This is a genomic window from Clostridium tertium, from assembly GCF_017873245.1.
Classification (GTDB): domain Bacteria; phylum Bacillota; class Clostridia; order Clostridiales; family Clostridiaceae; genus Clostridium; species Clostridium tertium.
The window spans coordinates 1-57,671 of record NZ_JAGGJY010000006.1; the positions used below are offsets into that span (position 1 = coordinate 1).

Below are 57,671 nucleotides of genomic sequence, written 5' to 3' on the forward strand. Positions count from 1 at the left end.
TGTGCTTTATTGACATAAAAAATCACCCCATTATGTAGATTGTACTCGACCCTTTGTCGATTGTCTACATAATAGGGTTATGACCAAAACGCGACCCCCTTTATATTTGCAACAAATAAATAATATTTAAATTTATATTAATTAAATAAAGTAAAATAATATTTTCTTTCTTTATATCAATATTTTTTGTGTAATTAGGTATTAATTTTAGTATTACTTATGATGCTGTTAATAATGAAGTATATAAAAGTTTAAAACAAAATTATATATGATTATAATTTTTGAAATAAAATAATCTTAAAAAGTAATATTGGATAATTTTTTAGAAAAATTTAGAATGTTGTAATTAAAATTTTGTAAAATAGTAGAAAAATTGAATTATTTATATAAAAATAATGATATAAATATGGTATAATATTTTTCATTGAAATAATGTATTAAATGTAGTTAAAAAAAAGAGTATTTTAATTGAAAAAAAATAAGGAATTCTTATATAATAAGAGAAAAATATATTATAAATATCTATTATTTATGGTTAGTTTGTTTCTGTAATTTAATTTATATAATTTAATTTATGTAAAAAGAGTAGGTTCTTTGAGATTTATTATGATAAATGAATATAATAGTTCGTACAAAATTGAATTATATACTTAGGAGTAAAGTTGAGATAATGAATAAAGTAAAAGAAAAAGTTTTAATAATATCTGAAGTCTTTTATCCTGAAATAGGGAGTGGGGCTAATAGGATAACTAATTTAGTAATTGAATTAAAAAAAAATGGGTATATGGTTGATGTAGTAACCTCAGAACCTTCTTATCCTAATAAAGATATTTATAAAGAAGATGGATATAGGGATTTAGAAAAAGAAAATGATATATATACAGGTTCTAATATACATAGAGTTAGGACAAGCAAAGTGAAGAGGACTACTAACTTTTTTATAAGATTATATATATATATTAATTTCTTTTTTAAAAGTATATTTTCAATAATTTTTAGACGGTCAAAATACAACTTAGTTATAGCTACTATACCATCTCCTTTTTCTGGAGTTTTAGGTATAATAGCAAAAATTAGGTTTAGATGTAAGTTTATATTAGACATAAGAGATTTATGGCCAGAATGTATAAAAAATGTAGGATTATTTAGAAAAAATAAATTTTTGTTGAAAATTGCATACGTATTAGAGAAAGTAATTTTTAAATTTACAGATTCAATTGTAATTAATAGCAATGGTTTTAAAGAATATATAAATAAAAATAAGTATAAAAAAAGAGTAGTATTTATTCCAAATGGGTTACAGGTTAGTGAAATTGAGAGATATGAGAAAATAAGAAGGAAAACAAATAAGCATAGGAAATTTACTGTTATATATACAGGGATGATAGGATTACCTCAAAATGTGACATCACTTGTAAGGGTTGCTAGAAATTTGAGACATATTGAAGATATAGAATTTAAAATTATAGGTACAGGAATACAAAGAGAAAAAGTCTTAGAGCTAATAGATCACTATGATTTGAAGAATATAAGGGTATATAATCCAATGCCTAAAAATAAAGTTGTTGAAGAAGTAGCTAAATGTCATATAGGGTTAGCTCACCTGAGAAAAGATAGTGCCTTTGATTTGGTAATACCAGGAAAAATAATTGATTATATGGGAATAGGAATACCTATAGTGGCAGGGGTTGAAGGATATGCTGCAAAAGTTATAAATGATAGTGAATCTGGTTTAGTTGTTGAACCAGATGATTATGTTGGATTATCTAAGGCTATTATGAAAATCTATAATGATAAGAAATCATATGAGTATTATTCAAAAAATGGTATGAATTATTGTTTAAATAATTTTTGTGTTGAAAATAATTTGATTAAATATATAGATTTAATTGAAAGAGTTACAAGGAGAAATGATTATGTCAAAAAAAATAGGGATGTTTGTATGGAATCACTTCACCAATGATGCAAGAGTATTAAGAGAATGTACTGCTTTAGCTGAAAAGGGATATGATGTTAAGCTTATAGCTATTCATGATTCAAAGCAAAAAGATTTAAAGAAAAATGAAAATAGAAATGGCTTTAATATAGTAAGAGTAAATAGATATCCTAAATACATATTGCTGGTTAATAAAGCTATCAGTTTAATTAAGAGAAATAAGATTCTTACATTACCGTTACTAGTTCTTATTGGGTTGATTTTTTATTTTAATCAAATAATTGGACTTGCTGTATTGTTATTTATGGGAATAATGTCTCTTAAAAAGATAAGAGGTTTTTTAATAAAAACACATATATTTCTAGGTATGATAATTGAAGGATTAAAATTTAATGCTGATGTATATCATAGCAATGATTTAAATACCCTTCCTCAAGGGATAATATGTAGTAAGATTTTTAGAAGAAGATACCTAGTGTATGATTCACATGAGGTTCAAAGCTCTAGAACTGGATATGGAAAGCAAGCATATTACATAGAAAAAATATTGATTAAGTTTATTGATAAAATGATTATGACCAATAGAACAAGGGCAGAATATGTTAAGGAATTATATAATATAGAATTGCCGGAGATTGTACATAATTATCCATTTTACACTAAAGATGATTCTATAGAAAATAAATATGATATGTATTCCATGTTAGATATTCCAACTGATAAGCCAATATTACTTTATCAAGGTGGAATTCAAGTTGGAAGAGGCCTTGATAAAATTGTAGAAGCTATAGACAAGTTCAATGATGGAATAACTGTTTTTATAGGAGATGGAAAGTTAAAGCCTGAGATAGTAAAAATGGTAGCAGACAGACAACTCAATGAAAAAGTAAGGTTTGTAGATAAAGTTCCAGTAGATGAATTAAAATATTATACTGCTAATGCTTATTTAGGCTTTCAAGTTTTAAATAATGTTTGCTTTAATCATTACTCTGCATGTTCAAATAAACTTTTTGAATATATGATGAGTAAAGTTCCAGTAGTAGCGTGTAATTTTCCAGAGATAAAAAGAGTAGTTCAAGAAGAACAAATAGGATTAGTTGTTGATTCTCATGATCCAAATGAAATAGCAAATGCTGTGAATGTATTATTAGAAAATAAAGAATTACATTCAATGTTTAGTGAAAACTGCACAAAGGCAAGAGAAAAGTATAATTGGAATAATGAAAAGGAAAACTTCGTTAAAATATATGATAGTTTCTTATATAAGAAAAATATGAATATAGATAATGATATAAATATAGGTGTATAAATATGAAAAATTTACTTTTTATTTTAAAGGAGCATAAGACTAATTTCTATAAAATTTATAAATTAGCTTTATATGATTTTATAACTCCATTAAGAGATACGTATCTTGGAGTTTTATGGATAGTATTAAACCCATTATCACAAATAGGGGTTTATTGGTTTGTTTTTGGACTTGGAATAAGAAATGGTAGAGCAGTAGATGGACATCCTTTTTTATTGTGGATGTTAGCAGGATTAGTACCTTGGTTTTATATTAGTAATTCAATAAGTAGTGGAACTTTATCTATATATTCTAAGTCATCAATCTTAACAAAGATGAAGTTTCCAACTAGCATAATACCAACTTATACTATAGGAACTCAATTGTTAAATAATATACCAGTAATATTTATAATGATAATAATATATGTGGTTAATGGATATAAAGCCACTATATATTATATTCAAATACCATATTATATAATTTCAGCTAGTTTACTATTGATAGGGATATCACTTATTACATCAGCTTTAGTTATGGCTGTAAGAGACATAAATAGAATAGTAGGAACAGTTTTAAGATTTATGTTTTATTTAACACCGATTTTATGGACTACTATAAATTTACCACCAATAGCTTTGAAAATAATAAGATTAAATCCTTTTATTTATATTATAGAAGGATTTAGAAATACGTTTTTATATAATAAGTGGTTTTTTGAAGATATAAGCTTTACTATTTATTATTGGGCGGTAACAATAATAATACTTCTAATTGGAGCATTAGTACATATGAAGTTAAGAAATAGATTTTCAGATTTAATTTAATTACAAAGGGGAAGTCATGGAAGAGAATAAGTATTCGATTGTAGCTAAGAATGTTAGCAAGGGTTATAAAATGTATTCTAGTCCTAAGCAAAAATTAATGGATTTGATTCTTCCTAAAGGAGCAGGGAAAACATTTTATGCTCTTAAAGATATATCCTTTAAGGTTGAAAAGGGAGAAGTGGTAGGATTATTAGGACTTAATGGTTCTGGAAAGTCAACATTATCTAACATATTAGGTGGAGTATCTATGCCAACAAGTGGAGAAATTGAGATAAATGGAGAATCTGCACTTATAGCAATAGGTCTAGGTATGAATAATTTTCTAACAGGAATTGAAAATATAGAGCTAAAAGCTCTTATGATGGGATATAAAAAAAGTGAAATAGAAGAAATAAAGCAAGAAATTATAGATTTTGCTGATATAGGTGAATTTATAAATCAACCACTTAGGACATATTCGAGTGGCATGAGATCTAGACTTGGATTTGCAATATCTATATATACTAATCCAGATATATTAGTAATAGATGAGGCTTTATCAGTTGGGGATCCAACATTTACACAGAAATGTTTAGATAAAATGAATGAGTTTAAGGAAAGTGGAAAAACTATTTTTTTTGTTAGCCACTCATTACCTCAAATAAAACAGTTTTGCAATAAAGCTATGTGGCTTGAGTATGGAGTGCTTAGGGAATATGGATCTATAGAAGAAGTATTACCTAAGTATCAAAGATATATAAATGAAATAAATAAAATGACAGATAAGGAAAGACTAGAGCATAAAAAAAAGGTTCTAAAAAATCAAGATCATTCATTATTAAGAGAATTTAAACTTGTAGATAACAATTTAAAAAGATTTGTACCAAATGGGAAATTTATAAAAAATGTAACATTAATAAATGATAATAACAAGATTAAAGAAACCTTCTTTAATATAGATGTAAGCACTTTTGCATTTGGATTCATTCCATCAATATTAAGAAAAAGATATGAGACAGCTATATTTATATTAATATCTCAAATTTTAAACTTTTTTATAGTAAGATTTCCTATTTCAATATTTACAAATTTCATAGTTACAGGTATAGCATCAATATTTACATCAAAGAGTTATTTAAATTATTTAGTTGAATATAAAAAATTTATACCATATACAATATGGAAAAAGGTTAATTTAGAAGATGAAGATATAGAAAGAAAAATAACTATAAATAAAAGAAAAAATAGAAGGATAGTTGCAATTTCCATAGCCTTTATTCTTTTTACTTCATTAACTTCACTGGGATTCACATATAAAGATGTAATAGGAAGTATCATAACAAGTAGTAATAGTCAAATGAAAGTTAAAAACTATGCGATTATAACAGTTAAGAGTGATAAATTTGAAAGTATATTAATATTAAATTCTAAAAATAATAATGACTTAGAGGGTATAGTATATCCGGGAAAAATACAAGTTAAAATGAATAATAAAATTGATGAATTGAATAAATTGGTTAATATAAAGGATATTGAGACCTTAAAAAATGTTATTAAAGATAACTTTGCTATTCAAATATCAGATTATATTCTAATAAATAAGGATGATATTAAGAGTAGTGATAATATTAAAGCAGTAGATTTATATAAAGATATTTTTACAGGTTTATTCGAATTAAGTGAAAGTGATTTTAATAATAAAGTTAAAGAAATACAAAAAAAATATCCTGATATAGATAAATTATTAGTGAAGGAATTTTATGATAACTTTAAAGATAGTAATGTTAATATATCAAATTTAAAATATGAGATTGTATTATTAGGAGATATAGTAGATGGAGAAATATTACAAGCTCTTAATTTATCAAATAAAGCAAATTATAAGTTTTTAACAGTAGATAAAAGAATCTTACAAAATAATGAATTAGTTAAGAATATAAATAAAAAATATAATGAGTATTTAGAGAAAGAAAAAAAAGATTTGGAAGAATCAATTTGGAATGAAGATGACGAATTGCAAGAAGAAAATAGTGTCGGTGTAGGAGAAACTATAATGCCACCTTCAAATAGCGGAGGAACCGGAGGAAATACAACGCCGCCTTCAAATAGTGGAGGAACCGGAGGAAGTACAACGCCACCATCTGATAATGGAGGAGCCGGAGGAAGTACAACGCCACCATCTGATAACGGAGGAACCGGAGAAAGTACAACGCCACCATCCGATAACGGAGGAGCCGGAGGAAATACAACGCCACCATCCGATAACGGAGGAACCGGAGGAAGTACAACGCCACCATCTGATAACGGAGGAACCGGAGGAAGTACACCACCGCCATCTGATAATGGAGGATCAGGAGAAAGTACACCACCACCATCTGATAACGGAGGAACCGGAGGAAGTACACCACCACCATTCGATAACGGAGAATCTGAAGGAAATACAATGTAGGTATTACCTGAAAATGGAGGTGAGGAATAAAGTACAACCACTCCGGCAAATTCAAATTAACAATATTTATAAAAATAATAATCTTGTTGATTTGTGAAATTTTAATAATATAGAGAAGGTTAAGATTATGAATTTAGTTACTTATTTAGAGGATCATATAAATGATTTGATAGAGAATAGTTTAAAACAACATAAAGTTAAAAGAATAAAAAATCAATCATTATTATTATTCTCTAATGATCAGTGTAAAGTAAATGAATTAGGCTTAGATAACGATATAAATACTTTTGGAAATATTGATATTGACGGTGACAAATTTATATTTGATTTAATAAAAGAAATAGATAGCCTCTATAAGAAAAAAGAGTTTTATTCCTATACGTCTAATTTAAAGATAGGAGGAAAAGAAAGTCTGATTGATACAGTAAATATAGAGGATTTAGAATATAAAGAAATAATAAAAATTTTTATAAATAAATTATCTAAGCAATTTCATAGCTCAGATATAATACTATTAAATTTTTTCTTTGATGAGGAATTTAAAACAGTGGATAATGAGTTAATGGCTTTATCTGATGATGAAATTAAATATATTCAAAATATGAATTCTCATTTAAATAGATTAGTTGGGATATTTAAGGAATTATATCCTGGTATAAGTGTAGTTACATTTGAAAAAGCAATAGTAATAGATGACTTAAAAAATAAAACATTTAAATTTAGAGATGATGTAAATCAAGAAATAATAAGAATGATTAATAAAAATATTAATAGTAAGAAGTTTCATGGTGAAAAGATATTTTCATCAATACATCCTATTAAATATTATTTTGAAAAAGCTAAATTAAACAATAAAAATAAACTTATGATTATTTTTTCAGCTTTTTCAACAGACGAGGCTAAATATAATTATATAAGTACATTAAAGACTTGTGATTGTAATAAACTTTTTATACTAGACGATTTTGGAAGCAAAGGTACTTATTATCTAGGTCTGAAAGGTGATTTTAACATAGAAACATCTGTTATGGCACTCATTTCCTATATTATGTCAAAAAATAAGATATTATTTTCTAATGTTATATCTATTGGTTCATCAAAAGGTGGAAGTGCAGCAATTTATTACGGATTGAAATATAATTTTGGAAATATAATAGCAGGTGCACCGCAATATAAAATAGGAACATATTTAAGTGATTTATCAATAAGTGATTATGCTTTGGAGATTTTTGGTGAAATAAGTGATTGTAATAGAATCAAATATAATAATTTAATAAGATTGTCTGCAAATACTTGTACTAATATATATTTACTTACTAGTGATGGTGATAATCAATATAAGAAAGTATTAAAGGAATTTGAATTTGTTTCTAGAGAGTTAAATATTAAGTTAAATATAGATAAATGTGAAATAAATAATCATGGTGAAATATCTAGAGAGTTCCCAAAATTTTTATATGATAAGTTAGATTTAGTATTAAATAAGTCTTTAATTAATTTCAACAAAGCAAATAAAAGTATTATACTCTTTAAAAACTCTATAAGAAAATATTTAAAAAAATAAATTAATTTGGTAGTGGTGAAAAATGAAAAGTATTAATGTAGTAGGATTAGGATATATAGGGCTTCCAACCGCTTTAATGTTTGCAGCAAATGGAATTAGGGTTAGAGGAACTGATTTAAATATAAATATAGTAAATAAATTAAATTCTGGAAAGTTAACCTTTAAAGAAGATGGGTTAGAGGAATTATTTAAAAAGGCCCAAAAAAATGAAATTGAATTTTCAACGAATTATTTAAAAACAGATATGTATATAATAACTGTACCAACACCATATATTAAGGAAAGTAAAAAGATAGATCCTAAATATGTGATTTCAGCCGTTAATAATGTGCTAAATTTTTGTGAAAAAGGTGCAGTAATAGTAATAGAATCAACAGTATCTCCTGGAACAATAGATAAATTTGTAAGACCGCTAATAGAAGAAAAGGGGTTAGTGTTAGGAAAAGATGTTCATTTAGTACATGCACCAGAACGAATAATTCCAGGAAGAATGATATATGAATTGGAGAATAATTCTAGAACTATAGGAGCAGATAGTGAAGAAATAGGAAATAAAGTGAAAGAAGTGTACAGTTCGTTTTGTAAGGGAGATATTATAGTTACAGATATAAAAATTGCTGAATTAAGTAAGGTTGTAGAAAATACTTTTAGAGATATAAATATAGCTTTTGCAAATGAATTAGCTAAGATATGTAGAAGAGAAAATATCGATGTATATAATCTTATAGAAATAGCTAATAAGCATCCAAGAGTTAATATTCTTAATCCAGGTCCAGGGGTAGGGGGACATTGTATATCTGTAGATCCTTGGTTCTTAGTAGGTGATTATCCAGATACTGTTAATATAATAAAGAGTGCTAGAGAAGTAAATGATTCTATGCCAAGATTTGTTATTAATAGAATTAGAGATATAATGGCAGAAAATAATATTGAAGATATATCTAAGGTTGGATTATATGGAATTACATATAAAGAAGATGTTGATGATACAAGAGAAAGTCCAACACTTCAATTATTACAAAAACTAAATGACTATGAAGCTAATTCTATAAAGATTTATGACCCATTTATAAGTGAATTACATTGGGAAAGCCAATATTTAGATTTTGAAAAATTTATAAATGATATAGATATGATTGTTATAATGGTTGGACATGCTCATATAAAAGAAAGAAGAAGTATAATAAAAAATAAATTAATTTTAGATACTAAAAATATAATAAAAGATTGTGAAATATATAAATTATAAGCTTGGAGAGTAAAAATGATAAAAGTAAGTGTTATAATACCAGTCTATAACTCAGAAGCGTATTTAGAAGAAGCTATAGAATCAGTGTTAAAACAGAATTTAAATTATGTAGAAATAATTTTAATAGATGATGGCTCTACCGATAAATCATTAGATGTTTGTTATAGTTATTCTAATAAGCATGACAATATAAATGTTATATCTCAAAAAAACTTAGGGCCTGGAGCTGCTAGGAATAAGGGGATTGAACAGGCTAAAGGGGAGTATGTAACTTTTTTAGATAGTGATGATTTAATTCCTAAAAATATATTTAAAAAAGTATATTCTATTTTAAAAGAAACACAATCAGATATTTTTATAGGAAATATATTATGCTTTGATGATGTAAGACAATGGCATATATCTTACATGAAAAAGATTTTTCTTAATAGTGGAAAAATGAAGGTGGGAAATACTTATGAAATGTCTGAAATTAATTATACTCCATCTGTATGTAATAAATGGTTTAAACTTTCAATGTTAAAAAAGAATAATATTTCATTTAATGAAAATATAAAGGTTGGAGAAGATTTATTATTTACTCAAAAGTCTTATATAAGTGCAAAAAAAATAGTTACTAAAGATATAGATATTTATAATTATAGGATTATAAAGAATGATTCGTTAGTAAAAAAAAGTGATATTAAATTTTTTGAAAACTTATTAGAAGTAGAAAAAGAGCTTATTAGGTTATATGATGATAAACATTTAAATAACACAATCATATTAAGACAAATTGAATTTTGGATTGATAGCATATTTTTAAAAATAGAAAATATTCAAGAGAATGAAATAGATAAAGTTATAAACTTAGGCATGGAGTTTTTTGAAATATCAAAAGAAGTTTGCTTTGAAAGAGAAAATTTTAGAAGCATTGAAAGATATTTATTGGCAATTTTATTTAAAAATAAAGATAAAGAAAATATACTTAAGCTAATTAATAAATATTTATTAATTAAACCTAGGAAGTATTTAATTTTAGAAAATGATAAATATTTTAGTTATTTATATAAGGATTTTAAAGAATATAAGGATTTTTTAAATCAAAAGCCTGAAATTGAGAATAAGGTTGAGAATTCATATATAAATGAGAAAAATATATTGGTTCTAAGAGGATACGCTTTTGTAAGGGGATTAGAATTAAGTAATAAGGATGTAATTAAGCGAGAATTAATTTTAAAAGGGAAAAAGCATAAAATTATAAAAAAAATAGAAACTGATTATAGAACTGATTTGACATATTTATTTAGAGGAGATTCTATTAATTATAATTGGAGCGGATATAAACCGATAGAAATTAATTTATCAGAATTAAAAGATGATGAGTATGAAGTATTACAAAGAATTACAATAAACAAAAAAGTTTTTAATATACCATTTGAGTTTAAGTTAGCAGAAATAAGAAACAAGCTTAAAGTTAGGTACATAAAAAATAGAGAAGTATTTTGTAGATTTACAGATGGTAAATATCTAAGCATAAGAATTAAGGCATTAAGTAAAAAGTCATATATAAAGTCAAAATTAAGAAAGATTAAAAGAGATGTAAAATATGATGTAAGTTTATTAAAGAGAAAAAAGTATAAGTCATTTTTGGTTTTAATTTCATATAAATTATTTGGATGGTATTTTAGAAATCAACAAATATGGCTAATGGGTGAAAGAAAAGATACGGCACAAGATAATACTTATCATTTATTTAAATATATAAAAGATAATAAAAAGAATGTAAATGCAAAGTATATAATCGCAAAAGATTCTCAAGATTTAATAAAGATAAAATCATATGGAGATATAGTATGGTATGATAGCGTCTTACATACATTATATCTTTTAACTTGTAAGTTTACTATAAATAGCTATGCTGAAAAACCAAATATGTACACTAAGGAATATATAGATATCGTTAAGTATTATCCTGAGTTTGTAAAAAATAAAAAAGTGTTTTTACAACATGGGGTAATAGGAGTAAGTAGGGTAAATCATGTACTTCATAAAAATAAAGTTAATTATGATTACTTTGTAGTTAGTTCAGAATTTGAAAAAAGACATATAGTAGAAGAGTTTGGCTATGATGAGAAGGAAGTTATAGTTACTGGTTTAGCAAGATGGGATAATTTAAATAATGAGGCAAAGAAAAATAAAATTTTATTGATGCCAACATGGAGATCGTGGATAAAGAGTGAAGAGGAATTACTTAATTCTAATTATTTTAAGACATATTTAGATTTTCTTAATAGTGAAGAATTACATAAGATTTTAAAAGAAAAGAATTATGAGTTAACATTCTATCCACATTATCAAACACAGAAATTGTTAAGTAAAATGAGCGACAATTTTGGAGAAAATATTACTATAGTAAGACAAGGCGAGAAAAGTGTACAAGATCTAATAAATGAAAACTATATATTAATAACAGATTACTCAACAGTTGCTTTTGATTTTGCTTATAGTAATAAACCAGTAATATTTTATCAATTTGATTATGATGAATTTTATTCTAAGCATTATAATGAAGGTCCTATAAATCATAAAAAAGATTTGTTTGGGATTAAAGTATATAATTTAAAAGAATTATCTGAAGCTTTAAAAACAGACTATACATATATCAAATCAAGACATATAAATAAGTACATATTAAAAACAGATAATCACTGTGAAAAAGTTTTTAATTATATAAAATATAATATGCAGGTTTGATTTTATTATTTTATCTACACAAATATATTAAAATTTTAATATTTTACAGATGGAGGGGATTTAATTATGGGGAGTAATATAAATAATAAATTAGATGAAATTACAAAAAGAAGTAAAGTAATAAATTTAGAAGAAGATTATAAGTATATTTTAGAAGTTAGTAAACTATTAATAAATAATATTTTAAATTGGAATAGTGAATCAATTTCTGAATTACTTTATAGTTTACAAAAAGTATATTCTAAAATTAATGATGGTGATTATTTAGATTATATAAAAAATAATGCAATAGATGACTATGATATTATGAGGATCTTTATAAAAAATATAAACGCAGAAGAAGAGCTTATATCTATTTTAAAGTTATATATTAATAATACTACTTTGAAAGATGAATATATAAAAGTAAAAAGTGATTTGGAAAAAAAATCTATATTAATTAATAATAATAAATTAAATTTTGTAATAAATTTGGATAAAATAATAAACACTCTCAAAAAAGTACAAATGTTTTTGCTTTATTGTATTACTAAGCCAGCATTTATTTTTAGGGATGTTTGGTTAATAGGAGAGAGAAGTAATCAAGCAGAGGATAATGGATATGTTTTTTTTAAATATTGTAGAGAAAATCATCCTGAAAAGCCTATATATTATATAATAGAAAAAAATAGTAAACAGGCTTTAAAATTAAAAGAATTAGGTAATATTATATATAGGGATACACTAAAGCATAAGATATATTTACTTCATGCTAATAAATATATATCAGCATATCATTTTTTAAAGTTTTCAACTTTAAAAAATTTTAATAAATTTCAACATTATTATATGAAATATATAAAAGCAACAAGAATTTTTTTACAGCATGGTGTCACAATGAATAAGCCATATTCATTAAATAGGTATGTTGGAAAACATGATTATATAATTATTCCTACTAGTAAAGAGGAAAATCTATTTGTTGAAGAATATGGATATAAAAATACAAATTTATTAAAAACTGGTATGGCTAGATTTGATAATTTAATAGATACATCGAATATGAATGAAAAGAAAATATTATTTATGCCAACATGGAGAGCAGATTTGAAAAATATGTCAGATAAGATGTTTATGCAAAGTGAATATTATAGGGCAGTAAATTCTTTATTAACAAATAAAGAATTAAATAATATTTTAGAAAAAAATAAAATAAAATTAGTTTTTTATTTACATTACGAAATGCAAAAGTTTATAAAATGTTTCAATACTCAGAGCAAAAATATAGAATGTTTAGATATAAATAATAGTATAGTTCAAGAATTGCTTAAGTCTTGTAATTTATTGATAACAGATTTATCTTCAGTAGGATGTGATTTTTCGTTTATGGATAAGCCTGTAATATTTTATCAGTTTAGCAAAGAAAATTTCCATTATGAAATTAATTTAGATACTAGATTTAATACTTACGACGATTTTGGAAAAGTTGTTTTAAGAGAAAATGATGTAATAGATTTAATAAAAAAATGGATTAATAGTTCATATAAGAATATAACACCTATAAAAGAAAATATTTATTTTTATTTAAATGATAGAAATAATTGCAAAAGAATATATGATGAAATAGAAAGATTACCCAAAAAGAGAGTTGAAAATGAATTTGAAGTAGAAATAAAAGATGAAGATAATACTATAGTAGAAAAAAGATATTATGACAGAAATTTCAATTTCAAAAAGAGGGATTACTTTAGAAAAGATGGAAGTAAAAGAATGACGTTGTTTTATAAGGATAGTTATATTTTTAAAGGATATTTATATAATGAAGAAGAAAAATTATTTGCAGAATATAAATACTATAAAAATATAATATATAAGAAAAAATATTATACTATTATGAAAGACAATAAAAAACATATTGAATTTATTCAACATAAAAACGGAAATTTAAAATATAAAATTATTTATTTTAATGATGGTAAAACCTTGAAAAATAAAACTCAATATCGATATGAGGGGGGAAGTATAATGAGAAATGAACTTTATTATTCAACAGGTGAGCTAAAAAGAAAAATAATTTATAATGAAAATGGAAAACCAATTGAGGCCTTTTTCTATGATAAGGATGGAAATAAAGAGAGATATTATCAGTATTATGTAAGTGGAAAAGTAAAAAATAAAATTTTCTATAATAATATGGGACAGTTGGAAAAAGAAGTTGTTTTATCAGAAATTGATGAATCCATAATAAAAGTTAAAAAATATATAATAGAGAGTGAGAAAAATGCAGTTTAATTTAGATTTAAAAGGTAGTTGTGTTACTAGAGAAGCACTTGAGCATACTAGCAAAATAGATATAAATAAATATTGGTTTCAAAAACCTTTAGTGAGTATATTTTCTGAGGAGTTAAATATTAGTGAAGATAATATTCAAGAGTTAAAATTACTATTGGCAAATATGAATATGAGTAATTTTATAATTAGAACTCAAACAGAATCAATTAAAAAAAGTTTTTTTAATGAGTATGAGAAAAAAGATTATTTTTTAATTGATTTAATAGATGAAAGAATGTCTCTTATGGAAATAAATGAAAATACATATATAGAGTATAGAAGACATATTTATAACTTTTTAAAAGATTTTTATAATATAAAAGTAGTAAAAAATAATTTTAATTTATTTAAAAAAGCATGTGATTGTTTTTTTAATGAGTTGCTTAAATATTATAAAGAGGAAGAAATAATACTTCACAAGGCATATGCAATAACTAAATTAAAGATAAATGATACAATATACGAACTAGAGGAGTTTTTCTATGATAAGGATGAAAAAGTAAAGAGATACTATTCAAATGAAAATGCAAATAATTTTAATGAATTTTTTTCTCAATGTTATGAATATATTGAAAGAAATTGGCCTAAAGTTAAAGTAATAGAAATTGACATTGAAAAGTGTTTTTTAGATATAGATCATAGATTAGGTAATAATTTTTTTCATTATGAAGAGGAGTATTATATTTCATTTTTAGAACAATTATTTGACATATTAAATAATAATTATAATCATGAAAGAGTTGCAAAAATTATAGAGAAAAATAAAAAGAATATAGAGAAGAAATTTAATTTTGATCAGAATGACAAGTTAATAGAATATAAAGATATAAATGGACAAATTTTATTAAAGAAAGAGTTTTTAAATAATTCTCTAAAAAAGGAGTGTTTTTATTCTGAATTAGGAGAACTAGAAAAAATAGTTGAATACCAAAATAATAATGTATCAAATGTAAAAATATATGAATGTGATAAAAAAATAAAAGAAATGACTTATACAAATGGGCTTTTATATGAAATAAAGTATTATAATTTTAATGGAAAAATAAGAAGAAAAATACATTACTCTAAATTCAGTCCTATAGGTGTACCACAGATAGAGGAAAAGTTTAATTCAATGGGTATAAGAACAAGTTATAAAACTTTTTACTCAACTGGAGAGATGAGTAGAATAAATAAATATGATAAAAAAGGACTATTAGAAAAAATATATTACCTTAATAAAAATGGTTGTGTATATAAGGAGAAAATATATTCTGATGGATTAATTAAATTAGAAATATCATATAAGGAAAATAAAGTTGATAAAGAAATAGTGTACTCAAACGAAGGTTTAAAAATTGAGATTTTTAAATATAATGAAGAAGGTACTCTTGTAAGTCATATGAAAAGAGAAAATAAAAATACTAATTGGAAGGATATAGAAGTAGAGTCCTGAGGTTTTTTATAAGAAATAAATTTATATATTATTAAGAGAGAGTATTTATATAATTATAACTAAAATTTGAATATATAAGAAAAGGGAGGGGAAAATATGGCGATTCTTGTTACCGGAGGAACTGGATATATAGGAAGTCATACAATAATAGACTTAATTGAAAATAATGATGAAGTTATAATAGTTGATAATTTATTAAATAGTTGTTATGAGGTATTAAATAGAATAGAATTAATATCTAGCAAGAAAATTAAGTTTTATAAAGTAGACTTATTAAATAAATGTGAACTAGAAAAAATTTTTGAAGAAAATAAAATAAATGCAGTTATACATTTTGCAGCTTTAAAAGCAGTAGGGGAATCAGTAGAATTACCTTTAAAATACTATGAAAATAATATTGTAGGAACCATAAATTTGCTTCAAATAATGGAAAAATATAATGTTAAAAAATTTGTTTTTAGTTCATCAGCAACAGTATATGGTGAAGTAGAAAAAATGCCAATTCATGAAAATAATAAGTTAGCTGTAACTAATCCATATGGAAGGACAAAATTGATTGTTGAAGATATTTTAAGGGATATTTATAATTCGGATAATTCATGGGGGATTGTTATATTAAGGTATTTTAATCCTGTAGGGTCTCATAAAAGTGGAATTATAGGAGAAGATCCTAAAGGAGTACCTAATAACTTAATGCCATATATAACTAGAGTAGCTATAGGTAAAATGGAAAAATTAAATGTGTTTGGAAATGATTATCCAACTGTGGATGGAACTGGTGTTAGAGATTATATACATGTAACAGATTTGGCTAAAGGACATATTAAAGCATTAGATAAAATAAGGTTGAATAATGGGATTTTTGAATATAATTTAGGAACAGGAGAGGGATACAGTGTTCTTCAACTTATTGATGTTTTCTCAAAAGTAAATAATGTTAATATAAATTATGAAGTTATAGAACGAAGAGAAGGTGATGTAGCAATATGTTATGCTGATGTAGAAAAAGCTAGAAAAGAATTAGGATGGATTGCCGAAAAAAATATAGAAGATATGTGTATAGATGCTTGGAATTGGCAGACTAAAAATCCAAACGGGTATATGGAGAGTCTTAAGGAAAAATAAAAATATAGACTAGTTATATGGAATAAAAATAGATGATGAGTTGTAATATAACAGTATTAATATTAGAACTTAAAATTAGTAAGGAAATTTAAGGATAATATATTTATTATATAAGTAGCAATTTTATTTATAATAAAGGTTTATAGTTTTTATATAAAATATAGTAATCATTTAAGTATATAACATCTATAAATATTTTTAATCATAAAATACCCTATAACTATAGAAATTAAATAGTTGAGGGTATTTTATTTATGTGAAGAAAAAAAGTGAACTTATTCTTGAGGACTTTTGGAGTTAGATTGAAACTATAAATATTATGAATAATAAAAGGTTTAGTAAAGCTATTGCTTATAGTGTAGTTGAAACTTGCAGGAGTAATAATATTAATGTATTCCACTATTTAAATAATTAGTTTAAATTATTATATAATATAAATTTTATTCAGAATCTGTAACTTTGAGAGTAAAATCTTCATTGGTAAGGAAGTTTACATGAGTAATGCTATAACAAGAATAATAAACAAAGAAATGAGGAGCCTTTCTAGTTAGGGAGCTCCTTTAATTATATGGTAAATTTATCTATTAAGTTATTACAAAGATAATCAGTGGATCTTGTTGAAATGTGGAAGCACATTAATAAAAAAAGAAACAAAGAAAGTTGATATTATACAAGGGTGCCGCGAAACGCGCCCCCTTTATTTGTTTAAGGTTATATTAAATGAAATATTTAAAAAAATATACTTAGTAAGAGTATTCTTATGATTTTATTTGAAAATAAAGTATAGTGACATCAGTTTAAAATAATAAACAATTAAGGCTGAAGCAAAGATTATAGGAATTATATAAAATAGATTTTTAACATAACATTTAATATATTATTTTATCGATATATTTAGAAACTAAAAAATGGGAGGACTTATGAGAAAGAAAAGTAAAAGAATATTTTCTTTATTAGTATTAATACTTTTTGTAATGCAATTGGGTATTAATCCTTTTATTACTTATGCTGATGTTAATAATGAAGATGCAGAAAAAACTAATTACAATGAAAGTACAGATTCACAAGAAATAGAAGTAAAGAATATTTACTTTAATAGGAATGAATTTAGGGTTGGAGAAACTTTAGAAATATTTGCAGATACATAAAATGTATCTGAAGAAAATACTATATATGCATTTCTTTGGGCTCCATAGACTCCATTTTACTATAAATTAAGTTATAATGAGGAATTAGGCTTATATACTGCAAGTGTAGAAATAGAAGAGAGCTTTGTTTATAAAACTTTAAATTTAGTTGGAATAGAAGTAAATAAAATAATTCCAATTACAAATGAAAGTGGAATTATTGATGAAGAGGCTCCTATAATAAATTCAGTTAAGTTTAGTAAATCAAAAGTAAAACCAGGTGAAAAATTAGAACTTTATATTGATGCTACAGATAAGGGTTTAGGAATAAGTGATGTATATGTTATGCTAAATATTGGCGAGCATTGGGATGAATATCATCTAAGATATGATGAGAAATTAGGAATATATAAAGTTTCATTCGATATAACAGAAGATATGTTAGGTAGTGAAGTTAAGATATATGAATTAAGAGTTACTGATAGAGGAAACAATAGGCATTCAGAAACACCTTCAATTACGTGTATTGTAGATAAAAATGGAGAGATAAGTCCAGAAGAACCTTCAAAGCCAGGAGAACCATCAAGTCCTAAAGTACCTGTTATTAATGAAGGAACCGATATAAAAGAAGTTATTGAAGAAATAAAAGCTTCAGAAGAAAAAGAAATTAAAGTTGAAGTAAATAATAAGGAAAAAATAGTTGATAAAGAAGTATTCAAAGCAATAGCTGGCACAGATAAAAATATATCTTTTACACAAGAAGATGGAACAGTTTGGACATTTAGTGGAAAAGATATTAAAACAGATAAATTAAATTCAGTTAAATTATCTGTAAGTAATATACCAACAAAAGAAGCTAAAGTTGAAATTGAAAAGTTAACTGGTGATGCTGTATTTATAAAGTTTGACCACCATGGAGTTTTACCAGGGAAAGCATCAGTAAAAGTGCAAGTTGATAAGAAAAAAGATCTTGTAGGAAAAAATTTAACTTTCTATTATTATAATCAAGAGACTAAAAAGATAGAAAAAATAAGTGATAATGTTGCTGTAGATGAAAATGGGTATGTTATTGTAGAAATATATCATTGTAGTGATTACTTCTTATCAGAAAGATCAGATTTAGCATATGTTGAAGAAGATGAAAATAAATCTCCAGTAGAAGAAGGTAAAGAAGAGAGTAGTAAGCCTTCAACAGGAGTAGATAAAGACGATAATCAAAAACGAAATGATGTTATAGGTAATACTAATTCAAATGAGAAAAATGAAGCAATTAATAATTTTTCACAAGAAGTCTTACCTAAAACAGGTTCAGTGGTTTCAAGTAATATATTAGTTGTAGTTTCTATCTTAATGGTAACTACAGGATTAATATTTTATAGAAGAAAAGCTACTAATTAAGAAAAGTATAGTAAGTTATTAATTAGTATAATTTATAGATTAGAATTTTTAACAATGCCCATAGTAAAACATTATAGTGTTTTACTATGGGTTATGTTATATTAGTCAAATTCAATCAACAGTTTTGATACACAAAGAGCAGCAGCAGCTAAAGCACCATTATAGTTATTATATTCTTTAATTAAAATATCTTGTTTTTTATAGGATGATAGTAAATTAATGTTTTGATTTAAGAATTCATTTAATAGATTTTTTAATAAAGGTTCTTTGAATAATTCTCCATGAATTACTATTTTATTTGCATCAATCAACATGGATAAATTATTAATTGTAATTGAAAGATATTTAATTGCAGAGTGAAGTATATTTATTACACCTTCATCTCCTAAGCTATATGCTTTTAATACTGTTTCTATTGTTATTTTATTTTTATCTGTAACTAATTGTTTTAGATATGTAATCTCAGAGTTCTCAAAAAGTATTTGAGACTTTTTAATAATCCAAGCTTCACTACCATAGGTTTGTAAGCAGCCTCTTTTACCACATTCACATAATTCTCCATCTGGATGAACAACTATATGTCTTATTTCACCAACAAGAAAGTTATCTTTAGCATAAAGTTTACCATTGTACATATATGAGCAAAACATTCCTCTGCTAACATGGAAAAATATAAAGTTACTATCAGTACCAGTAAAGCTAAATAATCTTTCTGCTAATGTCATGCATTTAACGTTGTTTTCAAAGTAAATTGGTAAATTAATGTTGTCTAACAGAACTTTAATATTGAAGTTTTTCCAAAAATTATTGTTACTTATTATTTTTTTCTCATTTTCATCAAAATGACCAGGAAGTGCTATTCCAATTCCTTTTGGATTATATTCTTCGCAGGATTTAATAAATTCTTTTAGTTCATTAATATAAAATTCTTCAGTTAAAGTATCAGAAAAATCATAAGTATCTGCTAAGATAGTTTTTTCTTTAAAAGTTTTTCCCATATTATCAGTTAGACAAAATGATATATACTTTGGAGATAATTCAGTACCTATATAAAAACTATAATTAGAGGATATACCTAATAATATCTTTTTTCGACCAGATTTATTTTCTTCTGGGACAACTTCTCCGATTTCATGAATAAGGTTTTCTTGTATCATGTAACCAGTAATTTCGCTAACTGTTGCAGGAGTAATTCCAGTTTCATTTGAAATATCAATTCTAGAAATAGGTCCTTTAGCATATATTTTATCTAAAATTTTAAATCGTAATTTTTGTTGGTTTTTTGTAAGTTTCATAATACTTCTTTAATACCCTCCTTCCTAATATAATAATATTATATAACATTAATTATAATTTATAAACAATTAAACTTATTTTATAATAAATTTAATTGAAGTTAATTATAAAATATTATTGACACACCATATTTTTTAATATATTTATTAATTAATAAATAATTATTTATTATTAATCTACCTTATGAAAATGTTTTAATAAGTTATATAAGTTATTTTTTATAATTAATTAAAGGAGAGGTTATTATGAAAAAACTAAATGAGTTTCTTGAAGAAAAAATGTTGCCTATAGCTGCTAAGTTAGGGGCAAACAAAGTATTAATTTCAATACGTGATGGTATAACATTAAGTATGCCACTAATTATTATTGGTTCGTTATTCATGATAATAGCAAGTTTTCCAGTTAAAGCATGGACTGATTGGTTGACAGCGGTAGGAATTGATACTTATTTATGGAAGGGTGTAGATGGGAGTTTCGGATTAATGGGTCTAGTAGCAAGTTTTGGAATTGCAAATAGTTTAGCTCGTCAAAATAAAGTTGATGGAGTTTCAGCCGGTATTATAGCATTATCATCTTTTATCATTGTTACACCTTTTGTAAGTGGTGAGACAGGTACAGGCATTCCAGTTGGCTACATGGGAAGTAAAGGTTTATTTGTAGCTATGATTCTTGGTATTGTTTCAGCTTTAATTTTTAGCTGGTTTATAAAACGTAATATTCAAATTAAATTACCAGATTCTGTTCCACCTGCAGTAGCTAGAAGTTTTAGTGCTTTAATTCCAGGTGCAGCTATTATAACTTTATGGTTAGTTGTTTTTGCGATTCTTGATAGAGTTAATATTGGTAATATTCATGATTTAATGATGATAATTTTAGGAAAACCACTAGGATTACTTGGTAATAACATATTTGGAACAATTATTGCAATTCTATTAAATAGTTTATTCTGGTTCGTTGGTATTCATGGAGGAAACGTTGTAAACAGTATTCTCCAACCTATTTGGTTAATGAATTCAGATGCAAACCGTTTATTATTCCAAGCTGATAGTGCAGCTAATTTACCAAATATTATTACACTACCATTTATAGATAATTTTGTATATATGGGTGGCGGTGGAGCTACAATTGGGTTAGTAATTGTTATTGCGATTATTGCTAGACGTAGAAATGCAAGTAAAATGACTAAAGCTATGGCACCATTAACTTTAACACCGGGGATATTTAATATTAATGAACCTGCTATGTTTGGTTTACCAATAGTAATGAATGTTTCATTAATAATACCATTTATTTTAGCACCAGTAGCAAATGCGATAATATCATATGTGGCAATGGCTTCGGGGTTAGTTGCAAAAACTACAGGTATAACAGTTTCTTGGACAATGCCACCAATTCTTAGTGGATTCCTTACAACTGGAAATCATATAAGCGGAGCTGTATTGCAAATAGTATGTATACTTGTAGACGTAGCAATTTATTGGTTCTTCTATAAAGCAGTTGAAAAGCAAAACTTAGCTTTAGAAGCAGCTGAGGAAGTTGAAGTTAATAATAACATAATGGGTTAATTTATTTATAATAATTAAATGAAAAATATAAAAAATTAGAATTAAATTAGTTATTTAAATAAGTGATAAACGATTTAAATAAAGATCAGTAAATAGTTAAATAAAAACAGTAAATTAAATAAATACAATAATTTAAATGATTTTTGGAGGAGTAATTATGGGTAAAAGATTAATTAGTGCAAATGCTTCGGAGATACTAAATATGACCGCAGCTGAATTAAAACAAAGTATTAAAGCTAGTGAAGGGAGAACCATTCTTTCAGAGAATGTGGCACCAAGAGAATCCTTTATCGGTGATATTACTAACTCTGAAATTGCTAGGGCTTTCGGAGCAGATTTAATTTTACTTAATGGGGTAGATGTTTTGAATCCATATATTTTTGGATTAGATATGAAAGAAGGAAATTTTGTGGATCAATTACATCGTTTAGTAGGACGACCAATAGGAGTAAACTTAGAACCAGTAGATTTAGATGCAGATATGGCAGAAGATATTTTAACTATCAGCAAAGGTAGACAAGCTAATTTAGAAACAATTCAAGAAATTGAAAAACTTGGTATGGACTTTGTTTGCTTTACTGGAAATCCTGGTACAGGAGTTACAAATTCACAAATAGAAAAAACAATTCATCTAGCAAAAGAACATTTTTCAGGATTAATTATTGCAGGCAAAATGCATGGAGCTGGTGTTAACGAGCCAGTTGCAGACATAAAGGCAGTAGAAAAGTTTATTGAGGCAGGTGCAGATATTATTTTAGTTCCTGCAGTTGGAACAGTACCAGGATTTGATGATTCAGAATTAAAAGAAGTAGTTAAAGTAGCACATAGTAAAGGTGCACTTGTATTAACTGCAATAGGTACTAGTCAAGAAAGTTCTGATGAAGATACTATTAAACAAATTGCAATTCGCAATAAAATTTGTGGCGTAGATATTCAACATATTGGTGATGCAGGTTATGGTGGAGTTGCACCTTTTGAAAATATTTTTGCTATGAGTAAGGCAATTCGTGGTGTTCGTCATACTGTATCAATGATTGCTCGTTCAATTAATCGCTAATCATTTGAATAAAATAGACGATAATTAAAATATACGGAAGGTTAGTTTTAATTTTAACTTACCTTCCTATATTACTAAATTTACAGAGATTTTAGTAATAAAATTATAAAAGGGGTGTATAAGAATGAAAAAAACAATTATGTTAGTATGTGCAGCTGGAATGAGCACAAGTTTAATGGTTACTAAAATGCAAAAAGCGGCGGAAGCTAAAGGTATTGAGGCTGATATATTTGCTGTTTCAGCTAGCGAAGCAGATAGTTATTTAAATGAGAAGAAAGTTGATGTATTGCTTTTAGGGCCACAAGTACGTTTTATGAAAAAACAATTTGAAGAAAAGGTTGCACCATTAGGTATTGGATTAGATGTAATACAAATGACAGATTACGGTATGATGAATGGAGAAAAAGTATTGGATCAAGCTATAAGATTAATTAAGAATTAGTTTGTAAAGCAATTACTTTTAAAAGGAGTGTTAATTTTGGAAGAACAAGAAAATTTACAAGTAGTTATGGAGTTAATTATGTATGGAGGAGATGCTAAAAGTAATGCTATGGAAGCTATCCAAGCTGCAAAAGATAGAGATTTTGAATTAGCTAAAGCTAAAATTTCTGCTGCAGAAGCTTCATTATTAAAGGCACATCATTCTCAAACAGCAATGTTAGCTAAGGAAGCTCAAGGTAATAAAACTGAAATTACATTATTGATGGTACATGGTCAAGATCACTTAATGACTTCAATGGCATTTACAGATTTAGCAAAGGAATTTGTTGAAGTTTATAAACGTATGAACGAAAAGTAATGTACACGACTAAGAATATATTTTTATATAAAAGCCCATAGTAGAATACTATATTTGTTCTACTATGGGTTTTTATAATTTATAAGTAAAAAATATGTTAAGTGTTTTAGATTAATTTAATAGTAGTAAAGGCAGGGCAAAGCTTAAGTTAAAAAGTGTTAAAACTTCCTAATTTTAAAATTTATTAATATATAATTCACTTGTAAGAAGAGTAAGGGGGGATTTATAGATGAAACATATACTATAGTTAAATCTCTTGATAAATCTAATTTAATTGATTTAATTAAGAATGCGGAAGAAAAGATTAAATCAGATTATACACACTCAACTTGGGCTATTTTTGAAGGAGCACTTACCAATGCAAAGGCTATATTAAATCAAGCTGATGCAACATCAGAAATAATTACTAAGGTTTATACAGATTTAAATACATTTATGAATTCACTTGTATTACAAGGAAATAAAAATAATTTAAATACTACTATTGAAGAAGCTATAAAAATTGCTGATAAAGCTGTTATAGGAACAAAAAATGGCAATTATAAAGAAGAGGACAAAGAAGTATTTTTAGCAGCTATAAATGAAGCTAAGATGGTACTTTTCTCAGATGATGCTAGTCAAACTTAACTATTAATTTATAAATTATGCGTAATTAATTATACTTAGTAGTTTGTAAGAAATTGCATCAATAATTATTTATTATCAATCTGGGGGATTGTTATGATAACAGAGGTATTTAAAAGTAATAAGAAGATTAAAAGGCATATTATTGCATCATTTATTATTATTTTGTTCTTTGTGTTCTTATACTTTTTCAATGGAATAGAAAAGATAGAATTAATTAATAGTGCTGGTACAAGCTATGAAAAGGCTATTGTTGTAGAAATTGTAGAGGATAATATACAAGAAGATGGACAAAGATCCAAATAAAATAGAAAAGATATTTACATTAAAAGATAAAAGCGCTAAGAAAAACTATTTTAGTGTTATGGAAGACATGCAAAGAGAGTATATGGATGTTACAAATATGATAATTAAACATGCTGCAAATGAATTGAAATGTGAATTAAATGATAATATTTTTATTTCATTAATTGATCATATATCTTTTGCCATAGAAAGATATAATAAAGGAGTAATCTTACAAAATAGATTGTTATGGGAATTTAAAAAGTTTTATCCAGAAGAATTTAAAATCAATACAATTAATGAATATATATAATGAATAATATTAATTTGAATTAAATACAATATATGCTAAAATAAACTTATAAGGGATTACTAAGTTGTAATAATAAATAAAATTTAAAAATCAATTAAATATAGTACAAATTAAAATACAGAAGTAATAAAAATATCAATGAATAGCTAAATTTATAGGAGTATTGGGAAGAAAAAAATGTCTTAATAAAAGTAGAGGTGAGTTTTTGGAAGAAAATATGATTGAAAATAAGATGATATATTTAGATCATGCAGCAACAACATCTATTAATGAAGAGGTTCTTAAAGAAATGATGCCGTATTTAACTAATCAGTATGGAAATCCATCTTCCATTTATAGTTTTGGACGGAAAAGTAAAAAAGCAATAGAAAAAGCAAGAGAGCAAATAGCAGCGACTATAAATGCTAAAAAGAGTGAAATTTACTTTACAAGTGGGGGAACAGAATCTGATAACTGGGCAATTAAGGGTATTGCTGGATATTATAAAAAGAAGGGGAAACACATAATTACTTCTTCAATAGAACATCATGCAGTTATCAATAGTTGTAAACGATTAGAAAAGGAGGGCTTTGAAATAAGCTATTTGCCAGTTGATAAGGATGGAAAAATATCAATTGAGGATTTAAAAAAATCTATAAGAAAAGATACTATTTTAATAAGTATCATGATGGCAAATAATGAAATAGGAACTATAGAGCCAATTGCAGAAATAGGGAAAATAGCTAGGGAAAAGGGAATAATATTTCATACAGATGCAATACAAGCTGTTGGATGTATTACTATAGATGTTGAAGATTTACAAGTTGATTTATTATCAATATCAGCACATAAATTTTATGGTCCAAAGGGGGTAGGAGCTTTATATATCAGAAAAGGTATAGGCATTGATTCTCTTATGGATGGTGGAGAGCAAGAAAAGGGAAAGCGTGGAAGCACAGAAAATGTTTCGTCTATTGTTGGTATTGGAAAGGCTATTGAATTAGCAAATAAAAACTTAATTGAATATCAAGAGAAGTTATGTTGCTTAAGAGATGAAGCTATAATTCAGATTTTAAAAAACATACCAAATACAAAATTGAATGGACATGCCATGGATAGATTACCTGGAAATGTTAACATCCTCTTTGAAGGAATGGAGGCAGAAACAATGATACTAAAGCTAGATAAAATGGGATTTGCAGTATCAAGTGGAGCAGCCTGTTCTTCAGGATTAACAGAGTCTTCACATGTACTTAAAGCAATAGGCTTATCTCATGAAAAGGCACAATGTTCACTTAGATTTACATTTGGAGAAGAAAATAATATAAAAGACGTAAAAAAATTAGTTGAAGCGCTAAAGAAAATTTATTTTAACTAAAAACTTATAAATTATTTACAATAAAATGCTGAGAGATATTTTAGTGAAAATCACTTTTTACTCTTTAACTCTTTCACTATTTTGCTCAGCAAAATACAGGGGGATTATATGAGAAATACTTATGGAGAACTTATTAATGAATTGAAGGACAACCATAGCATGGTAATGATGACAAGGCTTTCATCTAAAAGGGGAAAGAAAATAGAAAAAATATTATTAGATTTAAATAAAGAGGACTTATTAGATATTGATGAAGATATGAAAAATGCAATAAATAAAGCAATAGATAAAAAGACTCCAGAACTTATCATACATAATGATGAAGAGCAAATTTTAATAGAGCCATTTTTTCCAGAAGCAAGATTAATTATCTTTGGAGGCGGAAATATTTCAGAGCATCTTGTGGATTTAGGAGCTAAAATTGGATTTAAGGTAACAGTTGTAGATGATAGATTATCCTATGCAAATAAAGAAAGGTTTCCATTAGCAACAGAAGTAATCTGTGAAAGCTTTGAAAATGTTTTTGAACAAATAAATGTAAATCAAAATGATTATGTAGCAATTGTTACAAGAGGACACAAATATGATAAAGAATGTCTTAGAGCAGTTTTAAATATAAAACCAGAATATCTAGGAATGATAGGATCTAAGAGAAGAGTTCAAGGAATTAAAGATCAATTTAAAGAAGAAGGATATAGTGCAGAGCTATTAGATAAAATATGTTCTCCAATAGGATTCAGAATTGGGGGAATTACACCATTAGAAATTACAATATCTATTATTTCTCAGATTATTGCACAAAAAAGGCTAGGTATATCAGATATGATAGCTTGTGCAAATGCTAAAAAAAGAACAAATTATTCTGATATGGATATTAAAGTCTTAGAAAACCTTGCAAAAGAAGATGAAGAAAGAAGAGCAATTGTTACAGTAACATCAACAAAGGGGTCTACACCAAGAGGAGCAGGAGCTAAAATGATTATTTGGCAAAATGGGAAAACACTTGGAAGCATAGGCGGAGGATGTAGTGAAGGAGAGGTAATTTTTGCAGCAAGGGATTTAATAGAGGAAGTTGAAGAAGGAAGCTTTATGACAATGCAAGTTGATATGACAGGAGATGTAGCAGAAGATGAAGGAATGGTTTGTGGTGGGATAATGAATGTGCTTATAGAAGTATAATAAATCATTTCTTTACTCTTTATTTTATAATTAATTAAAGTTATATATTATTTCAAAAACTAAGAAATACAAGTGTTTTTTAATTTAAATCGTAGTATAGTCAAAGGATCTAACGTTAGGTCCTTTGACTATATTATAAGTTTTATAGATTTTTATGTGGTTTTAAAATTAAATATAGTAGATGTTTATTCAATACAAAAGAAACAAATTTTATAAATAATCAACAGAAATTTTACAAACTATCTTTTTTATTTGAGAAGGTGAGTTTTTCATAATAGCAACTTTATGAGCATCAGTAGGCCAACAAATCATAAAGTCACCAGGATTTAAATAATATGTTCCATCAGCTTCTCCATTATAAAAGGCAATATCTTTTTCATTATTATAAGGAGTTTGAACTTTAAGTTTATCTATAGAAGATGTAGAAATACCCTCAATACCTTCTAAAATATAATGTACATCCAGATATTTTTTATGTGCTTCAAATATACATTCATATTCAGGTTTAGATATGAGTGATACTGGGTTATAAAACAGTTTATTTTCTTCATAAACGATAGTTGAAGTAGGTATATTTTCTATATTAAGTTTTGAAAGTTCCTGTAAAGCTTTATAAATTATTGAAAAAGATTTGTAGTTATAGATATTTTTTATATTATCAATTATCATAAATGCCTCCAAAATTATTATCTTTTATTAAATTATAAATAGCTCCAATCAATCCCGCATTATTTCCTAAATTTGCGGAAGTGATTTTTAAATGCCTTTTGAAGCTAGGCATAATCATGTTAAATACTTTGTTACGTAGAGGAGTAATAAAATAAGCTTCTTGACTACTTACTCCGCCACCTATTATTACAAGGTCAGGATTAAAAATATGAATTAATCCTACTAATCCTATAGAAATATCATCTATCCACTTATTTACTATATATTTTATGTCACTGTTACCTAATTTTACTTGTTCAAATATGAATTTCCCATTTATCTTCTCAGTTTTATTAAATGGATAAGATGGAAGGGAGTTTAGTAAGTCGTTTACATTATTAACTAAAGTTGTAGTTGATGCATATTGTTCATAGCATCCGAAATTTCCACAAGTACATTTTTTCCCACTTTTATCTATAGAGAAGTGTCCAAGTTCTCCAGCTAATCCGATTTTTCCAGAGAGAATTTTACCATTACAAATAATTCCGCCGCCTACACCAGTTCCAATGGTAATCATAATTACATTAGAATAGTTTACTGCACTTCCCTTCCAGCATTCACCGATAACAGCACAATTTGCATCATTAGCTACTGAAACTGGTACAGAATATTTATTTTGTACAATATCTTTTATCGGAGTAGAAATCCAATTATCTATATGCCCAGCGCTTCCAATTACTGTACCACTATAAGTATCTATTTGACCAGTGGCAGAAATTCCGATACCAATTAGGTTATTTGAATCTAAATTATTGTTTTCTAGGAATATATCTATTGATTTTAATACAGTATCAATAATTGGAGTTTTATAGTGATCAAAGTCAACAGAAAAAGCTGTGGATTTAATAAGATTACCATCTGATGTAATTAACCCAATTTTAACATCTGTTCCACCAATATCAACACCTAAATAAATTTTATACATTATTTATTACCTCAATAGCATTAATAAATCTTTGGGCAATTTCTAATGGCCTAGTAATAGCTCCACCTACTACAACAGCATATGCACCAGATTCTAACATTTGTACAGCTTGTTCTGGATAATGTATTTTACCTTCGGCAATTACAGGTATATCAATTGTTGAAGATAACCTTTTAACTAGATCAATATCTGGAGCATTAATTTTAGGTGAATAGCTTGTATAGCCACTTAAGGTTGTCCCAACAAAATCTACACCACACTTCCAAGCATTTATTCCTTCTTCATAGGTAGAAATATCAGCCATAAGTATAATGTCTGGATATTTATTTTTTATATCAGTTATAAATTCGTTTATAGTACTTCCATCTCCACGTTTACGCATTGTACAATCTAGAGCAATAATATCAGTATCAACTGAAACAAGTTCATCTATTTCTTTCATAGTTGGAGTGATATATGAATCGTATCCTTCATACTCAATTTTAATAATACCTATTACAGGTAGAGAAGTTTCTTCTTTTATTGCTATGATATCACGTATGCTATTTGTGCGGATACAAGGAGAACCAGCTTTTTTAGCAGCACGAGCCATTAGATACATTATAGATCTATCTTCTACGTATAGAGGTTCTGATGGAAGAGCTTGACAAGATATTATTAGCTTACCTTTTATTTTTTCTAATATTTCATATTTTTTATATTTCATAGATGAAAATCTCCTTTAGATAATTATATTTTGTTTTTTTAATGTATTTTTTAATACTGTAGCCATAATGTTATAACCATTTGCATTTGGGTGAAGACCATCATATGTAATGCCTTCAAGTAGTAAAGTTGTTCCTGGGACTACAGTTGTATGATAATAATCAACATAAATAAGATTTTTTTCTTTGCTATAACTATATAGAAAATCATTAAAGTCACAAATGAATTTTTTACGTTTTGCCTCACATAATGAAATAGGAATATTAATAGGTAATAAAGAAACCATAATAGGAATTGAAGATGTCTTATCAAATTGTTCTATGATATCTATATAATTTTCTTTTGCTTTTGTTAAAACATCACTATAGGGGAGACCAGGTAGTTGTCTCCAATAATCACCTTCTAAGTCTAAGGAATCATTAATTCCTATACCGATGATACAGTATTTTGGAGATAATTGTAGGGCATCAGCCCAAAGCCTTTGGGATAAATAGGTAGTAGTGTCTCCGCCTATTCCTCGATTAATAATTAGTTGCCCAGGCTTATTAAAATATGCACTTAATTCCCAGTAATGAGTAATAGAATCCCCTATGAAAAGAAAATCAGGTTTTAATTTATTTTCTATTAGAGTATGATTTTTTATATCAAATTCTTTTCGGCGGGTATCTGCAGATACATTTAATGAAAAATAACCAGGGCTAACATAATCATGTCCAACTTTCATAATATAAAAAACTTTCTCCTTTCAATAGAATTTAATATTTATATTTTGAATTATATTATTAAGAAAAATTTTTATAAATAGGTTAAATGAGTAATTATAGTACAAAACAACTAAATTATAATTGAATTAAGTAAAGTGATATATTATAATTGTTGTAATATTCTGTATAATAAGGTGGGAATTGCTTATGAATAATTCATTTATTAATTCTATAAGATTTAATTTTCTTTATATTGATAGATACTCCTTTGGTAAGTCCTGGGTATACCCTGAAAGTTATTTACCATATGGTATGTTAAGATACGTTATAAAAGGAAATGCTATATTCTTTATTGATGGGAAGGAATTTGAAGTAAAGGAAGGGGATATTGTTTATCTTCCAGTTGGATGTAAATTATCTTGTCATGCGCTTAATGATGATTTTTCTTTTTATAGCATAAGATTTGCAACATCAGTAAATTATGATGGAGGAGATTTACTAACAGATTATTTTCATATACCTACAGTAATTCATGATATAAATGATGAGGGTAGAATGTATTTTGAAAAAATGTATAAATGCATAAAGACAGATCATGATTCAAGGATGTTTTGGGTTAGAGGATATCTAGAATTAATTATAGGATATGTTATTGATAAGGGTAAGAGGAATATTGATATTGATAAAAAAGAATTGATTGGAGAAGAAGAATTTTCTTTAGAAAGAATTAAAAATAGAACAAGAAAATCAGATGTTAGCTTAGATCCAAGAATACAGGTTGTTGTAGATTATATAATTTTACATCCTACAGAGCAATACACAATTTCAAAAATGAGCAGGATGGCTGAGCTAAGTGAATCACGATTTAGAACATTATTCAAACAGCAAGTTGGAAAAAATCCTTTAGAATATTTAAATGAAATAAGAGTTATGACAGCTGCAAGAAAGTTATTGGTTTCAGGAGATAATATAAGTGATATAGCATATGAAGTAGGATATGAAGATGCAAATTATTTTAGTAGAATATTTAAAAAATATTTTTGTATTACTCCAAAACAATATAGGGATAATGCTAAAGAATAACTATATAATAGTTAATTTATCCTATAAAAAATAGAAATTTATATTGTATCAACTTATGATTAAAAGTATAATTTTGTAGATTTATTTTTAAGTATAATATAGATATTGATAGAAAGGGCATTTGTATTGATACAAGTGCTTTTTTTATCCCAATATAAACATAAAGCAATATAAAATAGTACTTGAGTTGAGAGACAAAAAGAGTAATAAAAAAATGTTTTGTGCTAATATTTAATGTTTTGTATGTAGAAAAGTACAAAATGGTAATATATACTAAGTTTAGAAGTAAAGCTTTACAAGAAACTTCATTATCAAGGAGGATAAAAATGAAAAAAAGGTTATTAAGCATTATGTTGACGGTGATTATGGGGGCAACGTTACTTGTAGGGTGCGGAGGAAACTCTTCTAAGGGTAGTGCAGCCGAAGCAGAACCAGGGAAATTAAAGGGAGAAATTACGTTTTGGCATTCTTTTACGCAAGGAGCAAGATTAGAAACTATACAAGCAGTGGCGGATCAATTTATGAAAGATAATCCTGATGTAAAAATTAATATTGAAACTTTTTCTTGGGGAGATTTTTATACAAAGTGGACAACCGGTCTTGCTTCAGGAAATGTACCAGATATGAGTACGGCTCTCCCAGGTCATGTTGTTGAAATGATGGATGCCGAAGCAATTATTCCAGTAGATGATGTTATTGATAATATTGGTCGTGATAAATTTTCTAAATCAGCATTATCAGAAGGAGAATCAGTTGGAAGCCATTATTCCTTACCTTTATACTCTCATGCACAAGTAATGTGGTATAGAAAAGATTTATTAGAAGCAGCAGGACTTGAAGTTCCTAAGACTTGGAAGGAATTTGCAAACGCTGCTAAGGTTTTAACTACTAATGATGTTTATGGATGTTCATTCCCTACTGGATCTAAAGATTTAATGGGGACAAGATTCTTAAATTTCTATGTACGTAGTGCAGGAGGAAGTCTTTTGACAGATGATTTAAAAGCAGATCTTACAAGTGACTTAGCTATAGATGGTATTAATTATTGGCTTGATATTTATAAGAACTCATCACCAAAAGATTCTGTTAACTATGCAGTTCTTGATCAAGCAACTTTATTCTACCAAGGTAAGACTGCATTTGATTTTAATTCTGGATTTCAAATAAGTGGTGTAGCTACAAACTCACCAGATTTAGTTGATAAAATTGATTGTGCTCCAATTCCAAAAGTTAATGCTAATGATCCTGATTATGGAATTGAAACATCAAATATTCCAATGGTAATTTGGGAAAAATCAGAGCATCCAGAAATATGCAAGGCATTTATTGAAAAGTTATATGAAAAAGAAAATTATATTAAATTCTTAGAAGCAACACCTGTGGGAATGCTGCCTGCTATTAAAGGTATATCAGATACTGAAGAATATAAATCAAATGAAACAGTTAAGAAGTTTTCAAATGCTGTAGATGTTATTAGCACAGCTGTTGATAAGGGTACAGCTATAGGATTTGAACATGGGCCAAGCGTAGAAGCAGGTTTATTAACATCACAAGGAATTATTGAATCTATGTTCCAAGATATTATTACAAATGGAACAGATGTTAAAAAAGCAGCTCAAACTGCTGAAGATAAATTAAACGAGTTATTTAGTACAGTTAAGTAATATGAATTTTGAATGATGGGGCTGTCGCACAATTAGAAATATAAAATAGGAATATGCGACAGCACCATAATTTAAGAAAGGGTGGAGAGGGTGTTTGTGAAAATAAAAACAAAAAAAGATTATGCAAGATGGGTATTTGTACTTCCGGCTCTTATTATAGTAGGAGTATTATTGATTTATCCTATATTTTCTAGTTTATATTATAGTTTAACAACAAAGCATTTAATTAAGCAATCATATGATTTTATTGGATTACAAAATTATACATCAGTTTTAAAGGATCCAGAGTTCTTTAAAGCATTTATTATATCTATTATATGGACATTAGTATCATTGATTGGTCAATTATTTATAGGGTTTACAGCCGCTTTGTCAATTAATAGAGTAAAACATTTAAAAGGTGTTTATCGTACAGCATTAATTATTCCATGGGCATTTCCTTCTATAGTAATAGCCTTATCTTGGAAATGGATGCTTAATGGAGTATCAGGATTTATACCTAATATACTTGTGAAATTAGGGTTTACTAGCACTTTACCACAATTTTTAAGTGATGCTAATTTAGTTTTACCAACTTTATTTTTTATAAATATATGGTTTGGGGCACCAATGATAATGGTAAATGTACTTTCAGCATTACAAACAATACCACAAGACCAGTATGAAGCAGCACAAATTGATGGTGCATCAAAAGGTCAACAATTTAGATTTATTACTATGCCACATATAAAAACAGTAATTGGATTACTTGTAGTATTGCGTACAATTTGGATATTTAATAATTTCGATTTAATTTATTTAATTACAGGTGGTGGACCTGCAAATGCAACAACAACAGTACCAATATATGCTTATAATATGGGCTGGGGTACGAAGTTATTAGGAAAATCATCAGCAATAACTATTTTATTGCTATTATTTTTATTACTTATATGTGCAGCTTATTTTACTATTATAGGAAAATGGGAAAGGGAGGATAAATAATGATAAGTAAAAAAGATAAGTTTGGAAATTTTATGTGTCATATATATCTTATTATTTTAACTATTATAGCTGTTTTCCCATTACTATGGATACTACTTTCTTCTGTTAAAACATCAGGTGAACTAACAGCAAATCCTACAAGTTTTTTGCCAAAGAACTTTACTTTAGAGAATTTCATTCATGTAATTAAAGATTTAGGTTTTGCAGTAAATATTAAAAATAGCTTATTAATTTCTCTTATAACTACTTTGATAGCAATTACAATTTCAGCAATGGCAGCTTATGGTATCGTAAGATTTTTCCCTAAGTTTGGAAATGTTATGTCTAAACTATTAGTTACTACATATATGTTTCCACCAATTTTATTAGCAATTCCATATTCATTGGTAATGGCAAGGATTGGTCTTACTAATACAAGGATAGGGTTAGTAATAGTTTATCTTTCATTTAGTGTACCATATGCTGTTTGGATGCTGGTTGGATTTTTTAAGACTGTTCCAATAGGAATAGAAGAGGCAGCTAAAATTGATGGAGCAGACAAGCTACAAACCTTTGTAAGAATAGTTCTTCCATTGGTTATGCCAGGAATAGTAGCTACGGCAATTTATACTTTTATAAATGCATGGAATGAGTTTTTATACTCTTTAATTTTAATAAACAGCACCGATAGAATGACTGTTTCGGTTGCACTTAGATCATTACAAGGAGCGGAAATTCTTTCATGGGGTGATATGATGGCAGCATCAACACTTGTAGTAGTACCATCAATAATTTTCTTTATGTTTATTCAAAGGAAAATTGCAGCTGGAATGACTGATGGATCAGTAAAATAAATAACATAAAAATGGAGGGTGAATTATGAAGAATATAGGTTATGCAATAGTAGGAACAGGATATTTTGGTGCTGAATTAGCGCGTATTATGAAAGATCAAGAAGGAGCTAAGGTTGTAGCAGTACTAGATCCAGAAAATGCAGAAACAATAGCTAAAGAATTAGGATGCGATGTAGAAACTGACTTAGATACTATGTATAGTAGAGAAGATGTAGAGGCTGTTATAGTAGCAACACCAAACTATCTACACAAAGAGCCAGTTATTAAAGCAGCAGAACATGGAATCCATGTATTTTGTGAAAAACCAATAGCTTTAAGTTATGAAGATTGTGATGAAATGGTTGCTATTTGTCAAGAAAAAGGTGTAATATTTATGGCTGGACATGTAATGAATTTTTTTAGAAGTGTAAGACATGCTAAAAAATTAATTAATGAAGGTGTATTAGGAGATGTACTTTATTGCCATTCTGCTAGAAATGGATGGGAAGAGCCTCAATCAAGTATATCATGGAAAAAGATTCGAGAAAAATCAGGTGGACACTTATATCATCATATTCATGAATTAGATTGTATACAATTTATTATGGGGACACCAGAAGAAGTAACTATGGTAGGTGGAAATGTAGCTCACTCAGGTGAACAATTTGGTGATGAAGATGATATGTTATTTATTACATTGCAATTCCCAAATAATAGATATGCTTTATTAGAATATGGATCAGCATTCCACTGGCCAGAACATTATGTATTAATTCAAGGAACAAAAGGTGCCATTAGAATTGATATGAAGGATGTTGCTATGACAGTAAAAACTAAAAATGGAGAAGAAACATATCTTGTTCATGAAACAAAAGAAGAAGATGATGAGCGTACAAGAATTTACCATGGAACAGAAATGGATGGAGCTATAATGTATGGTAAACCAGGAAAGTTACCTCCAAAGTGGTTACATGGAATTATGAAAAATGAAATGAAATATTTTAATGAGATTTTACATGGAAAAGATGTTGATGATGAGTTTAGACCATTATTAACAGGGAAAGCAGCTAGAGCAGCAATTGCTACTGCAGATGCATTAACTAAATCTCGTTATGAAAATAGAAAAGTAAAATTAAATGAGATTGTTTCTAAATAAATAGATATTACAGTGTAGTTGTAGACTGAGAATATAAATAAAATTGAGGAGAAGATTATGTATAGTTTAATAAAAAAATCAATATCTACTATTGCTTTATCAACATTAGCGATTACTTCTTTACCTACTTATAGTGTATCAAGTCAAACTACAGAAGAGTATGGAGCAAGAAAATATTTTATAAATAACAATATAGAAAATATAAAAAATATAGAAAATAAATCTTTTGATTTGATACAAAATTTAAATACTAAAATATTAGAAAAAGAAAATATAGAGACTCTAAGTGGAACGGTTGTAGATTTTACTAAAGAGGCTACATCAAATTCAACTATTCCTAATGGATTAATTATTGAAAAAAGTAATATTAATATTACAGCAGGAAAAGGTTATGACTTGAGTTCTGAAATGGGCTCGGAATATGTAAAAGCTTTAGAAAAAGGAACAATAATTGTTTCTTATAAATCAACAAGTAATAATAGTATACAGTCATTAGTAAGCATTGGAAATAATACTAGCGGGAATAGGGATAGACATTTCCATATTTATATTACTAATACAGGGGAAGTGGGAATGGAACTTAGAAATACTGATAGTGTATTAAAATATACATTAGGTAGGCCAGCTGCTGTAAGATCAATATACAAAAATAATCTTGTATTTAACACAATTGCATTTAAAGCAGATCCAAGCAATAAGCAATATAAATTATTTGCCAATGGTGAATTACTTGCAACTTTAAATACCGATGTATATAAGTTTATAAATGATATTACAGGTGTAAATAATGTTATGCTAGGTGGGACTGTTAGAGATGGAGTTATAGCATATCCATTTGGAGGAACAATTGGAAATGTGAAAATTTATAATGAGATTTTAACTGATGAGGCCCTTAAGGCAGAAACTGGAGCAACAACATATGGGAAAAACATTTTTTATGCTGGTGATAGTACTAAATCTAATTATTTTAGAATACCATCATTATTATCTTTAAGTTCAGGAACTGTTGTATCAGCTGCTGATGCAAGATATGGTGGAACACATGATTCTAAAAGTAATATAGATATTGCATTTTCAAAGAGTCTAGATGGAGGTATAACATGGAAAAATCCAACAATACCATTACAATTTAATGATTATGTTGCAAAAAATATAGATTGGCCACGTGATTCTATAGGAAAAAATGTTCAAATTCAAGGAAGTGCATCTTTTATTGACCCAGTATTACTAGAAGATAAGGAAACAAAGAGATTGTTTATTTTTGCAGATGCTATGCCTGCTGGAATAGGAAGTTCTAATGCATCAACGGGATCAGGATATAAGGATATTGCTGGTAAGAAATATATGAAGTTAAGATGGCACCAAGATGGAAGTTCAACTTATAATTATTCCATCCGTGAAAATGGGGTAATATATAATGATGTAACTAACTTACCTACAGAGTATAAAATTGATGGAGATTATAATTTATATAAAAATGGAATCGCATTATTATATAAACAATATGACTATAATTTTAGTGGTACAACTCTATTGGAGACAGCCACAAATATTGATGTTAACATGAACGTATTTTATAAAGATTCTCTATTTAAAGTATTTCCAACAACATATTTAGCAATGAAGTATAGCGATGATGAAGGAGAAACTTGGTCTAATTTGAACATTGTAAGTAGCTTTAAACCGGAAAATTCTAAATTCTTAGTTTTAGGACCAGGTGTTGGAAAACAAATTTCAAAGGGACAGTATAAAGGAAGATTAATTGTACCACTATATTCAAGTTCATATGCTGAGCTTGGCTTTATGTATAGTGATGATCATGGACAAACTTGGAATTATGTAGCAGCAGACAATAGGAACACCGGATCTACAGCAGAAGCACAAATTGTTGAAATGCCTGATGGATCTCTTAAATCATATTTGCGTACTGGGTCTGGAGTTATAGCAGAAGTCACAAGTATCAATGGAGGAGAAACTTGGAGCGATAGAGTAACTGTACCTAATATGCATACTACTTCATATGGAACTCAACTATCAGTTATTAATTATTCAGGGCTGATTGATGGAAAAGAAGCTATTATTCTATCAGCACCAGATTCAAGTAGTGCACGTAGAAATGGAAAGATATGGATAGGTTTAATTAGTGATACAGGTGCTTCAGGAATAAATAAATATTCTATTGAATGGAAATATTGTTATTCAGTAGATAGTTCAAATATGGGATATTCATATTCTTGTCTTACAGAATTACCTAATGGAGATATTGGATTACTATATGAGAAGTATGACTCTTGGTCTCGTAATGAATTGCATCTTAAAAATATATTAAAATATGAAACATTTTCAATTAATGAGTTAAAGCAACCTATATCTAACTAAGATTAGTAGAAAATATTAAGGAGAAGATTTATGAGAAATTTAGAAAAGTATAAAGGTATAATACCAGCTTTTTATGCTTGTTATGATGATGAGGGGAAAATAAGTCCAGAACGTACACAGATGTTTACTCAATACTTAATAGATAAGGGAGTAAAAGGCCTTTACGTTTGTGGATCTTCAGGGGAATGTATATATCAAAGTAAAGAAGAAAGAAAAATAACATTAGAAAATGTAATGAAAGTTGCAAAAGGAAAAATTACTATAATAGCTCATGTAGGATGTAACAATACTAGAGATAGTGAAGAACTTGCAGAACATGCAGAAAGTATAGGGGTAGATGCTATAGCATCTATTCCCCCAATTTACTTCCATTTACCTGATTATTCAATTGCTGAATATTGGAATGATATAAGCAATGCTGCACCAAATACTGATTTTATTATATATAATATTCCACAATTAGCGGGAGTTGGTTTAGGAATTAATTTATATAAGCAAATGCTTAAAAATCCAAGAGTAATTGGTGTAAAGAATTCTTCAATGCCAGTACAAGATATTCAAATGTTTAAGGATATATCTGGTGATGAAAGCGTTGTATTTAATGGACCAGATGAGCAATTTGTTGCTGGACGTATAATGGGAGCAGATGGAGGTATTGGCGGAACTTATGCAGTTATGCCAGAATTGTTTCTTGCAGCTGACAAAGCTTTAGGCGAAGGTGATTTAAAAAAAGCTCAAGATATTCAATATAAGATTAATAGAATTATATATGAGATGTGCTCTTGTCATGGAAATCTTTATGGAGTAATGAAAGAAATATTAAAAGAAAAGGGAATTAATATTGGAGGAGTAAGAAAACCTCTTAGTTCAATAGTAGAATCTGATAAAAATAAAATTAAAATATGTAGTAAGTTAATAGATGATGCTATAGGAAGCTTAGATTAGCTTTAAATAATAATCTTTATTATAAATATAAGATTTAAATAGGTTTTAATAATAATTAAATTTGTTAAATAAATATAATAATAGTTAAAAAAGCTTTACTTTATTTTACAAAACTATGATATTAACTAAATTTTCCACATGATATACTCCAATCAGATGTAATTTTAAAACTAAGAAAAGTTTTATTAAGGGGAGAGGATATCATGGCTAAGAAAAAACTATACAAAAGCAAATTATTTACTTTAGGATTAACTGCTTTAATTTGTACAAGACCTTTAGAAACTATGGCGTTAAGCACAAAAACATTATTAGTACAAGCTGATACTACTCAAAAAAATATTAAAGCGGATAAAGCTCAAATACCAGAATTATTAATTACAGAAATATTACCAGATTCTAAAAATATCGATGGAGCAGATGCTTATGAATTTATAGAGGTTTATAATAACTCAAATAGAGAGGTCAATTTAAAGGATTATAAGATATATTACAACTATCCAGATAAGGGTGATTCAAGTGATGTATTATGGGTAGATATTAATGAAGATATTAACGTTAAAAGTGGAGAGGCTATTGTTTTTTGGATTAAGAATGGAAGTAATGACACTTTAACAGCTGCTGATTTTAATAATCATTTTAATAGCCAATTGGAAATGAATGTAAATTTATTTGAGGTATATAGTGCTGGGATGGCTAATAGTGGTGCAAGAGCTCTTAGACTTACTACTAATATAAAGGAAGAAGTAGATTTTGTTTCTTATAATATGAATGGCGCAAAAGATACATCGGAAGATAAATCTATAAAGTATCTTTATGATGAAAATACTAATGAAAGTGTTATGACAAGTAATAAAGCTGTGCCAGATCCAGGAACTGTAAAAGAAGAGGATAAACCTGTGCAATCTAATTCTAATTCTCCGGTGAATAAACCTATAGTAGAAAATATGACAGCAGAAAACTTTACAAATGAAGAAGAAGTAGTATTTAAAGTAAAAGCAAAATCTGATGAAACTAATATCAAAACAGTTAAATTAAGTTATAAAAATGATAAGATGAGTAAATATGAAACATATAACTTATTAAAAGAAGAGGGAGATATATTTTCAAAGACAATTTCTAAATATGATTTAATTGGAAAAGCTTATTATGAATATTATTTTGAAGTTAGTGATGGTTTTACAACGGTAAAAACTCCTATAGAAAAAACTACCAATATAGAAGTTGATACATCAGCTATTAGATTTAACATAAATGAAAATGAATATATATTTGGAACAGATAATTTAATTACAACAGGTGATAAGTTATTAATTGATGGAGTAGATAAAACTTCTCAAACAGTAGAATCTATAGAAAATAATGCTAAGATAGTTTTTGATATTAAGGATACAGATACTTTCTTTAAAAATGCAGTTGCAATTGGAAATACTGTTCTTGGAATATTTAATGAAGGAACTTATGATAATTGGGATACAGTTGCGTATGATGTAGATCCTATTTATTTGACTAAGGGAGAAAAAATTCAAATTGATATTCATGCTGGTAATAAAGCAAATGCATTAGAGCATAACTGGGAAAATAATGATGACTTTGTAGTTAGAAATATCAGATTAGTATTACCTGATGGAAGTATATTACGTCCAGAAGGATTTGAAAATCCTGAAGAAGTTATTAAAATGGGAGATTCAGCAGGGAAAATTGAAATCTTAGAAGCGAAATTTACACCAAGTGATGAATCTTTTAATGCATTAAGATATGAAATAGATACAACAAAATTTAGTGATGGAGAGCATACTTTAAGTGGTAGTTTAACTTCAGCAAATGAAAGTGAAGATGTTAAATTTATTGTAGATAATACTGCTCCTGAAATAACTACAAATATAAAGGATAATCAAATATATAAAGGAACAAATGAAATAATAGTAGATTCAAATGATGCCTTTTCAGGAGTTAAAGAGTTATCAGTAAAATTAGATGATAAGAAAATTGAATTGCCTTATACTTTCAGAGCTTTAGAGTTATCCCCAGGTGAGCATACTTTAACTATTTATGCTGTTGATAATTGTAGTAATGAACATAATAAGGAAATTAAGTTTATTATTCCTGAAGAAAATGCAAAGTTAGGACTTGAAATAACTCCAGGGCAAGGATCAATATTAAATTCTGATCCAACTTTTAAAATAGAAGCAACTGATAGTACTAATGATATAATGACTGTTTCCTTTAAAAAGGGGGAAAGATATGTTTTAGGAGACTATAATATTTCTAAAACAGAGGGGGTTAGCCAAAGTTCAGGAACTAGTGGACAAGTATTTGGTGAAGATTCTAGTAATGGATTCCCTTATGAAGAATTTGATATTGAATTAAGTGGAGAAGTTAATGAAAATGCAATAATTCAAGTAGATTGGAAGGGAAAATCAAATAATTTAAAAACAAATATGTATGTATATAATTATACAACAAGCTCTTTTGATATAGTTGAAGCTGAAATGAAACAAAATGAAAAAGAAGTAAAATTAACAGGTACAGTTTCATTAAAGGATCATTTGAAAGATAACAAAGTAAAAGTTATGGTTCAAAATGGAGAAGGATATACTCCAACACAATATGAAGCAGGTACTCCAGCTGTTCCTTCAGAAAATACTAATATTACAACAAGTAATGAAAATGATGTAGATAGAAATTCTTATGATTTTACTTTTGCAATTGAAAGTGATACACAATATTATAATGAAGATACATCGGATAATACAAATATTGTTGGTAAGTATGAGCATCAATTAAATATTCATGATTGGTTACTTGCAAATCGTTCAAGAATGAATATTCAATATTTATTCCATGATGGTGATATTGTTGATGATGTAGATATGATTTCTCAATGGGAAAATGCAGATGCAGCCTATAAAAAGCTAGATGAAGCAGGACTGCCTTATGGTGTCCTAGCTGGTAATCATGATGTTGGTCATTTAGCTGGAGATTATACTAATTATAGCACTTACTTCGGGGAAGATAGATTTATAAATAATCAATGGTATGGAGAAAGCTATAAAAATAATAGAGCTCACTATGATTTAATATCAGTAGGTGGAATTGATTTTATAATGATGTATGTAGGTTGGGGAATTGGTGATGAAGAAATAGAGTGGATGAATAATATATTAAAGAAATATCCAGAAAGAAAAGCTATTTTAAACTTCCATGAATACCTACTTGCAAGTGGAGGATTTGGTGAAGAACCACAAAGAGTACTTAATGAAGTAGTTTCTAAAAATTCTAATGTATGCATGGTTTTATCAGGTCATTATCATAATGCTCAAACTGTAATAAATGAATTTGATGATGATGGCGATGGAGTAAATGATAGAAAAGTTTATCAAATGTTATTTGACTATCAAGGATTACCAGAAGGTGGTATGGGTTATTTAAGATTGATGCATTTTGATTTAGATGGTAAGAAAGTTTTATTTAAAACTTATTCTCCTTCACTAGATGATTATAATGCAAAGGATACAGTTGCAGGTGGAGATACTATTTTAGGAGAAGAAGATTTTGAAATTTCTTTTGAAGATTTAGGAATTGAGCCAAAACAAAAGACCATCGAAACAACTGACTTGGATGTAAATGTATATACTGATGAAGTTATTGGTACAGTGAATAATGTAACAAATGATACTGAAATTTCTTATACATTAGAAAATGCAGAAAATGGTATGTATGGATGGTATGCAGAAGTTACAGATGAATTTGGTGGACGTTCAAGAACAAATGTAAATTACTTTACTGTAGACAAGGATATTGTAAAACCTGTTATAACATTGCCAGAAAATAATATAGTTGCATTAGGAACTGAATTTAATCCTATGGATGGAGTTATTGCAAAAGATGATAGGGATGGTGATTTAACTTCTAAAGTAGTTGTATCAGGTACTGTTGATATATTTAAAGAAGGAGATTACACAATAACCTATACAGTAGCTGATAATTCTGGTAATACAGAAACAGTATCAAGAGTTATAACAGTAAGGAAAATAGGAAGTTCTACTACTGAAGATGATAATGATATAGTAGATCAAGATAATAACAGCAATAACGGAAACAACAATAGTAACGATAATAATGATTATGTAGGTGAAGATACTATAGAAGATGATAATATAGAACAAAATGATTCTAGCTTACCACAAACAGGAAATGAATCTGCAATTTCTCTTGCTGTAATAGCATTATCATTAATTTTAGGTGGATTTGCCTTAGCAAAGAAAAAGGTATTAGGATATAGAAAATAATAAAAATATCTTCAATTGTAATATTTATTTAGATAATGATATTAATTATTAATCTTATAGAATTATAATTATGAAAATTATAAATATGGAATAGTTAAGAAGTTACTATTCCATATTTTTGTATTTAGAATACTCAGTGTTAGATGTGGGATTCAAAAGAGATTATAGCTTTGGTACATATCAGAAGGAGGATATTAAAATTTAAAATATAAATTTGCTAATAGAAACTTTGGAGCAAAAGGATATTACTTAAGGCTGATTAAATTAGTAAAGAATAAAAAATACATTCAAGGACAATAGAAACAGGATATAGTTATAGATAAATAAAGCGTTAAAGAATATAAAGGCCTTAGTAGAATATTTAAGATTATTCTACTAAGGCTACTTTTATATATAAGTAACAATCAGGCATTGACAGTAAATACCAAACAAACGTATAATGTTAATATGTTAACCTATTAATTAGAGATAATTTATTAAGTTTAGCGTTTAGTTAAATATTATGAGGGGGATGTATTTTATGAGAAAAAGTAAGGAAACAACAAAAAAAATAATTGCATCAACATTAGTAGGAACCGTAATTGTTAGCAGTGCATTAACTAATGTCGTAAATGCAGAAACAACTAAAATTAGTACAAGTGGTATAGTTAATATGGAAAATGGAGATGTAGAGGGTATAATTGAATCTATTAGGCTAAAATGCAAGGAAGATTTAATTGGTGGTGAATTAATTGATGTAAATAATAAAACTATAGCTAAGAAGATAGCGGGATATGTAAAACAAACCAAAACATATTTAGAATCCATGAATTTAGATGAAAATAATGATTACTTATGGGAAAATTTAAAAGATTACAAAGATAATCCAGCTAGAATAACATCAATGTTTAATAATATTGTGTCAATGTCTATGGCTTATAGTTTACCTAATGATACTTATTATAAAAATGAGAAGTTGAAAGATAATATAATTTATGCATTAGAATGGATAAATAAAAATGCCTATAATAGTGAAATAGAACAATACGGAAACTGGTGGGACTGGATGATCGGAGTACCTGCTAGATTAAATAATGTTGTTGTGTTGATGTATGATGATTTAACTGAAGATCAAATAACTAGATATATGGATGCAATACAAAAGTTTTTACCGAGTATTGAACCAGGAAGCAAATATCATACTGGAGCTAATTTAGCAGATGTATGTTTAAATAAATTACTTCAAGGTGTTAATGAAATGGATCCAGAAAAAATAAAAGAAGCCTCAGAAGATATATCAGGTGTTTTTGACTATGTAACTAGTGGAGATGGATTTTATCCAGATGGTTCTTATGTTCAACATGGAATTGTTGCCTATACTGGGTCATATGGAAACGTTCTTATAGATAAAATATCAAATGTAATGTTTTTACTAGAGGGGACTCCATGGAAAATTGAAGCTGAAAGTAAAAATAATATATATAATTGGATATTTGAAAGTTTTGATCCGATTATATATAAAGGCTATGTTATGGATATGGTTAGAGGAAGGTCTATATCTAGATATAACGGAAATGGATATATTCAAGCAGCTGGAATTATTGAAGGCATGATTAAAATATCAATGATTTCGGAAGAAGATATGGCAAACAAAATACAAGCATTAGTAAAACAATGGGCTATTGAAGCAGATGATGTAATAGATTTTGGAGAAAAGTTTAAATCAATAAATGTAATAGATAAATACTATGAAATGATGAATAATGAAGTTATTACTCAATCTTTACAAGGTGCAGCTCACTATTCCCTAAATATGATGGATAAGACTGTTCATGAAAGAGAGGGGTATGCATTAGCTATTTCAAGAAGCTCAAGCAGAATAAGTAAATATGAATTTATGAACAAGGAAAATTTAAAACCTTGGTTTCAAGGAGATGGGATGACTTATCTTTATAATGATGATTTAACTCAATTCTCAGATGACTTTTGGTCAACAATAGATCCATATAGAATGCCAGGAACAACAATTGATACGAGAAAGAGAGCAGATAAGGAGATTCTTCCAGATATAGATGCAGGTTCACCGCTACAAGATGAAGTTTATTATGAACTAGGAAATAGTAGTTGGTCTGGTGGAACTAAACTAGGTAACTATGGTGTATCAGGTATGCAAATAGATAATAAGTATGACTCTTTGAAAGCAAATAAATCTTGGTTTATGTTTGATGATGAGATTGTTGCATTAGGTTCAGGAATAACTAATCCGGAAGAATTCAATACAGAAACAATAGTTGAAAATAGAAAAATAAGAAAAGATGGAAGTAATAAACTTATTGTTGATGGAGAAGAAAAGGTACAATCACTAGGAGATAATGATAATGTTAAAAATGCAGAATGGGCATATTTAGAAGGAAATGTAGAGGGGACAGGTATTGGGTATTATTTCCCAAATGGAGCTGATATAAATTTATTAAGAGATAATAGAGAAGGCAATTGGTTTAATATAAATGCTTCCAATTCAGCAGCAGATAAAACAGTTACAAACAACTATTTAACTATGTATATAGACCATGGTGCTAATATAGAAAATAAAGGATATAGTTATATATTATTGCCTAATAAATCATCAGAAGAAGTAGAGGATTATGCTAATAATTCAAATATTCAAATAGTAAAAAATGATGAGATTGCTCACGGAGTTAAGCATACGAAATTAAAGATGGAAGGGGCAAATTTTTGGATAGATGGTAAAAATACATCAGGATCTATAACATCATCAGGAAAAGCATCAGTTATGATAAAAGAAAATGATGATAATACATTAACAATATCAGTTTCTGATCCAACATTTGAAGGAGAAAGCCTATCAATAGAGATTGCAAAATCAGCAACTAAATTAGTAAAATCAGATAGCCAAATTTCGAATGTAAGTTTAAATGATAAAAAGATAGCCTTTGATGTAAATACTTCTGGTGCAATGGGTGCAAGTTTTGAATTAACAGTAGAGTTAGGAGAACCTTTAAATGAGGATGAAACAGAGGCAGAAGTTATAAATGAAGCTCCTATAATTTATGGAGAAGATGTAAAACTATATATTGGAGATACATGGGATAAAAGTCTTCACAAAATAATGGCATCAGATAAAGAAGATGGGGATTTAAGTGAAGCTATTAAGATTAAAGAAAATAATATTAAGTTAGATGATAGCTTTAAAGCTATTGAAAAGGGAGAGTATAAAGTAGTATTTGAAGTTACTGATAGCAAGGGTGCTAAAGCAGAAAAGGAATTTACTGTAATAGTAGATGCGAAAAAAGAAGGTTCAAGTAATTCAAATGACGAAAATAATTCAATAAATTTACCTAATACTGGAGCCATTATAGGTGGAACTACTTTAGTAGGAATAGGTGGAGTACTAACATTATTAGGAGCATCAATGTTTAAAAAAAGAAAAAAATAAATTTAAAACTGTGAAAAATACAAAATAATACTAATAGATATATTTTGGATTTTATAAAAAAATATAAATGGAGGATATGAATATATGAATAAGAAAGAAGTAAAAGAATTAATGAAGGGACAATTAATTGCAGTAATTAGGGGTAATGATATAGATGAAGCAAAGCTTATTTGTAAAACTCTTGTAGAATCTGGAATTACATCGTTAGAAATTACATTTAGTCTTCCAAAGGCAGAAAAATTAATTTGTGATTTAAAAAAAGAATTTTCAAATGCACTTATAGGAGCAGGAACAGTATTATCTAAGGAACAAGCAAAACTTGCAATAGATAATGGAGCAGACTTTATAGTATCTCCTTGTATTGTAGAGGAAGTAGGAGTGTATTGTAGAGAAAAAGATATATTTTGTTCAATGGGAGCTGCAACGCCTACAGAAGTTTATAATTCATATTTAGCTGGTAGTGATGTTGTTAAATTATTTCCAGGAGACTGTATTTCAATGAAAATGATTAAGGGAATTAAAGCACCAATGCCATTCATTGAAATGATGCCAACTGGTGGAGTTGATGATATGAACGTAAAAGAGTGGTTTAAAAATGGTGCATATGCTACAGGATTTGGTGGATATTTAACTAAAGGAATAAATGCATCTAATCTTGATATATTAAAAGAACGTTGCGAAAAGCTAATACAAGCTACTAAATAAAAATTTAAGAGAAAAAATTAATAATATAGTTTATATTATTAAGGATATTAGGGAGAAAATTATAATATGAGTAAAGTACTATTATTTGGAGAACCAATGGCGCTTTTTACAGCTAAAGTAGAAGGAGACTTAGAGAGTGTAAATTTATTTGAAAAATCAGTAGCAGGTGCAGAACTTAATGTTTGTACAGGTCTTGTAAGGTTAGGGCATACAGCTTCATATATCACAAGATTGGGAAATGATCCATTAGGTTTATATATTAAAAAATTTATTAATAAAGAGAAAATAGGGACAGAGTTTATAACTTTTGACACCTTAAATAAAACAGGACTGATGTTTAAAAGTAAAGTTTCAAATGGAGATCCTGTAACAGCATATTACAGAAAAGGATCGGCATTTTCAAACATTACTTCAGAAGATATTGATAAGGTAAGTTTTGATGGAGTTGAACTTCTTCATGTAACTGGAATCCCCCCTGCATTATCATTAAGTTGCAGGGAAGCTACATATCGTTTGATGGAAAGAGCAAAAGAAAAAGGGGTTTATATAACCTTTGATCCGAATTTAAGGCCAGCTTTATGGGAAAGTGAAGAAGTTATGGTTAGTGTTATAAATGATTTAGCAAAAAAATGTGATTTAATATTGCCTGGTGTAGCAGAAGGCTTGGTGTTAACTGGAAGTGGAGATGTAGAAAAAATAGCTGATTTTTATCAAAATCTTGGCATCAAGGAAGTTATTATTAAAAATGGTAGCAAGGGAGCTTATATTAGAAGTGGAAATGAGAGCTTTGAACAACCTGGATTTAAAGTTGAAAAAGTAGTAGATACCGTAGGGGCAGGAGATGGCTTTGCGGCAGGAGTGTTAAGTGGAAAATTAGAAGGATTGTCAATTAGAGAGTGTGCAATAAGAGGGAATGCAATTGGTGCGATTCAAGTTACATACTCTAGTGATAATGAGGGTTTACCTACACAAGACGAGTTGAAAAAATTTATAGAAAAAAGAATATAAATAAATGAGAAAAAGGGAGATTTGATATCTCCTTTTTTTATTTGAGAAAGTTTTCAGAAACTTATTGACTACGGTTACAAATGGTAGTAATATAATATTAACATCTTAATGTGTTAACTGGTTAACACGAAGAAAGGAGTGTTTTAGATGGAAACTAGATATGCACATAGCCCTAAGGATATAGAGCATTATTCAACAGAGGAATTACGTAGTGAATTTTTACAACAAAGAATATTTGTGCCTGGTAAAGTTTGTTTAACTTATTTACATTACGATCGTCAAATATTTGGAGGTGTAACACCTGAGGACAAGCCTTTGGAAATAGTTCTTTCAAAAGAGCTTGGAGTAGATTATTTCTTAGAACGTCGTGAACTTGGGATTATTAATATAGGTGGTCCTGGAACAATTATCATTGATGGAAAAGAAGAAGAAATGAAAAAACAAGATGGATATTATATTGGAAAGGAAACAAAGCAAGTAATATTTAAATCTAATGATTTAAATAATTTAGCAAAGTTTTATGTTGTATCAACACCTGCACACCATAAATATCCAAATGTGAAAATAGCTATAGATAACATCACGCCAAGGGTCGTTGGTGAAGGTAAAACATTAAATAAGAGAAAAATATTCCAATACATTCATCCAAATATATGTGAAAGTTGTCAATTACAAATGGGATATACAATTCTTGAAGAAGGTAGCGCATGGAACACAATGCCATGTCATACTCATGAAAGACGTATGGAAACATATTTATATTTCGATATGAATGAAGACACAAAAGTTTTCCACCTAATGGGAAAACCAGATGAAACTAAACATATTGTAGTAGGAAATGAAGAAGCTGTTATCTCCCCAAGTTGGTCAATACATTCAGGAGTAGGTACAAGCAATTACACATTCATATGGGCAATGTGTGGAGAAAACATAACATATGATGATATGGATATGGTTTCTATGAATGATTTAAAATAAAACGAGGAGGATTAAGTTTAATGAATGATTTTAAGTTAGATAATTTCTCATTAAAAGGAAAGATAGCTTTAGTAACTGGAGCATCTTATGGAATAGGATATGCAATTGCATCAGGTTTATCAAAAGCAGGCGCTAAAATAGTTTTTAATGATATAAATCAAGAACTAGTTGATAAAGGATTAGCAGCATATAAGGCAGATGGAATAGAAGCAAAAGGGTATGTATGCGATGTAACTGATGAAGATGCTGTACAAGCTTTAGTTAAAAGAATAGAAGAAGAAGTTGGAGTTATTGATATCTTAGTTAATAATGCTGGAATAATCAAAAGAATTCCAATGATTGAAATGTCAGCAGCTGACTTTAGAAAAGTTATAGATGTAGATTTAAATGCACCATTTATTGTTTCTAAAGCAGTAATACCATCTATGATTAAAAAAGGTCATGGAAAGATAATTAATATATGTTCCATGATGAGTGAGTTAGGTCGTGAAACTGTTAGTGCATATGCATCAGCAAAAGGTGGATTGAAAATGCTAACAAGAAATATATGTGCAGAATATGGTGAAAATAACATCCAATGTAATGGTATAGGACCTGGATATATTGAAACACCACAAACAGCACCTCTAAGAGTTGAAGGAAATCCGTTTAATGATTTCATTATTTCTAAAACACCAGCGGCTCGTTGGGGAAATACAGATGATTTAATTGGACCTACAGTATTCCTAGCATCGGATGCTTCTAACTTTGTAAATGGACATATACTATATGTAGATGGAGGAATACTTGCTTCTATAGGAAAGCAACCAGAAGCATAAAGAAAACAGAAATTATAATTATGTAAACTTGAATGCCGATATAATATGATATATTATATTAACATGTTATATTATTAAGGAGTTAAGAGTTATGATTGCAAAATATGAAATTATAAAACAAGACATTATTCAGATGATTGAAGAGAAAAAATTTAAACCAGGAGATAAAATTTATTCTGAAGGAGAGTTAAAAAAACTATACAACGTAAGTAGCACAACAGTTGTTAGAGCTCTTCAAGATTTGGTTTTGAGTGGATACCTTATTAGAAAACAAGGAGAAGGCACATATGTAAGGAAAAATTTTAAGCATAGACGTGCTTTCTTCGATGAAGGTAGCCCAATAATTGAAGAGGTTAAGAATAAGTATTCTGAGCAAAGTATCGTAGAAAGTAAAAAAATGTTGTTGGTTAGAGAATTAGAAGATAAAGAAATTGCGGCAAAATTAAATGTTAAGTCAAATGAAATTTTAGTTCATTTTTGTCGTGTAAGTTTTATTAATGATACTCCGTGGCAATTTCAAAATAGCTATATTCCAAAGAAATATTTAAAGAATTTTAACTACAAAGGTCTAAGTGAAAAAGATAGGCTGTCTGATGAGTTAAATAAATCATTAGGAATAAATTTGATGACTTTACCAATGAAGCAAAAAATAAAAGTTGAATTTCCAATTAAGGAAAAGAGTGTATGCGAGGCTTTAGCTATTGATGAAAATATACCAGTTTATAAATCAGAAAGAATTACTTATTATCCTGCACAAATACCATTTGAATTTGTAAGAACCTATTTACATTATAAATTTTACTCTATAGAAATTCAAACTGAAGATAATGTCTAAGTAAAAAGTAGACATTAAGGAGTTTTAAAATATGCGAAGTATTATAAAAGAACCGTTGATTCGTAGCGAACGTTATTTTAATTGTGGTTTTTTATCGAAAGAAACTATTGAAGAAGCATTAGATAAATGTATTAAAAAAATAGATAGAAATATAGAAATATTTGGAGAAAACTTTCCAACGCCAGCGACTAAAGATAATGCGTATGGTATTATGGATAATACTGAATGGACCAATGGATTCTGGACAGGAATTTTATGGTTAGCATATGAATATACAAAAGATAATAAATACAGAGAATTAGCAGAAAAAAATGTTGAATCATTTTATAACAGAATTGCAAATAATATTGAAGTCGGTCATCATGACCTAGGATTTCTTTATATACCATCATGTGTTAGTGCTTATAAATTAACAGGAAACAAGATAGCATATGATGCAGCTATTATGGCTGCGGATGCCTTGATTAAACGTTATCAAGAAAAGGGCGAATTTATTCAAGCTTGGGGTGAATTGGGAGCACGCGATAATTATAGATTAATTGTTGATTGTCTTTTAAATATACCTTTATTATATTGGGCTACAGAGGTAACAGGAGAAGAAAATTACAGTAAAATTGCTAAGAAGCATTTTAAAACAACTATTGCAAATGCAGTAAGAGACAATGCTTCTGCATTCCACACATTTTACTTTGACCCAGTCACTGGAGATCCTGTTGGAGGTAAGACTAGACAAGGGTATTCAGATGATTCTAGTTGGGCGAGAGGTCAGGCTTGGTTAATATATGGAATAGCATTAAATTATTCCTATGATATTAATGAAGAAAATATAGATATTTTTGAAGCAGTATCAAATTATTTTATAAATAGATTACCGGAAGATTATGTATGCTATTGGGATTTAATTTTTAATGATGGTTCTGGACAATCAAGAGATTCATCTTCGGCAGCTATAGCAGTTTGTGGATTTAATTTAATGGATAAGTTTTTATCAGAAACTAATGAAATGAAAAATGTTTATAGATACATACAACATTCAATATTAGGTAGCTTAATAAAAAATTATACTGATGATTTAACTGAGGGAGCTACAGCATTAATAAATCATGGGGTTTATTCTTGGCATTCAGGTAAAGGTGTAAATGAAGGTAATATTTGGGGGGACTATTTTTATATGGAAGCCTTAATTAGATTCTACAAGGATTGGAAAATGTATTGGTAAAAAATAATATAATAATTTATTAAATGGGGGAGTTTATTATGGAAAATAAACCAAATATAAAAATGGTTCGTATTGATGAAAGATTAATACATGGACAAGGCCAATTATGGATTAAAAGTTTAGGAGTGAATTTAGTTATTGTTGCAAATGATAAAGTATCGACAGATGCAATACAACAAACATTAATGAAAACAGTTATTCCTAAAGAAGTTGGTGTACGTTTTTGGACAATCGATAGAACTAACGAAGTAATTTGGAAAGCTGCTCCGCATCAAAATATATTCGTTGTTGTAAAGGATTGTAAGGATGCATTAAGATTAGCAGAAGGTGGGTTTCCTATTGAAAAATTAAATGTAGGTAATATACATGCTACTGCAGGTAAAGAAAAGGTTTCTCAATTTATTTACTTAGGTGAAGAAGATAAAGAAGCTTTACGTAAATTAAGAGATAAATATAATGTTGAATTTAATACTAAGACATCACCTGTATCAAATGATGGTGTTCAAACAATAGAAGCATTAAATAAGGTATTAGAATAAAAAGGGAGGAATAAAAATGGATATATCATTAACTCAGGCAATTTTAATAGGCTTAATTACTGCATTTTGTTATGCAGGACAATTATTAGGTATTTATACAAATCGTTCAATTGTTATGTCATTTTTAGTTGGACTTGTATTAGGGGATATTCCTACAGCACTAACATTTGGTGCATTAGCTGAATTAGCATTTATGGGATTTGGAGTTGGTGCTGGTGGTACAGTTCCTCCAAACCAATTAGGACCTGGAATCGTTGGAACAATAATGGCTATTACTTTAAAGAATCAAGGAGTTACTCCTGAATCAGCATTATCTTTATCATTCCCATTTGCTGTATTATTCCAATTACTTACTACAGCTGTATATACTGCTTTTTCAGGAACAACAGAAACTTCTAAGAAATTAATAGCTGAAGGCAAATATGAAAAGTATAAGTTAGTTGCTAATGCTACATTTATAGGTTTCTTAGTTGTTGGATTTATTGTAGGCTTTGCTTCAGCTGTAAGTTTACCAGCATTACAAGCATTTGTAGATGTATTACCACAATGGTTAATTAAAGGATTCTCAGTTGCCGGTGGTCTTATCCCTGCAATAGGATTTGCTATGATAATGTCAGTTATGCTTAAGAAGGAATATATTCCATATGTTTTATTAGGTTATATTTGTGTTTCATATTTAGCATTACCAACTATGGCTACTGCGTTAGTTGGAGCAGTATTTGCAATAATAATGTATAACTTAAACACAAAGAATGTAGAGGTTCAAGCATCTAGTGCTTCAAATGTGGTTGTAGAAGAGGAGGATTTTTCAAATGGAATCTAAAAAGCCAGTATTAACAGCAAAGGATTATTTAAACGTTACTTTAAGATCTTATTATTTACAAAATGGATTTAACTATAACTCATATCAAGGAACAGGATATTTATTTGTAATTTTTCCAGCATTAAAGAAAATTTATAAAAATGATCCAGAAAAACTAAAAGAAGTTTCAATGGAAAATATTGAATTCTATAATACTAATCCTCATATGTTACCATTTATAACTAGTATGCATTTAGCAATGTGTGACCATGGTGAAGAGATTGAAGATACTCGTAGTATAAAGATGGCTTTGATGGGACCTTTAGCTGGAATAGGGGATTCAATAGCACAATTTGGTTTAGCACCATTATTCTCAACTATTTTTGCTGGTTTAGCTATGGATGGTTTATCTTTTGCTCCAATGGCTTTCTGGATAACTATGATTGTTTCATTACTAGCAATTAAGTTATTAATGGGACATTTAGGATATAAACTTGGAACTAATGTAATTGCTACTTTAAGTGAAAAGATTGGTCAAATTTCTAATGCAGCAAATATAGTAGGTGTTACTGTAATTTCAGCTTTAGCAGTTACATTTGTAAAAGCAAAGATAGGTATTCAATATGCTACTACTCTTGCTTCAGGAGAGGAACAAATAGTTTCTATTCAAACAATTTTAGATAAAATACTTCCAAATATGTTACCTGCAGTTATTACTATTGCTGTATTTACATTAGTAAAGAAATATAAATGGTCAACATATAAATTATTAGCTTTACTATTTGTATTAGGTATAGGACTTTCATATTTCGGAATTCTAGTATAGGGGGACTTTAAATGTATAAATTAGTGGTTGTAGGACATGGTAATTTTCCAAGTGGAGTTTTATCATCAGTATCTTTATTAGTTGGAGAAAATGAAAATATTATTGGACTTGATTTAGATGCAAATGAAACTCATGAAGGTTTTGAAAATAAATTAAAGGAAATATTAGATAACAATGATAAGGTTATAGTTCTTGCCGATTTAACAGGTGGAGCACCTCATCAAATAGCAGCTCGTTTAATTTTAGAATCTTCAAAGTTAAATCAATATATTATTTCAGGAATTAATCTTGCTTTAGTTGTAGATTTAGCAATGAAATGTTGTTTAGGAGAAGTAGAAGATGAGGATATTCAATCTGAATTATCAAACTCCATTAATGAAAGTAAAGATACAACAGTATTAATATCTAATAGGATGATGTAAAAATGAGTACCGAAAAAATAATTTTTATAGTATTAATTATTATAATATTCTTCGTTTATTATATTATCTCATCAATGCTTAAATATAAGGGAATTAGAGAGAATAATGAGAAGCATTCTAAATTTCTTGATGAACTTATTATCGGAGATAAAGTAGTTTTGAGTTCTGGTATTTTGGGAACGTTAAGGGAAAAGAATGAAAGGGGCTACTCCGTTGAAATAAGTAAAGGTATTATAATAAAAGTTCTACCATCTAGTATTATAGGAAGAAGTTGAGGATATTAAATTATGATAGCTTTTGATTTAGTTAATAAATATAGTAATGATTTTTTAGGGGATAATTGGAGAAGGATTGTTAGGGAAAATTGTAAGAAAGAAATAAAAAGAGCAAAGTTTCAAGGCGATTTACTTTGTCGTAACGTAATAATTTATAATGATCCTATGGATATGGAAGCAACATCTGTTCCTTATATATTTGATGGAGTGGATTGGAACAAAACCGCTAATTTTGACCCGGAATGGACATTTATGCTAAGTCGTAACGGATTTATGGTAGATTTAGCAATTTCATATAGGCTTACTGAAGATAAAAAGTATTTAGAAAAATGGAAGGAATATCTTTTTAGTTTTATAAAGTATAATGGAAATCCTTCAGATTATAATAAAGATACCTGGCGTACTCTAGATACAGGGATAAGATTATCTAATTGGATGAGAAGCCTGATATATTTAGGAAATGATTTAGAGTTATCAAATGAAGAGTTAGAAAAATTTGAAGAGTCATTAAAAATACACTTAGAATTTTTATATGAAGCTTATAAACCAAAAGAATTGTTAAGTAATTGGGGCATATTACTTATTACAGGTGTACTTTCAGTATCTATTTTATTCCCTGATTTAGTAGATGAAGAACATAGAAAATGGGCATGGGACCTGTTAGAAAATCAGCTTAATATACAATTTTATCAAGATGGAATACAGTGGGAACAAAGTCCTATGTATCACCATGAAGTTGTATTAAGTATAACATATGTAATGATGCATGCTGAATATACAAAGCAATATATACCGTTAGATATTAGAGAAAAATTAAAGCCTTTAGTTGCTGCATCTCAATTTTATATAAAACATAATGAAAAATTACTTTCTTTAAACGATAGTGATAATGTTGATTTTTCATATGTGTATAGTATATATAGATGCCTTGGATTGTCATCTGAGGCTCCTTCTAAAAATGAGAAGGGAATTTTGTTTGTTGGAAGTATGTATGAAAATAAGTATATAGACTCTAAGAATGTTTCGGTTAACGGCTGTTTTAAACAAATAGATAGTGGATTCTTGGCATATAAGGATAATAATCATTTAATAACATTATTTAATGGTAGACATGGAAGTGCTCATGGACATGCATCTCTTGGAAGTATGACTATTACTTTAAATAAGACTGATATAGTAGGGGATCCGGGAAGATTTACTTATAGAAATGACTCCCCACTAAGAACAGGTTTAAAAAAACAATGGATGCATAATACTGTTGATGTTGATGATAAGGAAGATTTTAAGATTAGTGGAGATTCTTCATATGACGAAGTTCAAGATCCAATAGGAAGTATCTATAATCAAAAAGGAAATTATATAGCCTTAGAAGGAATATGGTCAGGAAAGGCTGATATGACAGAAAAAGAAAAGATTGAAAATTCAAAGAAAAACTTATACACAATAAAAAGAACAGTTTTTTTAGAAAATAAAATGAATGTCGTATTAGTATTTACGGAAATTGATTATCCTGGTGAACATAAATGGCGTTCAATTTATAATATTGAACCAACAGC

The 57,671-nt window shown here is 27.8% G+C and carries 47 protein-coding genes and 1 pseudogene (1 of these 48 running past the window's edge); 43 read left to right on the forward strand and 5 right to left on the reverse strand.

Annotated features, from left to right (window positions below):
• Positions 1 to 670 precede the first annotated feature (670 nt).
• The 12 genes from J2Z25_RS08260 (at position 671) to J2Z25_RS08315 (ending at position 19,423) form a co-directional block, all read left to right on the forward strand.
• Positions 671 to 1,963, forward strand: a complete 1,293-nt coding sequence (locus tag J2Z25_RS08260; protein WP_008680686.1) for a glycosyltransferase family 4 protein — start codon at positions 671 to 673, stop codon at positions 1,961 to 1,963.
• The gene (locus J2Z25_RS08265; protein ID WP_207745212.1) at positions 1,917 to 3,245 is read left to right on the forward strand and encodes a glycosyltransferase; all 1,329 of its coding nucleotides are present in this window, start codon (positions 1,917 to 1,919) and stop codon (positions 3,243 to 3,245) included. Before J2Z25_RS08260 ends, J2Z25_RS08265 begins: the two co-directional genes overlap by 47 nt.
• Positions 3,246 to 3,247: 2 nt before the next feature.
• The gene (locus J2Z25_RS08270; protein WP_099345825.1) at positions 3,248 to 4,051 is read left to right on the forward strand and encodes an ABC transporter permease; all 804 of its coding nucleotides are present in this window, start codon (positions 3,248 to 3,250) and stop codon (positions 4,049 to 4,051) included.
• 16 nt (positions 4,052 to 4,067) lie between these two features.
• Complete coding sequence (tagH, locus tag J2Z25_RS08275; protein WP_209739674.1) at positions 4,068 to 6,479, forward strand: teichoic acids export ABC transporter ATP-binding subunit TagH; 2,412 nt, start codon at positions 4,068 to 4,070, stop codon at positions 6,477 to 6,479.
• A 127-nt stretch (positions 6,480 to 6,606) separates the two neighbouring features.
• Positions 6,607 to 8,043, forward strand: a complete 1,437-nt coding sequence (locus J2Z25_RS08280; protein ID WP_111928353.1) for a hypothetical protein — start codon at positions 6,607 to 6,609, stop codon at positions 8,041 to 8,043.
• A 22-nt stretch (positions 8,044 to 8,065) separates the two neighbouring features.
• The gene (locus J2Z25_RS08285; RefSeq protein ID WP_209739677.1) at positions 8,066 to 9,292 is read left to right on the forward strand and encodes a nucleotide sugar dehydrogenase; all 1,227 of its coding nucleotides are present in this window, start codon (positions 8,066 to 8,068) and stop codon (positions 9,290 to 9,292) included.
• Positions 9,293 to 9,307: 15 nt separating this feature from the next.
• Entirely contained in the window at positions 9,308 to 12,028 is a 2,721-nt protein-coding gene (locus tag J2Z25_RS08290) for a bifunctional glycosyltransferase/CDP-glycerol:glycerophosphate glycerophosphotransferase (RefSeq protein WP_209739680.1), read from the forward strand.
• Positions 12,029 to 12,094: 66 nt separating this feature from the next.
• Positions 12,095 to 14,299, forward strand: coding sequence for a CDP-glycerol glycerophosphotransferase family protein (locus tag J2Z25_RS08295; protein ID WP_209739683.1), 2,205 nt, complete (start codon positions 12,095 to 12,097; stop codon positions 14,297 to 14,299).
• Entirely contained in the window at positions 14,289 to 15,773 is a 1,485-nt protein-coding gene (locus tag J2Z25_RS08300) for a DUF6270 domain-containing protein (RefSeq protein WP_209739686.1), read from the forward strand. Before J2Z25_RS08295 ends, J2Z25_RS08300 begins: the two co-directional genes overlap by 11 nt.
• Positions 15,774 to 15,869: 96 nt before the next feature.
• Positions 15,870 to 16,898 carry a UDP-glucose 4-epimerase GalE gene (gene galE / locus J2Z25_RS08305; RefSeq protein ID WP_209739688.1) on the forward strand — a complete coding sequence of 343 codons (1,029 nt, stop codon included), beginning with the start codon at positions 15,870 to 15,872 and terminating at the stop codon, positions 16,896 to 16,898.
• A 920-nt stretch (positions 16,899 to 17,818) separates the two neighbouring features.
• On the forward strand, positions 17,819 to 18,046 hold the full coding sequence (locus tag J2Z25_RS08310) for a hypothetical protein (RefSeq protein WP_209739691.1): 228 nt from the start codon (positions 17,819 to 17,821) through the stop codon (positions 18,044 to 18,046).
• A gap of 324 nt (positions 18,047 to 18,370) precedes the next feature.
• A complete protein-coding gene (locus J2Z25_RS08315; RefSeq protein WP_209739693.1) occupies positions 18,371 to 19,423 on the forward strand; it encodes an LPXTG cell wall anchor domain-containing protein in 1,053 nt (350 codons plus the stop codon).
• Positions 19,424 to 19,524: 101 nt separating this feature from the next.
• Here J2Z25_RS08315 and J2Z25_RS08320 read toward each other — a convergent pair whose 3' ends face one another.
• Positions 19,525 to 20,718, reverse strand: a complete 1,194-nt coding sequence (locus tag J2Z25_RS08320) for an ROK family transcriptional regulator (RefSeq protein WP_209739696.1) — start codon at positions 20,716 to 20,718, stop codon at positions 19,525 to 19,527.
• Between the two features lie 246 nt (positions 20,719 to 20,964).
• Between J2Z25_RS08320 and J2Z25_RS08325 the strand changes: the two genes are divergently transcribed.
• The 10 genes and pseudogenes from J2Z25_RS08325 to J2Z25_RS08365 all read left to right on the forward strand — a co-directional run bounded on the left by J2Z25_RS08325 (position 20,965) and on the right by J2Z25_RS08365 (position 27,898).
• Positions 20,965 to 22,284 (forward strand): PTS sugar transporter subunit IIC, encoded by a 1,320-nt coding sequence (locus tag J2Z25_RS08325; protein WP_008680642.1) that lies wholly within the window; start codon positions 20,965 to 20,967, stop codon positions 22,282 to 22,284.
• A gap of 157 nt (positions 22,285 to 22,441) precedes the next feature.
• The gene (locus tag J2Z25_RS08330; protein WP_097033186.1) at positions 22,442 to 23,341 is read left to right on the forward strand and encodes a DUF7916 family protein; all 900 of its coding nucleotides are present in this window, start codon (positions 22,442 to 22,444) and stop codon (positions 23,339 to 23,341) included.
• 124 nt (positions 23,342 to 23,465) lie between these two features.
• Complete coding sequence (locus tag J2Z25_RS08335; protein WP_097033187.1) at positions 23,466 to 23,783, forward strand: PTS sugar transporter subunit IIB; 318 nt, start codon at positions 23,466 to 23,468, stop codon at positions 23,781 to 23,783.
• A 27-nt stretch (positions 23,784 to 23,810) separates the two neighbouring features.
• Complete coding sequence (locus J2Z25_RS08340) at positions 23,811 to 24,140, forward strand: PTS lactose/cellobiose transporter subunit IIA (RefSeq protein ID WP_373205341.1); 330 nt, start codon at positions 23,811 to 23,813, stop codon at positions 24,138 to 24,140.
• A gap of 243 nt (positions 24,141 to 24,383) precedes the next feature.
• Positions 24,384 to 24,575, forward strand: a pseudogene (locus J2Z25_RS18970) (hypothetical protein); the annotation flags it as partial.
• A complete protein-coding gene (locus J2Z25_RS18580) occupies positions 24,576 to 24,767 on the forward strand; it encodes a hypothetical protein (RefSeq protein ID WP_245173206.1) in 192 nt (63 codons plus the stop codon).
• Between the two features lie 93 nt (positions 24,768 to 24,860).
• Positions 24,861 to 25,070 carry a hypothetical protein gene (locus tag J2Z25_RS08350; RefSeq protein WP_209739699.1) on the forward strand — a complete coding sequence of 70 codons (210 nt, stop codon included), beginning with the start codon at positions 24,861 to 24,863 and terminating at the stop codon, positions 25,068 to 25,070.
• Positions 25,051 to 25,362 (forward strand): PRD domain-containing protein, encoded by a 312-nt coding sequence (locus tag J2Z25_RS08355; RefSeq protein WP_209739702.1) that lies wholly within the window; start codon positions 25,051 to 25,053, stop codon positions 25,360 to 25,362. Before J2Z25_RS08350 ends, J2Z25_RS08355 begins: the two co-directional genes overlap by 20 nt.
• 205 nt (positions 25,363 to 25,567) lie before the next feature.
• Positions 25,568 to 26,719: a cysteine desulfurase NifS gene (gene nifS, locus J2Z25_RS08360; protein WP_483413793.1), complete on the forward strand. Its 1,152-nt coding sequence runs from the start codon at positions 25,568 to 25,570 to the stop codon at positions 26,717 to 26,719.
• A gap of 108 nt (positions 26,720 to 26,827) precedes the next feature.
• Complete coding sequence (locus J2Z25_RS08365) at positions 26,828 to 27,898, forward strand: XdhC family protein (RefSeq protein ID WP_209739705.1); 1,071 nt, start codon at positions 26,828 to 26,830, stop codon at positions 27,896 to 27,898.
• A gap of 210 nt (positions 27,899 to 28,108) precedes the next feature.
• Here J2Z25_RS08365 and J2Z25_RS08370 read toward each other — a convergent pair whose 3' ends face one another.
• The 4 genes from J2Z25_RS08370 to J2Z25_RS08385 are packed head-to-tail and all read right to left on the reverse strand — an operon-like array spanning position 28,109 to position 30,960.
• The gene (locus tag J2Z25_RS08370; protein WP_142690928.1) at positions 28,109 to 28,567 is read right to left on the reverse strand and encodes a NanQ anomerase/TabA/YiaL family protein; all 459 of its coding nucleotides are present in this window, start codon (positions 28,565 to 28,567) and stop codon (positions 28,109 to 28,111) included.
• On the reverse strand, positions 28,557 to 29,531 hold the full coding sequence (locus tag J2Z25_RS08375) for an ROK family protein (RefSeq protein ID WP_209739707.1): 975 nt from the start codon (positions 29,529 to 29,531) through the stop codon (positions 28,557 to 28,559). Before J2Z25_RS08375 ends, J2Z25_RS08370 begins: the two co-directional genes overlap by 11 nt.
• Entirely contained in the window at positions 29,524 to 30,237 is a 714-nt protein-coding gene (locus tag J2Z25_RS08380; RefSeq protein ID WP_209739710.1) for an N-acetylmannosamine-6-phosphate 2-epimerase, read from the reverse strand. The genes J2Z25_RS08375 and J2Z25_RS08380 overlap by 8 nt, the downstream gene beginning before the upstream one ends.
• 15 nt (positions 30,238 to 30,252) lie before the next feature.
• Positions 30,253 to 30,960: an SGNH/GDSL hydrolase family protein gene (locus J2Z25_RS08385; protein WP_209739712.1), complete on the reverse strand. Its 708-nt coding sequence runs from the start codon at positions 30,958 to 30,960 to the stop codon at positions 30,253 to 30,255.
• Positions 30,961 to 31,147: 187 nt separating this feature from the next.
• Between J2Z25_RS08385 and J2Z25_RS08390 the strand changes: the two genes are divergently transcribed.
• From J2Z25_RS08390 to J2Z25_RS08490, 21 genes are all read left to right on the forward strand, one after another.
• Positions 31,148 to 32,023: an AraC family transcriptional regulator gene (locus J2Z25_RS08390; protein ID WP_209739715.1), complete on the forward strand. Its 876-nt coding sequence runs from the start codon at positions 31,148 to 31,150 to the stop codon at positions 32,021 to 32,023.
• 326 nt (positions 32,024 to 32,349) lie between these two features.
• Positions 32,350 to 33,687, forward strand: coding sequence for an ABC transporter substrate-binding protein (locus tag J2Z25_RS08395; RefSeq protein WP_097033193.1), 1,338 nt, complete (start codon positions 32,350 to 32,352; stop codon positions 33,685 to 33,687).
• A 96-nt stretch (positions 33,688 to 33,783) separates the two neighbouring features.
• Positions 33,784 to 34,671 carry a carbohydrate ABC transporter permease gene (locus J2Z25_RS08400; RefSeq protein WP_209739718.1) on the forward strand — a complete coding sequence of 296 codons (888 nt, stop codon included), beginning with the start codon at positions 33,784 to 33,786 and terminating at the stop codon, positions 34,669 to 34,671.
• The gene (locus tag J2Z25_RS08405) at positions 34,671 to 35,504 is read left to right on the forward strand and encodes a carbohydrate ABC transporter permease (protein WP_209739721.1); all 834 of its coding nucleotides are present in this window, start codon (positions 34,671 to 34,673) and stop codon (positions 35,502 to 35,504) included. Before J2Z25_RS08400 ends, J2Z25_RS08405 begins: the two co-directional genes overlap by 1 nt.
• A gap of 25 nt (positions 35,505 to 35,529) precedes the next feature.
• A complete protein-coding gene (locus tag J2Z25_RS08410) occupies positions 35,530 to 36,639 on the forward strand; it encodes a Gfo/Idh/MocA family protein (protein WP_209739723.1) in 1,110 nt (369 codons plus the stop codon).
• Between the two features lie 57 nt (positions 36,640 to 36,696).
• Entirely contained in the window at positions 36,697 to 39,018 is a 2,322-nt protein-coding gene (locus tag J2Z25_RS08415; RefSeq protein ID WP_209739725.1) for a sialidase domain-containing protein, read from the forward strand.
• Positions 39,019 to 39,048: 30 nt separating this feature from the next.
• Positions 39,049 to 39,963, forward strand: a complete 915-nt coding sequence (locus J2Z25_RS08420; RefSeq protein ID WP_097033195.1) for a dihydrodipicolinate synthase family protein — start codon at positions 39,049 to 39,051, stop codon at positions 39,961 to 39,963.
• A gap of 203 nt (positions 39,964 to 40,166) precedes the next feature.
• Complete coding sequence (locus J2Z25_RS08425; protein WP_209739727.1) at positions 40,167 to 44,252, forward strand: immunoglobulin-like domain-containing protein; 4,086 nt, start codon at positions 40,167 to 40,169, stop codon at positions 44,250 to 44,252.
• 520 nt (positions 44,253 to 44,772) lie between these two features.
• Positions 44,773 to 47,688 carry a polysaccharide lyase family 8 super-sandwich domain-containing protein gene (locus J2Z25_RS08430; protein ID WP_209739729.1) on the forward strand — a complete coding sequence of 972 codons (2,916 nt, stop codon included), beginning with the start codon at positions 44,773 to 44,775 and terminating at the stop codon, positions 47,686 to 47,688.
• An 84-nt stretch (positions 47,689 to 47,772) separates the two neighbouring features.
• Positions 47,773 to 48,393: a bifunctional 4-hydroxy-2-oxoglutarate aldolase/2-dehydro-3-deoxy-phosphogluconate aldolase gene (locus tag J2Z25_RS08435; protein WP_209739732.1), complete on the forward strand. Its 621-nt coding sequence runs from the start codon at positions 47,773 to 47,775 to the stop codon at positions 48,391 to 48,393.
• 66 nt (positions 48,394 to 48,459) lie between these two features.
• A complete protein-coding gene (locus tag J2Z25_RS08440; protein ID WP_209739734.1) occupies positions 48,460 to 49,401 on the forward strand; it encodes a sugar kinase in 942 nt (313 codons plus the stop codon).
• 147 nt (positions 49,402 to 49,548) lie between these two features.
• Positions 49,549 to 50,379, forward strand: coding sequence for a 5-dehydro-4-deoxy-D-glucuronate isomerase (gene kduI, locus J2Z25_RS08445; RefSeq protein ID WP_209739737.1), 831 nt, complete (start codon positions 49,549 to 49,551; stop codon positions 50,377 to 50,379).
• Between the two features lie 20 nt (positions 50,380 to 50,399).
• Entirely contained in the window at positions 50,400 to 51,197 is a 798-nt protein-coding gene (locus J2Z25_RS08450; RefSeq protein WP_008680610.1) for a gluconate 5-dehydrogenase, read from the forward strand.
• A gap of 91 nt (positions 51,198 to 51,288) precedes the next feature.
• A complete protein-coding gene (locus J2Z25_RS08455; protein ID WP_008680609.1) occupies positions 51,289 to 52,032 on the forward strand; it encodes a GntR family transcriptional regulator in 744 nt (247 codons plus the stop codon).
• Positions 52,033 to 52,063: 31 nt separating this feature from the next.
• Positions 52,064 to 53,251 (forward strand): glycoside hydrolase family 88 protein, encoded by a 1,188-nt coding sequence (locus J2Z25_RS08460; protein ID WP_209739741.1) that lies wholly within the window; start codon positions 52,064 to 52,066, stop codon positions 53,249 to 53,251.
• A 38-nt stretch (positions 53,252 to 53,289) separates the two neighbouring features.
• Complete coding sequence (locus tag J2Z25_RS08465) at positions 53,290 to 53,790, forward strand: PTS sugar transporter subunit IIB (RefSeq protein ID WP_209739744.1); 501 nt, start codon at positions 53,290 to 53,292, stop codon at positions 53,788 to 53,790.
• Positions 53,791 to 53,806: 16 nt separating this feature from the next.
• Complete coding sequence (locus J2Z25_RS08470; RefSeq protein ID WP_008680606.1) at positions 53,807 to 54,613, forward strand: PTS mannose/fructose/sorbose/N-acetylgalactosamine transporter subunit IIC; 807 nt, start codon at positions 53,807 to 53,809, stop codon at positions 54,611 to 54,613.
• Entirely contained in the window at positions 54,603 to 55,418 is an 816-nt protein-coding gene (locus J2Z25_RS08475; protein WP_097033197.1) for a PTS system mannose/fructose/sorbose family transporter subunit IID, read from the forward strand. Before J2Z25_RS08470 ends, J2Z25_RS08475 begins: the two co-directional genes overlap by 11 nt.
• Before the next feature lie 11 nt (positions 55,419 to 55,429).
• A complete protein-coding gene (locus tag J2Z25_RS08480) occupies positions 55,430 to 55,840 on the forward strand; it encodes a PTS sugar transporter subunit IIA (RefSeq protein ID WP_008680602.1) in 411 nt (136 codons plus the stop codon).
• A 2-nt stretch (positions 55,841 to 55,842) separates the two neighbouring features.
• Positions 55,843 to 56,115, forward strand: coding sequence for a preprotein translocase subunit YajC (locus tag J2Z25_RS08485; RefSeq protein ID WP_209739747.1), 273 nt, complete (start codon positions 55,843 to 55,845; stop codon positions 56,113 to 56,115).
• Between the two features lie 12 nt (positions 56,116 to 56,127).
• Positions 56,128 to 57,671 carry the 5' portion of a heparinase II/III family protein gene (locus J2Z25_RS08490; RefSeq protein WP_209739750.1) on the forward strand. 442 nt of this gene lie beyond the right edge of the window, so 1,544 of the gene's 1,986 nt are visible here — the first part of the coding sequence; it begins with the start codon at positions 56,128 to 56,130; the stop codon falls past the right edge of the window.

Bases quoted from the DNA above. Each gene is read 5' to 3' on its own strand.
- J2Z25_RS08260 (WP_008680686.1), top strand. From the start codon at position 671: ATGAATAAAGTAAAAGAAAAAGTTTTAATAATATCTGAAGTCTTTTAT.
- J2Z25_RS08265 (WP_207745212.1), top strand. From the start codon at position 1,917: ATGTCAAAAAAAATAGGGATGTTTGTATGGAATCACTTCACCAATGAT.
- J2Z25_RS08270 (WP_099345825.1), top strand. From the start codon at position 3,248: ATGAAAAATTTACTTTTTATTTTAAAGGAGCATAAGACTAATTTCTAT.
- tagH (WP_209739674.1), top strand. From the start codon at position 4,068: ATGGAAGAGAATAAGTATTCGATTGTAGCTAAGAATGTTAGCAAGGGT.
- J2Z25_RS08280 (WP_111928353.1), top strand. From the start codon at position 6,607: ATGAATTTAGTTACTTATTTAGAGGATCATATAAATGATTTGATAGAG.
- J2Z25_RS08285 (WP_209739677.1), top strand. From the start codon at position 8,066: ATGAAAAGTATTAATGTAGTAGGATTAGGATATATAGGGCTTCCAACC.
- J2Z25_RS08290 (WP_209739680.1), top strand. From the start codon at position 9,308: ATGATAAAAGTAAGTGTTATAATACCAGTCTATAACTCAGAAGCGTAT.
- J2Z25_RS08295 (WP_209739683.1), top strand. From the start codon at position 12,095: ATGGGGAGTAATATAAATAATAAATTAGATGAAATTACAAAAAGAAGT.
- J2Z25_RS08300 (WP_209739686.1), top strand. From the start codon at position 14,289: ATGCAGTTTAATTTAGATTTAAAAGGTAGTTGTGTTACTAGAGAAGCA.
- galE (WP_209739688.1), top strand. From the start codon at position 15,870: ATGGCGATTCTTGTTACCGGAGGAACTGGATATATAGGAAGTCATACA.
- J2Z25_RS08310 (WP_209739691.1), top strand. From the start codon at position 17,819: ATGAGAAAGAAAAGTAAAAGAATATTTTCTTTATTAGTATTAATACTT.
- J2Z25_RS08315 (WP_209739693.1), top strand. From the start codon at position 18,371: ATGCTAAATATTGGCGAGCATTGGGATGAATATCATCTAAGATATGAT.
- J2Z25_RS08320 (WP_209739696.1), bottom strand. From the start codon at position 20,718: ATGAAACTTACAAAAAACCAACAAAAATTACGATTTAAAATTTTAGAT.
- J2Z25_RS08325 (WP_008680642.1), top strand. From the start codon at position 20,965: ATGAAAAAACTAAATGAGTTTCTTGAAGAAAAAATGTTGCCTATAGCT.
- J2Z25_RS08330 (WP_097033186.1), top strand. From the start codon at position 22,442: ATGGGTAAAAGATTAATTAGTGCAAATGCTTCGGAGATACTAAATATG.
- J2Z25_RS08335 (WP_097033187.1), top strand. From the start codon at position 23,466: ATGAAAAAAACAATTATGTTAGTATGTGCAGCTGGAATGAGCACAAGT.
- J2Z25_RS18580 (WP_245173206.1), top strand. From the start codon at position 24,576: ATGAATTCACTTGTATTACAAGGAAATAAAAATAATTTAAATACTACT.
- J2Z25_RS08350 (WP_209739699.1), top strand. From the start codon at position 24,861: ATGATAACAGAGGTATTTAAAAGTAATAAGAAGATTAAAAGGCATATT.
- J2Z25_RS08355 (WP_209739702.1), top strand. From the start codon at position 25,051: ATGGACAAAGATCCAAATAAAATAGAAAAGATATTTACATTAAAAGAT.
- J2Z25_RS08365 (WP_209739705.1), top strand. From the start codon at position 26,828: ATGAGAAATACTTATGGAGAACTTATTAATGAATTGAAGGACAACCAT.
- J2Z25_RS08370 (WP_142690928.1), bottom strand. From the start codon at position 28,567: ATGATAATTGATAATATAAAAAATATCTATAACTACAAATCTTTTTCA.
- J2Z25_RS08375 (WP_209739707.1), bottom strand. From the start codon at position 29,531: ATGTATAAAATTTATTTAGGTGTTGATATTGGTGGAACAGATGTTAAA.
- J2Z25_RS08380 (WP_209739710.1), bottom strand. From the start codon at position 30,237: ATGAAATATAAAAAATATGAAATATTAGAAAAAATAAAAGGTAAGCTA.
- J2Z25_RS08385 (WP_209739712.1), bottom strand. From the start codon at position 30,960: ATGAAAGTTGGACATGATTATGTTAGCCCTGGTTATTTTTCATTAAAT.
- J2Z25_RS08390 (WP_209739715.1), top strand. From the start codon at position 31,148: ATGAATAATTCATTTATTAATTCTATAAGATTTAATTTTCTTTATATT.
- J2Z25_RS08395 (WP_097033193.1), top strand. From the start codon at position 32,350: ATGAAAAAAAGGTTATTAAGCATTATGTTGACGGTGATTATGGGGGCA.
- J2Z25_RS08405 (WP_209739721.1), top strand. From the start codon at position 34,671: ATGATAAGTAAAAAAGATAAGTTTGGAAATTTTATGTGTCATATATAT.
- J2Z25_RS08410 (WP_209739723.1), top strand. From the start codon at position 35,530: ATGAAGAATATAGGTTATGCAATAGTAGGAACAGGATATTTTGGTGCT.
- J2Z25_RS08415 (WP_209739725.1), top strand. From the start codon at position 36,697: ATGTATAGTTTAATAAAAAAATCAATATCTACTATTGCTTTATCAACA.
- J2Z25_RS08420 (WP_097033195.1), top strand. From the start codon at position 39,049: ATGAGAAATTTAGAAAAGTATAAAGGTATAATACCAGCTTTTTATGCT.
- J2Z25_RS08425 (WP_209739727.1), top strand. From the start codon at position 40,167: ATGGCTAAGAAAAAACTATACAAAAGCAAATTATTTACTTTAGGATTA.
- J2Z25_RS08430 (WP_209739729.1), top strand. From the start codon at position 44,773: ATGAGAAAAAGTAAGGAAACAACAAAAAAAATAATTGCATCAACATTA.
- J2Z25_RS08435 (WP_209739732.1), top strand. From the start codon at position 47,773: ATGAATAAGAAAGAAGTAAAAGAATTAATGAAGGGACAATTAATTGCA.
- J2Z25_RS08440 (WP_209739734.1), top strand. From the start codon at position 48,460: ATGAGTAAAGTACTATTATTTGGAGAACCAATGGCGCTTTTTACAGCT.
- kduI (WP_209739737.1), top strand. From the start codon at position 49,549: ATGGAAACTAGATATGCACATAGCCCTAAGGATATAGAGCATTATTCA.
- J2Z25_RS08450 (WP_008680610.1), top strand. From the start codon at position 50,400: ATGAATGATTTTAAGTTAGATAATTTCTCATTAAAAGGAAAGATAGCT.
- J2Z25_RS08455 (WP_008680609.1), top strand. From the start codon at position 51,289: ATGATTGCAAAATATGAAATTATAAAACAAGACATTATTCAGATGATT.
- J2Z25_RS08460 (WP_209739741.1), top strand. From the start codon at position 52,064: ATGCGAAGTATTATAAAAGAACCGTTGATTCGTAGCGAACGTTATTTT.
- J2Z25_RS08465 (WP_209739744.1), top strand. From the start codon at position 53,290: ATGGAAAATAAACCAAATATAAAAATGGTTCGTATTGATGAAAGATTA.
- J2Z25_RS08470 (WP_008680606.1), top strand. From the start codon at position 53,807: ATGGATATATCATTAACTCAGGCAATTTTAATAGGCTTAATTACTGCA.
- J2Z25_RS08475 (WP_097033197.1), top strand. From the start codon at position 54,603: ATGGAATCTAAAAAGCCAGTATTAACAGCAAAGGATTATTTAAACGTT.
- J2Z25_RS08480 (WP_008680602.1), top strand. From the start codon at position 55,430: ATGTATAAATTAGTGGTTGTAGGACATGGTAATTTTCCAAGTGGAGTT.
- J2Z25_RS08485 (WP_209739747.1), top strand. From the start codon at position 55,843: ATGAGTACCGAAAAAATAATTTTTATAGTATTAATTATTATAATATTC.